At 52.8% G+C, this 57671-nt stretch carries 37 protein-coding genes (2 of these 37 running past the window's edge); 33 read left to right on the forward strand and 4 right to left on the reverse strand.

Annotated features, from left to right (window positions below; genetic code table 11):
* The 4 genes from FHS18_RS25425 to FHS18_RS25440 all read left to right on the forward strand — a co-directional run.
* Nucleotides 1–717, forward strand: the 3' portion of a protein-coding gene (locus FHS18_RS25425; RefSeq protein WP_183603198.1) for an isocitrate lyase/PEP mutase family protein. 54 nt of this gene lie to the left of the window's left edge; 717 of the gene's 771 nt are visible here — the last part of the coding sequence; the start codon falls outside the window, past its left edge; its stop codon occupies nt 715–717.
* A gap of 90 nt (nt 718–807) precedes the next feature.
* Nucleotides 808–1152, forward strand: coding sequence for a hypothetical protein (locus FHS18_RS25430; protein ID WP_246427905.1), 345 nt, complete (start codon nt 808–810; stop codon nt 1150–1152).
* A gap of 46 nt (nt 1153–1198) precedes the next feature.
* On the forward strand, nt 1199–1438 hold the full coding sequence (locus FHS18_RS25435; protein ID WP_183603199.1) for a hypothetical protein: 240 nt from the start codon (nt 1199–1201) through the stop codon (nt 1436–1438).
* A gap of 97 nt (nt 1439–1535) precedes the next feature.
* The gene (locus FHS18_RS25440) at nt 1536–2237 is read left to right on the forward strand and encodes a hypothetical protein (protein ID WP_183603200.1); all 702 of its coding nucleotides are present in this window, start codon (nt 1536–1538) and stop codon (nt 2235–2237) included.
* A gap of 78 nt (nt 2238–2315) precedes the next feature.
* Here FHS18_RS25440 and FHS18_RS25445 read toward each other — a convergent pair whose 3' ends face one another.
* On the reverse strand, nt 2316–3167 hold the full coding sequence (locus FHS18_RS25445; protein ID WP_183603201.1) for an aldo/keto reductase: 852 nt from the start codon (nt 3165–3167) through the stop codon (nt 2316–2318).
* 213 nt (nt 3168–3380) lie between these two features.
* On the opposite strand from FHS18_RS25445, the gene FHS18_RS25450 reads away from it, so the two are divergent.
* Nucleotides 3381–4274: an AraC family transcriptional regulator gene (locus FHS18_RS25450; RefSeq protein ID WP_183603202.1), complete on the forward strand. Its 894-nt coding sequence runs from the start codon at nt 3381–3383 to the stop codon at nt 4272–4274.
* Nucleotides 4275–4376: 102 nt separating this feature from the next.
* Here FHS18_RS25450 and FHS18_RS25455 read toward each other — a convergent pair whose 3' ends face one another.
* Nucleotides 4377–4610, reverse strand: a complete 234-nt coding sequence (locus FHS18_RS25455; protein WP_183603203.1) for a DUF3951 domain-containing protein — start codon at nt 4608–4610, stop codon at nt 4377–4379.
* A 227-nt stretch (nt 4611–4837) separates the two neighbouring features.
* Here FHS18_RS25455 and FHS18_RS25460 point away from each other — a divergent pair, with 227 nt between their 5' ends.
* The 4 genes from FHS18_RS25460 (at nt 4838) to FHS18_RS25475 (ending at nt 10525) form a co-directional block, all read left to right on the forward strand.
* Nucleotides 4838–4981, forward strand: coding sequence for a hypothetical protein (locus FHS18_RS25460; RefSeq protein ID WP_183603204.1), 144 nt, complete (start codon nt 4838–4840; stop codon nt 4979–4981).
* Nucleotides 4982–5048: 67 nt separating this feature from the next.
* Nucleotides 5049–8384: a putative Ig domain-containing protein gene (locus tag FHS18_RS25465; protein WP_183603205.1), complete on the forward strand. Its 3336-nt coding sequence runs from the start codon at nt 5049–5051 to the stop codon at nt 8382–8384.
* A 1-nt stretch (nt 8385) separates the two neighbouring features.
* Entirely contained in the window at nt 8386–9168 is a 783-nt protein-coding gene (locus tag FHS18_RS25470) for an OmpL47-type beta-barrel domain-containing protein (RefSeq protein ID WP_183603206.1), read from the forward strand.
* 205 nt (nt 9169–9373) lie between these two features.
* Nucleotides 9374–10525 carry a glycoside hydrolase family 88 protein gene (locus FHS18_RS25475; protein WP_183603207.1) on the forward strand — a complete coding sequence of 384 codons (1152 nt, stop codon included), beginning with the start codon at nt 9374–9376 and terminating at the stop codon, nt 10523–10525.
* Between the two features lie 85 nt (nt 10526–10610).
* Here the strand turns inward: FHS18_RS25475 and FHS18_RS25480 are convergent, their stop codons facing one another.
* A complete protein-coding gene (locus FHS18_RS25480) occupies nt 10611–11483 on the reverse strand; it encodes an AraC family transcriptional regulator (protein ID WP_183603208.1) in 873 nt (290 codons plus the stop codon).
* Between the two features lie 194 nt (nt 11484–11677).
* Here FHS18_RS25480 and FHS18_RS25485 point away from each other — a divergent pair, with 194 nt between their 5' ends.
* The 10 genes from FHS18_RS25485 to FHS18_RS25530 all read left to right on the forward strand — a co-directional run bounded on the left by FHS18_RS25485 (nt 11678) and on the right by FHS18_RS25530 (nt 30620).
* Nucleotides 11678–13402: a type 2 periplasmic-binding domain-containing protein gene (locus FHS18_RS25485; protein WP_183603209.1), complete on the forward strand. Its 1725-nt coding sequence runs from the start codon at nt 11678–11680 to the stop codon at nt 13400–13402.
* Nucleotides 13403–13477: 75 nt separating this feature from the next.
* A complete protein-coding gene (locus FHS18_RS25490) occupies nt 13478–14425 on the forward strand; it encodes an ABC transporter permease (protein WP_183603210.1) in 948 nt (315 codons plus the stop codon).
* Nucleotides 14426–14725: 300 nt separating this feature from the next.
* Nucleotides 14726–15649 carry a carbohydrate ABC transporter permease gene (locus FHS18_RS25495; protein ID WP_183603211.1) on the forward strand — a complete coding sequence of 308 codons (924 nt, stop codon included), beginning with the start codon at nt 14726–14728 and terminating at the stop codon, nt 15647–15649.
* A gap of 154 nt (nt 15650–15803) precedes the next feature.
* Nucleotides 15804–17549 carry a cache domain-containing sensor histidine kinase gene (locus tag FHS18_RS25500; protein WP_183603212.1) on the forward strand — a complete coding sequence of 582 codons (1746 nt, stop codon included), beginning with the start codon at nt 15804–15806 and terminating at the stop codon, nt 17547–17549.
* 4 nt (nt 17550–17553) lie between these two features.
* Nucleotides 17554–19008: a response regulator gene (locus FHS18_RS25505; RefSeq protein ID WP_183603213.1), complete on the forward strand. Its 1455-nt coding sequence runs from the start codon at nt 17554–17556 to the stop codon at nt 19006–19008.
* 50 nt (nt 19009–19058) lie between these two features.
* Nucleotides 19059–20018, forward strand: coding sequence for a glycoside hydrolase family 43 protein (locus tag FHS18_RS25510; RefSeq protein ID WP_183603214.1), 960 nt, complete (start codon nt 19059–19061; stop codon nt 20016–20018).
* Nucleotides 20019–20021: 3 nt separating this feature from the next.
* Nucleotides 20022–22052, forward strand: a complete 2031-nt coding sequence (locus FHS18_RS25515; RefSeq protein ID WP_183603215.1) for a family 43 glycosylhydrolase — start codon at nt 20022–20024, stop codon at nt 22050–22052.
* A gap of 290 nt (nt 22053–22342) precedes the next feature.
* Nucleotides 22343–26449, forward strand: coding sequence for an S-layer homology domain-containing protein (locus FHS18_RS25520; RefSeq protein WP_183603216.1), 4107 nt, complete (start codon nt 22343–22345; stop codon nt 26447–26449).
* Between the two features lie 371 nt (nt 26450–26820).
* The gene (locus FHS18_RS25525) at nt 26821–29130 is read left to right on the forward strand and encodes an AraC family transcriptional regulator (protein WP_183603217.1); all 2310 of its coding nucleotides are present in this window, start codon (nt 26821–26823) and stop codon (nt 29128–29130) included.
* On the forward strand, nt 29127–30620 hold the full coding sequence (locus tag FHS18_RS25530; RefSeq protein ID WP_183603218.1) for an extracellular solute-binding protein: 1494 nt from the start codon (nt 29127–29129) through the stop codon (nt 30618–30620). Before FHS18_RS25525 ends, FHS18_RS25530 begins: the two co-directional genes overlap by 4 nt.
* Before the next feature lie 753 nt (nt 30621–31373).
* On the opposite strand, the gene FHS18_RS25540 is transcribed toward FHS18_RS25530, so the two are convergent.
* A complete protein-coding gene (locus FHS18_RS25540; RefSeq protein WP_183603220.1) occupies nt 31374–32354 on the reverse strand; it encodes an MCP four helix bundle domain-containing protein in 981 nt (326 codons plus the stop codon).
* Between the two features lie 239 nt (nt 32355–32593).
* Between FHS18_RS25540 and FHS18_RS25545 the strand changes: the two genes are divergently transcribed.
* The 14 genes from FHS18_RS25545 to FHS18_RS25610 all read left to right on the forward strand — a co-directional run.
* Nucleotides 32594–33910 (forward strand): YheC/YheD family endospore coat-associated protein, encoded by a 1317-nt coding sequence (locus tag FHS18_RS25545; RefSeq protein WP_183603221.1) that lies wholly within the window; start codon nt 32594–32596, stop codon nt 33908–33910.
* Between the two features lie 219 nt (nt 33911–34129).
* Nucleotides 34130–35095 (forward strand): ABC transporter permease, encoded by a 966-nt coding sequence (locus FHS18_RS25550; RefSeq protein ID WP_221401458.1) that lies wholly within the window; start codon nt 34130–34132, stop codon nt 35093–35095.
* Nucleotides 35096–35129: 34 nt separating this feature from the next.
* Nucleotides 35130–36002: a carbohydrate ABC transporter permease gene (locus FHS18_RS25555; protein WP_183603247.1), complete on the forward strand. Its 873-nt coding sequence runs from the start codon at nt 35130–35132 to the stop codon at nt 36000–36002.
* Between the two features lie 90 nt (nt 36003–36092).
* A complete protein-coding gene (locus FHS18_RS25560) occupies nt 36093–37631 on the forward strand; it encodes an extracellular solute-binding protein (protein WP_183603222.1) in 1539 nt (512 codons plus the stop codon).
* Between the two features lie 217 nt (nt 37632–37848).
* The gene (locus FHS18_RS25565) at nt 37849–43779 is read left to right on the forward strand and encodes a pectinesterase family protein (RefSeq protein ID WP_183603223.1); all 5931 of its coding nucleotides are present in this window, start codon (nt 37849–37851) and stop codon (nt 43777–43779) included.
* A 252-nt stretch (nt 43780–44031) separates the two neighbouring features.
* The gene (locus tag FHS18_RS25570) at nt 44032–45720 is read left to right on the forward strand and encodes a CehA/McbA family metallohydrolase (protein WP_183603224.1); all 1689 of its coding nucleotides are present in this window, start codon (nt 44032–44034) and stop codon (nt 45718–45720) included.
* Between the two features lie 117 nt (nt 45721–45837).
* Nucleotides 45838–47448, forward strand: coding sequence for a response regulator transcription factor (locus FHS18_RS25575; RefSeq protein ID WP_183603225.1), 1611 nt, complete (start codon nt 45838–45840; stop codon nt 47446–47448).
* Nucleotides 47449–47479: 31 nt separating this feature from the next.
* Nucleotides 47480–49231 (forward strand): sensor histidine kinase, encoded by a 1752-nt coding sequence (locus FHS18_RS25580; RefSeq protein ID WP_183603226.1) that lies wholly within the window; start codon nt 47480–47482, stop codon nt 49229–49231.
* A 458-nt stretch (nt 49232–49689) separates the two neighbouring features.
* A complete protein-coding gene (locus FHS18_RS25585; protein ID WP_183603227.1) occupies nt 49690–50529 on the forward strand; it encodes an ABC transporter permease in 840 nt (279 codons plus the stop codon).
* A 40-nt stretch (nt 50530–50569) separates the two neighbouring features.
* The gene (locus tag FHS18_RS25590; RefSeq protein ID WP_183603228.1) at nt 50570–51457 is read left to right on the forward strand and encodes a carbohydrate ABC transporter permease; all 888 of its coding nucleotides are present in this window, start codon (nt 50570–50572) and stop codon (nt 51455–51457) included.
* A 27-nt stretch (nt 51458–51484) separates the two neighbouring features.
* Nucleotides 51485–53161 (forward strand): extracellular solute-binding protein, encoded by a 1677-nt coding sequence (locus FHS18_RS25595; RefSeq protein WP_183603229.1) that lies wholly within the window; start codon nt 51485–51487, stop codon nt 53159–53161.
* A 113-nt stretch (nt 53162–53274) separates the two neighbouring features.
* Nucleotides 53275–53934 (forward strand): histidine phosphatase family protein, encoded by a 660-nt coding sequence (locus tag FHS18_RS25600; protein ID WP_183603230.1) that lies wholly within the window; start codon nt 53275–53277, stop codon nt 53932–53934.
* A gap of 51 nt (nt 53935–53985) precedes the next feature.
* Nucleotides 53986–55230, forward strand: a complete 1245-nt coding sequence (locus tag FHS18_RS25605; protein WP_183603231.1) for an amylo-alpha-1,6-glucosidase — start codon at nt 53986–53988, stop codon at nt 55228–55230.
* A gap of 27 nt (nt 55231–55257) precedes the next feature.
* On the forward strand, nt 55258–57671 hold the 5' portion of the coding sequence (locus FHS18_RS25610; RefSeq protein ID WP_183603232.1) for an alpha-L-rhamnosidase. 211 nt of this gene lie beyond the right edge of the window; only the first 2414 of its 2625 coding nucleotides appear in the window; it begins with the start codon at nt 55258–55260; its stop codon lies off the right edge, out of view.

A 57671-nucleotide genomic window follows, 5' to 3' on the forward strand; every position in this document is an offset into this window, starting at 1 on the left:
CTTGGGAACGCATGGGATTTAACATCAGCACTCGTTCTCGAAAAGGCGGGTTTCAAAGCGATTGGGACAACGAGTTGGGGGATAGCCTCTAGCTTAGGGTATTCGGACGGGGAAGCGATTGACTTCGAATTGCAGCTTGCCGTGATTCAACGAATTGTTAATCATGTCCAAGTCCCCGTCTCAGCTGATATTGAGTCCGGCTATGGACCTAATGATGAGGCAATTGTCAGCAACGTTTTGAAGGTGGCGAATCTCGGAGGAGTGGGAATTAATATCGAGGACTCGTTGAAAGCTTCTACGGGGCTGAAACCACTGTCGGAACAATGCGCTCTTCTTGCCAAAATAAGAAGCGCCCTAGATAACAGCGGTTTCGGAGACTTTTTTATTAACGCAAGGACCGATCCCTATCTTCTCCATCATCCAGATCCGCTTAACGAGACACTGACCCGATCTAAACAATATGTAGAGAGTGGTGCGTCCGGAATCTTCGTCCCCGGACTAAAGAATAAGGAAGAAATTGGAGTGATTGCCTCCTCCACGTCTGTACCGCTTAATGTCATGGCGCTTCCTGAACTTACGGATTGCGACAACTTAAAGGAACTGGGAGTTCGACGGTTAAGCTTAGGTGGATCGTTGTATCGTAAAATGACTACGTTACTTGAGCGATGTGCTGTAGAAATGCTTGATTCTCATGATGCCGCAACCTTATTTAAATAAACAAACACTGTGATTTTAGGACGGCAAGGGAGATTAACGCAACATAACAATTATTGGAAACGTCTAAGGAAAAGAGTTCGGAGGCGTAAGATGATATTTTTGTCTGTCTGCATCATATTTGTTGCTATCTCGATCGTTGCTCTAAGAAAAGCTGGTGTCTTATACTCTTTCTCAAAGGGGGTCGCATTGGCTGCTGGTATATCGCTGTTAGCTCTTGTTTGTCTTGCCCAAAACTACACTCAGAGTTTAATTCCCGAGGCTAACGATGGGATCTCTGTATCTAACCAGATCGCTTATTGGATAATAGGTGAAGATGGTTGGTCTCATGAATTGTTTTTGGAAAAATTTAAGCAATCGATTTATTTAACTGGAATCTTAATCATTCTATATCCAGTGATTCTTGTAGCGGAGTCGAAATTTTCTTCAAAGAATTGATATTATCGATGAGTTACTAAAGAGTGACGAGGAGTTGACAAGAACGGTGATCAAAGAAAGCAAGCAATTGGCTTACCCGAAAATGAAATCACTATTTGATGTATTCGTATTAGTAGGCGTCGTGTTATTAATGATCAAACTCGTTATCCTCGTTCTTAACAAGGTAACCCCGCTGGAGCTTACTTTGTACGGCGGGGCGTTCTTGTGGAACTTCGGTTCTTTGATACTGATGGTTGTCGGTGGAATCGGCTCCAGTATGCTGAAAGCAAGATATAAACAAGACTGATCAAAAAACAAGGGTTCGCGTAAGGGCAGTATAACCAAATGAACCAATAGATGAAGCTATCGGCATTTCGTACAATAATCACGAGAGGGGGATTTAATTGACTGACGTAGATTATGCGGTATTAAATAATATTATATGGTGCGGGATTGTTTGTGAGACACACGGATTAACTCCAATTTCAAGTGAACGTATTTGGGGACTGCTTTCTAAAGCCCCCGAACTATACCCTGATATCATTACTTCAAGTAGGCAGGTCACAAGTGATGAAGTTAATAACTTTATCGGTAATAGAGAAGTAATCAGTATTAAAGATAGTTTTGCTAATCTTAATATGGTGCCATACGGTTTTGAAGTATTATTTGATGCAGAATGGATTTGTCATGACCCGGTTGCCGGCGGTGATCCTGTTCACACGGAATGGGCCGTGGTATCAACCGAAGAAGATTTTGCAAAGTGGACTTACGCAAGCGGATTGCAAGAAGTATTAAAACCAACGCTATTAGAGCGAAAAGATGTGAAGATCTTTTTACACGAGTACAATGGTGAACGATCAGGATTCATTGCTAACTTGAGTGCCAATGCAATAGGGATATCGAATGTTTTTTCAAACAGCAATATAAAGATTTGGTCGGATATTGCCCCAATGATTTCAAGGTATTTCCCTGGGATAAAAATGGTTGGATATGAAAGCGGTGATGGTCTTACGGCAGCTCTCAGTTCTGGATGGACAACAATAGGTCCACTTCGTGTTTGGATCAGGTCAAAAGATTCATTCCGATTGAGTTCATACAAGGGATGAATCAGTATGGCTTTACAGAGCTAAGAATGCAAAAAGGCTGCAACTAGTTAGTAGCTGCAGCCCTATGCTTGCTATCGATTAAAGATCAAGTTTACGTTCACCAATCCATTTCACCATTGCAGGATCACGATGGGAGAAGAACAGGCTCTCTTTCGTATCCAACGCAGCAATCGACTCCATATCCTGCTGGCTTAATTCAAAGTCAAAGATGTTGAAGTTTTCAACAATTCTTTCTTTACGAACAGACTTTGGAATTACAACAACGTCTCTTTGTGTCAGCCAACGTAAAACCACTTGAGCGACAGATTTATTATACCTTTGAGCTATGGATACCAATACCTCATTTTGGAACAAGTCGTTTTTTCCTTCCGCAAAAGGGGCCCATGACTCGATCTGAACATTGTTTGCTTTTATGAATGTTGCATTTTCGATTTGCTGGTTGAAAGGATGCGTTTCTACCTGATTAACGGCAGGAACAATTTCATTATGAATAATCAAATCGATTAGGCGGTCTTCGTGGAAATTACTAACCCCGATTGCACGCACCTTTCCTTCCCGATACAACTCCTCCATAGCGCGCCAAGAACCGTGGACATCGCCATACGGCTGATGAATCAAATACAAATCCAAGTAATCTAACTGCAATTTTTGAAGTGATTTGTCAAATGCCTCTTTGGTGCGCTCATATCCCGCATCCTGCACCCAAAGCTTTGTCGTGATGAATAAGTCCTCTCTTGCTACACCGCTTCGTTTGACTGCTTTGCCTACGGCTTCTTCATTCATATAAGAGGCAGCCGTATCAATAAGACGATAGCCTGCAACAATAGCGTCATAAACGCTTTGTTCGCATTCATTTGGATCCGCAATCTGAAAGACACCGAAACCGAGTATAGGCATCTCAACGCCATTGTTCAAAACTACTTTTTGCATAAAAATCCTCCATTGCTTTAAGTTATTATGTGTATATGAACTCGATGTAACTGCGTGGCAGAAAGCTTTTTACAGTTTTATTATGCACCTAATGAAAAAGGGGCCGTTATCACGATCTTGTCAAATGTTTGCCTAATCCTCTCACAACTGCTTATGTGCCCAAAAAAATGGACTATAATTGAACTATAATTATGACGGAACGAGGAAGATTAAATGTCTGAAAAAATCACTATGCAGCAAAATGAACTTGCCAAAATTATCAATCGCCACGCAAAAAACGAGGGTGTTCACACGACTCCTATTCCATCATTAGTTTTCGTACGCGATTCTAATGGTTCTGTACCACGACATGGAGTCTACAAACCTTCCTTTTGCATTGTAGTTCAAGGCGCAAAAGAGGTCTGGTTGGGGGAAGATTGCTTCAAGTACAATCCTGCGGATTACCTTATTTCATCCGTTCACTTGCCTGTTATTGCTCAAGTCACCGAAGCGTCTCCCGATATTCCATATTTGGGTTTCATACTTGAATTTACGGCGAATCAAATTTTAGAGATTTTACGTGATTCTGAAATCCAGGGCGGATCGAAAGAACATGCAAAGCGAGGTATGTTTGTTAGTCAAATGGAGCCGTCTCTATTGGATGCTGTCATCAGGTTGGCGCAGTTGCTGGATAATCCAAAGGACATACCCATACTTGCGCCGTTATTTATCAAGGAGATCCTGTACAGGGTTTTGCAAGGTCAGCATGGAGTTAGGCTCGAACAACTTGCAATAGAGGGTAGTTCTGCCCATCAAATAAATGAGGTTATCGAACATATCACGAATAACTTTGATAAATCTTTTCGAATTGAAGAGCTAGCGGAAAAAGCGAGTATGAGTGTCTCGTCGCTTCACAGGCACTTCAAAGAGATAACAGCCATGAGTCCTGTTCAGTTTCAAAAACAACTGAGGCTCCAGGAAGCTCGTCGCCTGTTATTAACCGAATCAGCAGATGCCGGTGATGTCGCATTTCGAGTTGGTTATGAAAGTCCATCGCAATTCAGTCGGGAATATTCCCGTATGTTTGGTTTTCCCCCTAGACAAGACATACAGCGTTTAAAAGCATAAAACGAAGGTTGGAACACCTTCAGTTAATGAATTGTAGCCAGGGAGCCGGCCAGAAAGTCGGCTCCCTTTCTTTGCTCTAACGGGAATTATGTATTCAATGAGTTACTTTAAGCGGAATGAATTTTTGTTTGTATCGTCACCTTTGTCATCATCATCATTTTTTTCTTCTTTTTCATCATGAAATTCGACGTTTGATTGGGCCGTTATATAGTCAAATGGGGTGTAATTATTACTAGGCAGCCACTTTTTATTGACAATCATTTTTAGCAATACGGCTAGCGTTAAGATGGTAATGCATCCTGTGGCTCCGATAATGATATAGAAGTCAAAACCCATTGGACCCCTCCATTTCTAAATGTAACGTATAGATGTCTACGTATTTACAATGGGAAAGTTCCTCACCAGACAGGAACCCTTTCCTTAAAAAACCGCACAAGAAACATGAAAAACAGCATCCAAGTAAAACAACGGTTTTGCTATAGTCTTGGTTGTAAACGCTTACTAGTTTAAGGAAGGAGGCTATTAGGGTTTAGTACAAAGGAATCTAGAATTTTATCGTAAGCGTGAATACGGTTACGAACAACGGTGGATACGGGATCTCCATAAGCAGCAATTCGTCTAACGGTACCTTGAGCGGGAATGTGAACGGCGGAGGCAACGACAGCGGTTATCTGTACAACGGCAGCTCGAGCGTCACGGTAAATTAGGCGCTTACTGAAGCATCCATGGTCGATATCGTATCCTTATCGCATCCACCGAAATTGAAGGAGGACAATGATGAATCGTCACACTCATGCTTGGCACAATTTGAGGCGGCTGCTGTCTATGGTCGTCGTTATGAATATGTTGGCGGCGTTGTTGCCGATCGGCTTCGTCTCGGCTGCGGAGGAAGGCACAGCCGCAATGACGGGCGGCCAGGTCGTAATCTATGAGACCGTCACGAATGGTTTTACCCATCCGGGCATTGGTCTGACGAAGGAAATCCTGGAGAACATGAGAACGCAGGTGCTCGCGCAGAAGGAGCCATGGTTCTCCTACTACAAAGCCATGACGCAATCGGCGGCGGCCGCGAAGACCGTAACATCCAGCAACGAGAGTGCAGCCGATCCAACGAAGCCTGCCGTCGACACGTTCAACAGTACGAGCGTCCAATCGAGATTCATCGCCGATGGATTGAAGGCGTATACGCAAGCCTTGATGTATGTCATCACCGCCGACGAGATCTACCGGGCGAATGCGATGCATATCATTCGGATCTGGTCCCAGATGGATCCGGCCAAATACGCGTACTACACCGATGCGCATATTCATGCCGGCTTCCCGCTTAACCGGATGGCGACGGCAGCCGAGATCTTGCGCTACACCAGTTACCAGACCCCGGCATTGGCATGGACGGAGGCAGATACGGCCAATTTCATGAATCATCTCATCAATCCGGTCATTCAGACCTTCCAATCCGATAATAACTGGTTTATGAACCAGAACAACTATGCGCTCTTAGGGGCAATGGCCGGCTATATCTTTACCGATAACCAGGAAGGCTACGACCAGCGCGTCGAGTGGTTTACCGTGAATAAGAGCGCACAGGATCAAGGGTTCAATGGGTCCATCAAGCAATTGTTCCGGCTTATTGATACCAACGCGGCGACCGGGGAGAAATTAGGCGCGCCCGTCGTGCAGCATGTCGAGATGGGCAGAGACCAGGCGCACGGGGCAGGCGATCTCGTGAACGCGGCCGTGATCTCGCGGATGATGCTTGCCCAGGGCACCAAGGTCGACCCGGCAGCGGGAACCGTGTCCACGAATGAAAATGCGGTTGGCCCGTACGAGTTCCTCGATGACCGGATCCTGAAGGCAGCCGATTATTTTTGGCAGTATATGCTTGGCTATGATACGCCTTGGGTGCCGGTACCTTATGCGATTTCCCCGGACGGAACGGTAAGGGGCATCTATCACCGGCTGTCGGATCTGTATCGAGGCCGCACGACGACGGCGCTTTTCTGGGATCTGTATTATTACTACGCCTATGAGAGAGGCGTGAACGTCGCGGAGCAAGCGCCCTACTTCTATGAGGCGTTCGAGAAGCGAACCCCTTCGAATTACTATTATAAAGGCGCGCTCGCGCAAGCTTGGGAAAGCGTCGATGGCGGCGGGGACTTCTGGCTCTATATTCCGCAAGAGGCGGAGTCCGAAGGCGCCCAATATGTTCCGAAGGAACAGACGGATGCGGCGCTCGTCCAGATTGAGGAGCGGTATACGGCATTGGATGGGAACAGCTCCTTGCGCCGGGAGGGTGATACCGACTATGTCGAGTTTCAACCAAACGGGGATGGCAGCCGAATCGCAGTGCAGAATCTGTCTTTTGCCGATCGGTCGAACGCTCGCGTCATCGGCCTCAGATTCCGTACGAACGGCGCCGCTGTACTGACGCTGAGCAAGGAGGCCGAATCCGCGCCTTACCATTCGCTGTCACTGCCGGATACGAAAGGTCAGTGGCAGTATATAACGTTCGACATGGGCATTAATCACGTCAGTTATGGGCAACTGGATAACGATTATAGCCTTGTCTACATGAAGGTCCAAGGGGAGAGCGGGACCGTCGTCGATGTCGATCACTTCCACGTTCAAGCGGGTACGCAGCTGACGCCTCCCGTGTTCACGGGCGGGAATGCGGATCTGACGGTTCCTGCTTACATTGGTGCGCCCGTCACCCTCGACTTCTCCGCAACGGATGCCAACGCATCGGAAGTGCTGAAGTACCGGATAACCAACCAGCCGGACGGTGCGCAGTTAGACGAGAACAGCGGTGTATTCTATTGGCAGCCGGCGCAGGCAGGCACGTATTCCTTTATCGCAGAAGCTAATGACGGGACGACGTCAGTGACGAAGAAGGTCGACATGATCGTAACCGAAGACCGTACCGCCGCAATAACGGCTGCGATGGCCAACTACGACCCGGATGCCGACTACGTTTCCGCTTCGCTGGACACTTTCACGGCTGCTCATGAAGCAACGCTGAGTCAGGTGCAGTTTGCGTCCGATGCCGCGTTCTATGAACAATTGCTCATGCTTAAGCGTGAAGCGGATCAGCTTCAATTGTTGACTCCGCTATTGTCCGATGACGGCAGCATCGATTATTCGAGCCTGGTTGATGCCTCGACCTTAGGTACGTCGATCTCGCATTTGGTCGATGGGAACTCGAACTCCTATGCCGTCTATTCGCTAGCACCATATCCGAACTTGTATCACACTGTTGATTTTGGTCCGAATTTCAAAGTATCGGCCGATGCCTTCGCCATGCAGGGCAGGATGAATTTCACGGACCGGATGGCCGGTTCGGCGGTATTCGGCTCCAATGACGGCATCCACTGGACGCGTCTGACCCCGGAGGAGTCTGCCTTCAGCGATGATCTCGTCACGCTTGCGGTGGATGAGGCGCATCGGGATGAACGATACCGGCTCTTCAAAGTCGAGATGATCCACCCGCAGCCGGATGTGCTCCATAATAAGATTCAGAATTTGCTGGAGTTATCCGAATTCAGGATCTATGGCGAGCGTTACGAGGTGGGCAATAAGCTCGAATCGGTGTCGATTCGCTCGGACCAAAGCGTGAACGGCCGCATCGTGCTCGGCGACACGGTCCGATTAACCGTGAAGGCGAAGGAAGCGATTCAAGACGTGGCGGTGACGATTCAAGGTCACCCGGCAGCCGTCAGTACGCAGGATCAGCTGAACTGGATCGCGACGGTGACTCTGAATCCAGGCACGGCAACGGGAGCGATTACGTTCTCCGTCGATTACAAGACGAGAGACGGGCATAGCGGCGATACAGCTTATTTTACGACCGATCGTTCCAAGCTCTTCTTATCGAATGAATCCGATCTGATCGACAATGTGACCGGTCTAGCCAACCTGATCGATTCCACGGCAGGCAGAACCCCAGCCCAAACCTTGCAGCAGGTCAATTACTTGTTCGACGGCAATGCAAGCACGGCTTCGGACTTCCGGTTAAACGGATCGGGTGCGGGGAGCTATATTACGTTCGATTTCAAGGAGGGCAAACCAGCTGGCGCTTACAGGCGTAGAATTGCTGGCCAGACAAGACAATAACTTGTCCAGCCGTATGAAAGGGGCGGTTGTTCAAGGTTCCAACGATAATGCGACATGGACCACGCTAACCCCGGCAGCGGTATCATCGCCGGATTGGCAATGGCTCAAGGCTAACGGTGCGGGAGCTTACCGTTATATACGGATTTTCAATTCAAGTTCCTGGTTCGGCAATATGGCGGAGGTGAGGCTGCATGGCGCCGTGAAGGCGCAGGACGTGACGCCTCCGGTTACGACGGACGATGCGCCTCAAGGATGGGTCAATTCGGACGCGACGGTTCGCCTCGCAGTTGCGGATTCGGAATCCGGGGCAGCGGCCACGTACTACACCATCAACGGCGGGGCGCCTCAGACGGGGAATATCGTCACGTTGACCGACGATGGCATGCATACGTTGACGTACTGGAGCGAAGACAGAGCAGGTAATCAAGAACAGCCGCATACCGTGAGCCTCAAGATCGACAAGACGGCGCCTTTGCTTTCCTTTACGCTAGATCCCTCTTCAATCTGGCCGGCGAATCACGATATGGTGACGGTCCAGGCTTCGATAGAGGCAACCGATGCGGGTTCCGGCCTTGCATCCGTCGTGCTGACTTCGATTACGTACAACCAACCAGACAGCGGTATGGGAGATATTATCGCAGACTTCGGTACGGAAGCGGCCTCGTTCCAGTTGCGTGCCGAGAAATCAAGGGTCTATACGGTCACTTATACCGCCACTGACCAAGCAGGCAATCAAACGACGGCTACGGCCGAAGTGACGGTGCCTCACGATCAGCGACCATAACGCATAGGAGGTTCATGAACCTGCTCCCTCAATAGGAGCGGGTTCTTCTATTGTCAAAGGCCCATTCCGTTCGTTCACAGCGCAAGAAAGGAACATTTCTGGTCTGTTTACGGCAACTTTCGTTCCTCGTGCAGGGCTATAATCGAATCATTGGAAGTGCAATTAGAACGCTTAAATCGACGATACGAAGGGTTGGAATTTGACTATGCTGCAAACGAAAGATCAACAATGGCTGCACGACGTCATCGGCAGACTGACGGCGAAGATGGAATGGGTCAGCGAGAAATCCCGGCACAAAATCCCGTATACTACGGTTGACGGCACGCACGATGACCGCGCTGCCCACAATCCGTCGGGGGATTTGGCGGACGGCATCAACTGGTGGACCAACGGTTTCTGGGGCGGCATGATGTGGCTGATGCATCACGAGACCGGCCGAGAGGCATACAAGACGATCGCCGCGATCTCGGAGGAGATGCTGGATCGCTGTTTCGAGGAATTCTATGGGCTGCATCATGATGTCGGGTTCATGTGGCTGCCGACTAGCGTCGCGAACTACAGAGTGACGAAGAATCCGGTATCGCGCAGGCGGTCCCTGCATGCCGCGAACTTGTTGGCTGGGCGGTTCAACATGGCCGGCGGGTTCATCCGGGCATGGAACGATCTGGAGGAAGGCGACACGAGGGGCTGGGCGATTATCGATTGCATGCTGAATATTCCGCTTCTCTATTGGGCCTCGGAAGAAACGGGGGATCCCCGATTCAAGCAGATCGCGATGAAGCATGCCGATACGGCGATGGACGCCTTCGTCCGGCCGGATGGATCGGTCAATCATATCGTGGAATTCGATCCTGAGCATGGCGGCGTCGTTCGTACGTATGGCGGTCAAGGGTATGAGGAAGGATCCTCGTGGACGAGAGGCCAGGCTTGGGGATTGTACGGCTATATGATGAGTTACACGCATACGCGGAAGGACGAATATCTGCAGACGGCCAAACGCATTGCGCATTATTTTATCGCGAATATGCCGGAAGACGGCGTCATACCGGTCGATTTCCGACAGCCGGCGGAGCCGAAGCTAGAAGACGATACGGCGGCCGTGGTCGCGGCATGCGGGTTAATCGAGATCGCGAAGGTCGTCGGCGCATACGAGCAGCGGCTCTATCTGGACGCGGCGGTCAAATTGCTCCGTGTCGTCGATGAACGCTGCGACTGGACGCAAGCGTCGGACGCGATCGTTCAGCGCGGTTCCGCTTCGTATCATAATAAAGTCCACCATCAGCCGATCATCTATGGCGATTATTATTTTATGGAAGCGATCTTCAAGCTGAAAGGCAACGACCTGTATCTGTGGTAGAAGCCATATTTCTGCGCGATGAACGAACAAGAGGAGTCTAGCTGACCCGGGATGGGATGTCCCGGAATAGGCAAGGCTCCTCTTGTTATTCCAGCTGCCTGGCTGCGGTCCGGTATTTGAGCGGCGTGATGCCGATTACCTTTTTGAACAACCGGATGAAATACGAGACGTTCGGATACCCGACCTCTTCCGCGATCCGTTCGACGGAATGATCGGAGTTCTGCAGCAGCCGGCACGCTTGCTTGATGCGCCTTGCCGTAATATATTCGGATAGGCTGCCGCCGGTCTCCTGCTGGAACAGCCGGGAGATATAAAATTTGGAGAGGTGCAGCTGGTCGGCGATATCCTCCAGATGAATTTCTTCGGCGTAATGATCTTCAATCCAGCCCATGATTCGCTCGACATACGAGAAGGGACGAACCTCGACCGCAGCGCCTTTCTGCCTCCCGCCATCAGCTATTGCGGCCTCCATCATATGGAGCAGCAGCATCGTCATGTCGTCCTCGTCGCTGATGCCTCGGCTTGCTTGGGATATGTCATTGTACATGGCAAACACCTGCTCCAGATAGCCGATTCGCGGCTCCAGATCGAGCGGCTCGGCTTGCGCGCTTTTCCACAGGCGTTCGAATAGGGCATGACGGGCACGAAACGGAAGCAACGCCCGATGAAAGTAATGTGGATCGAAGAACATCATCGTCCGGACGTAAGGCATGTCCTCGCTTACGCTGGCGTAGACCTTATGCAGCTGGAAGGGCTGGAAGAAGAACAGCCTCCCCGGCTTCATCTCGTAAGTCTTCTGATTGACGATAACGAATCCGTTGCCTTCATGTATGTAGAGCATCTCGCAGCATTGATGCCAATGATAGAACCCTGGGTAGGATGCCGTCGAACGGGTGGTTGGACCATACAGTAACGGTCGGTTGCCTAACGGAACAGGCTCGAACAAGTAGTTCATCATGTCCTCCGCATGGATCGGTTTCTAGTCCTTATCAGTATAGCAATCCCGTGCGGACAATTGAAGCGGGGGAGACTTACGAGAGGCAGCCGTGGCGAGCAAATATAACACCAAAAATAAAAAAATAGTCCATATGATGTTTGCCCGCCGCCTTATATACTGAAGGTGCTTGAACGAAATAAAAGGGAGGTCGTCATGTGACAAGGTTCAAAAGCATGAAAAGCTTAGCGGTATTGTCTCTGACATGCATGTTTGCATTAGCCGGCTGTTCGGGGAACAACTCCAACTCGCAGGGAAATGTAAGCGCAAACAAGGGGACCAACGCTTCCGCTTCTCAAAATACCGGTGATTCCGGCGACACGCAGTCTACGGATAAAGCCGTATGGTTCTCCTCCGTTAGCTTCTGGACGCCGCCGATGACGTGGAGCACCGATCCGAATACGGTCCAGGGGGCTATCACCGAGAAAACTGGCCTCGCGTTCGACTTTAATATTCCGGCTCAAGATGCGGATACCAAGCTTAGCTTGATGCTGGTCTCCTCCGCGGCATTGCCGGACGTGATGACGATTACGAACGACGTGCTCGCGAAGAAGCTGATTCAGGCAGGAAAGGTGTGGGATCTGCAGGAGTTCCTTACGAAGTATGATCCGCAGTCGCATCTGCTGACCGACTTCCCGGCCGATATCAAGCAGGTCATTACGGAGCGTGACGGCGGCTGGTACGCTTATCCGAGTCATATGGGTTCCGAAGATGCACGTAAGCAGTACCCGCCTTCGGATCCATATTATGAGGACGGCGTCAACTATCGCTCGAACGGCGCCATTATGGTGAACGAGAAACTGCTGAACGAAGCCGGGCTCAAGCTAGAGGATATTCAAACCGAAGAAGGCCTGCTCGCAGCCTACAAGAAGATCAAGGAGATGGATCTGAAGGTAGACGGAGCTCCGGTGATTCCGCTTCAGGTAGACGGGAAGGGATATCAAGATACGACTTTGGCCGATCTCCAGAATATGTTCGGCGTCATGCCGGTGGACAAAGATGGCGTATACCGCGACCGTCTGCTCGCGCCCGAGACGAAGCATGCGCTGAGCTTCTTGAATCAAGCGATGAATGCCGGCTATATCGAATCCGGCCAGCTGACGATGGACACGACCGCGGTGAAGTCAGCCGTTATGTCCGGGCGGGTATTCAGCTTCATCGGCAACACGGCCAATACAGGCTTCAGCGACCAGGATTTCTGGGTATCTCCAGGCCCGATTCTATCGAGCGAGGGCACGAAACCCGTCATGGGCAAAAGCCTGAAAGCCGGCGGCGGCTGGATGCAGACGTATATCGCCAAGTCGACCAAATATCCGGAGAAAATCGCGCGTTGGCTTAGCTTCATGAGCAGCGACGAAGGCTTGCGCCTGCATTATTACGGTTTCGAGGGCAGTGACTACACGCTGAACGAGAAGGGGCTGGTCGTACAGACGGACGCCGGCCGACAGGCAAGCGCCGATTTCGCGAAGACAGGCGTATTCGCCTTCTGGCCGTTCCACCATATTGCCTGGCATGACTCCAAGACGCAGGCGCCGACCGAAAAAACGGGCGCGGATGGGCTCACGGCGATGCAAGTTCAGACGGCATTCGGCAAATCGCCGGAAACCGTGCTCTACGATAATTCCCCGCTTAGCCTGCCGGCGGACTTCATTGCGTCGGGCAGCAAATTGTTCAACGACCAAGAGCAAATCAAAGTATACAGGGAAGCACAAATTTCCAAAATCGTCATGGCGAAAGATCAGAATGCTTTCAATGCGCTCTATGAGGAGCTGATTAGCAAGATCAAGCAACTCGGCATGGAAGCCATCGACGCCAAAATAAACGAGCAGGTGCAAAAGCAAGCCAAAGATCTCGGCGTTACGCTTACGGGCGTTAATTCCTAACGGACCGCCAATTCGTACGCAGTGCCAAGGTGCCGTACGCGCTTTGGCACTGCCGCTTGTTATCGGAGGGATACGATGCAGAACAAGAAAAAGAAGAGCCGAGCCTTCAAGATTGGCCATGACTTCCGGACGCAGCTCGAACTGAAAGTCATGCTGCTGCCAGCGATCGCACTGATCCTCCTATTCGATATTACGCCGCTATTCGGGCTGCTTATGGCGTTCAAATCGTTCGATCCCATTATGGGAATCAAGGGCATCTTCACCAGCGAATGGAACAACTTTCAGAACTTCATGATGATATTCGAGAGCTTCCAGTTTTGGCCGATGGTCCAAAATACGCTCGGCATTAACTTACTCGGGCAGTTGATCGGTATTCCGGTTACGCTATTGTTCGCGCTCTTGCTCAATGAAATCCAGCATCCCAAGTTCAAATCCTTCATCCAAACCGTGACATATCTGCCTCACTTCTTGTCGTGGGTCATCTTCGGAGGCTTATTCATAACCTTGCTGAATCCGGAATCCGGCGTCGTTAACTTCCTGTTGCTTCAGCTTGGATTGATCGATAAACCGATTCCGTTCCTCGCGGAACCGGGTTACTTCTGGGGAATCGCGATCGTCACCGCCCTGCTGAAAGATATCGGCTGGGGAGCCATTCTCTATTTGGCCGCCATGGCCGGGATCGACCAGTCGCTGCACGAGGCTGCCGCCATAGACGGCGCGGGGCGGTTCAAACGGATGCTGCACATTACGATACCCGGCATTGTGCCGACCTTGATGATTCTGATCATTTTTGCGGTCAGCGGCATGCTGAACAACAACTTTACGCAAATCTTCGTCCTGCAGAATACGCTCAATCTGCCGGCCAGCGAAGTCATCGATACTTACGTGTACCGGACGGGACTGTTGAACTTCCAATTCGCGCAGGCAACGGCGATTGGCTTGATGAAATCCGTATTCGCGCTCGCGCTGCTGCTAGGCGCCAATACGTTGTCGAAGAAGCTCACGCGTTCCGGGCTTTTCTAGCAAACTTGGCACATGCTTTCGAAGCGAGTTTTTGCTCGACCTGTTTCTTTGCGAAACAGGGCTGCTCCCAAAACCTTAGCACATGCTTTCGAAGCGAGTTTTTGCTCGCTCTGTTTCTTTGCGAAACAGGGCTACTCCCAAAACCTAGCGCATGCTTTCGAAGCGAGTTTTTGCTCGACCTGTTTCTTTGCGAAACAGGGCTGCTCCCAAAACCTAGCACATGCTTTCGAAGCGAGTTTTTGCTCGCTCTGTTTCTTTGCGAAACAGGGCTACTCACAAAAACATTCAGAGGTGAAGAAAATGGTAGGAGGCAAAAGCGTCGGCGACCGCGTCTTTACGCTCACGAATGTCGTTATTATGGTCATCATTATGCTGCTGACGCTGTATCCCTTCTGGTTCTCCGTCATCAGCTCCTTGAACGACGGGGCGGACTTGCAGCGGGGGCCGATCTTCGCGTGGCCGCGCGAATTCACGTGGGCAAGCTGGCAGACGGTGCTGGCGGACCCCGGGATTATGAAGGCCGCTTGGATTACGGCGTCGCGGACGGTGATCGTCACGGTCGTATCCGTGTTCTATACGGCGATGTTCGCTTATGCATTCTCGCGTCCTTATCTCAAAGGACGAATGTGGTATATGGTGATCGGATTTACGAGCATGTATTTCAGCGGAGGTCTAATCCCGTCTTTCATGCTAATGAATTGGCTCGGCCTGTATGATACGTACTGGGTCTATATTCTTCCAGCCCTCTTCGGCGGGTTCTGGAATGTCATTATATTCAATGCGAATTTCAAGGCAATACCGGAGTCGCTCTTCGAATCGGCGAAAATGGACGGCGCCAGCGAATTTACGATCTTCCTCCGCATCGTCATGCCGCTGTCCAAGCCGGTGCTCGCTGCCTTGTCCGTCTTTACGGCGGTCGGGGTATGGAACGATTACGGGGCGACCTTGTATTTTACGCAGTCGACCGATCTGCAGACGCTGCAATACTTGATCTTGAAGCTCATTCAATCCAATGCGGCCGTCGAGCAGCTGGCTGCCACGGCGGCAGGTTCGTCCCCGGAAGTGGCCGAATTGTTCGCCAAGGCGAATGGCGGGGGAAAGGTAACCGCCCGGACGCTGGAGCTGGCCGCCATGGTCATCGCCTCCCTCCCGATGATTGCGATGTATCCGTTCGCGCAGCGCTTCTTCGTGAAAGGCGTGCTGCTCGGCTCCGTGAAGGGTTAATCCGTACGCGCGTTTGAAGCTGCCGCATCGTCACGGCAGCTTTTGACGTTGCGCTTAAGGCGAGGCATGCGTAAGGATATGGGATGAAAGCATTTCCAAGATGAGGGGCTTCTGGTATAACGGAAGAAGACGATCACGAAAGGTAGGATGCACGTTGCTCAATCGGTTCCGGAAGCGCAGCTTGACCAGACAGATTCTGTACCTCATCTTGATCATGCTCATGATCTTGCTCATTGCCTTCACCATCCAGGACCGGATTGCGAAACAAATTATCGAACGGAAGGTCACGGAATCGGTGGAGACGATCTCGCAGCAAGTCATAGAGAAAATGAACAGCTTCGATGCGGATATCAAGGGGATCTCCACCTTCTTATTCTATAGTCCGACCGTACAGTCGTACTTGAATACGGAGGATGAAATGACGCGAATATTGGACCACCGGGAGGTTCTGTCCATGTTCGACAACACCAATTCGATGAAGACGAACATTCGAGGGATCCAATTGTACGACACGGCAGGCAAGCAGCTTGCCCGGTTCGGCGAAGGCGATAACTTGGCAGACATTACGCTTGTCAAGGAATTAACATATTCGGGGCTATTGGAGCTGGACACCCGGCCAACCGAACACTTCTATGCGATTACGACGCCTGTCTACGGCATCGATAGTAACGGGATCGTTACGGAGCTCAAAGGGATCGGCCGCTTCTACATGGACGTCACCAATCTCTCGCCGATTCTAGCAAGCGCTGCCATTACGCCGAACGCGCAGGTTCGGCTGCTGGATGCGGAGAACCGAACGATTGCGGGCGCGGGCAGCGTGGAAGGCGGGGAGTCCTTTCAGGTGGACGATTGGAGTCGAGATTCCGACTATATCGTGCAGACGTTTACGCTGCCCCGCTCCAACTGGAAGCTGGTCAGCGTAATTCCCAAGGACGAACTGCTGGCGGATTTGGATACGATCAAGCGATTTAATATCACGACCTATCTCGTCATGTTCGTCCTGTTCCAACTGTTCCTGGTCCTGTTCTCGAACCGGATTCTGAAGCCGATCCGAGCTTTGCTGGATTTCGTCAAAACCTATCCCAAGCAAGGGGGAAGCAGCCGGTTCCAGGTGGCGCTGGATAATGAAGTCGGCGTGCTCGGGACGAATCTGAACAAAATGCTGGATGAAATCAGCGTGCTCAGCGATGAAGTTCAAGCCGCACAAAAGCGAATGTACGAAGTCGAGCTGACCAAGAAACAGATGGAAGTATCGGCGTTTCGCAATCAGATTAATCCCCATTTCTTATACAATACATTGGAAAGCATCCGCGCCGTTGCCTTCTATCATGGCGTGCAGGACATTGCCGACATCTCCGAGTCGCTCTCCAAGATGTTCCGGTATGCGGTGAAGGCCGGCAACGTCGTAACGCTGCAGGATGAGATCGCCCATGTGCAAGAATACGCCCGCATTACCGATTTCCGGTTTCGGGGCAGATTTAGATTCCAGTTTGACGTGGAGGAACAGCTGCTGAACGTCAGTGCGCTCAAGATGCTTCTCCAGCCGCTCGTAGAGAATGCCGTATTCCATGGCTTGGAGCGTAAAGTCGGTCCCGGTATGGTGTGGATCGACGTGTATCGGATGGCGGATCAGCGGATCCAAGTGTCGATCCGGGATAACGGGATCGGCATGGACGGCGTCAGGCTGCAGGAGCTTACAGGTCAGCTTGTCCGTTATGACGAGCGTGATGGTATGCACGAAGAATCCGGTCAAGGAATCGGCATGCTCAATATTTATCGGCGGATTAAACTTTTCTATGGGGACGCGGCGGATATGACGTTAACCAGCCGGCTGAATGAGGGAACGACGGTCACGGTGACATTCCCGGATCAAATGAATGAATCGTTCGGAGGGGGATGAGGTCATGTATCGGGTGCTTATCGTCGATGACGAACCTTGGGTAGCTTATGGCCTATCGAAGCTCATTAACTGGGAAGAACTGGGCTTTACGGTAGTCGGGGAGGCGCATGACGGCTTGACGGCGATTGCGCTGATCGAACAGAATGCCCCCGATGTCGTCGTATCGGATATTCGCATGCCGGGTCTGGACGGAATCGAGCTGCTCGAAGAAATCCGCAAACGCGGTCTGGATACGTCCGTAATCTTCGTCAGCGGCTATTCCGAGTTTCAATATGCCCAGCAAGCGCTGAAGTTGGGCGCATTCGATTATCTATTGAAGCAAGTCGAACGAGGCGCGCTGCAAGACACGATGTCGCGGCTGAAAGAGATGCTGGATGACAAGCGGAGGCTGCGCGCAGAGCCCGATTCGTTCCTGAACGACCTGTTCGACCTGCTCGATCCGGACAGCAAAATGACGATCGGGGCTTTCTTGGCGGGTAAAGGCTATCGCTTCGAGCATCCCCATTACCGATTCATCAGCTGCCAATTCCCCTATGCCACCGTTACGAATATCGATCAACTATCCGTGACGGTCGAGGGGATCGAATATTTGTCCTTCCGAACCGGCCCGAACCAAACGACGCTGCTCGTCAATTACGACGAATCGGGCGCGCCGATTACGATTTTGGATTTTATTACGCTTCACTTATCGGATGCGCTCCATATCGGGATCAGCTCCAGGTTTTGCTCCTCGGATTCTTTGTCGAAGAGCTATCAGGAAGCGGATATCGCGTTATTCAGTTCCCTATGCAGTCCGGATTCGAGAGCCGTAAGCTATAAGGACCGCACGCCCGCGCCAGAGCTGACAGGGGATATTCTTCAGTTGGAGCTCGCCGTCAAAGAGCAGCGGGCGACGCGCGCCAAAGACCTCCTGGAAGCCATCGGTCATAGCTGCTGCCGCCAAGATCTGCTCATTGACCAAGTGACCGGCATCTACAATCAGCTGGTCTCCCTAATTCACAAATATTACGGTTCTGGGAACGTGACGCAGAACATCGAATATCTGACCTATGATCACGTGGCCCGTCACTATGGTTCCTACCCGAAGCTGTTCCGTTCGCTCGAGGAGGTGTTCGAATCGCAAGCCGATATGGAGATCGTGCTGTCGAACGACCAGGTGAAGGAGATCATGGCTTATATCGATAGCCGGTATTCGGAAGACCTTATTCTGGGGGACGTGGCGAAGCATTTTTCCATGAGTGTCGGATACTTAAGTTCGCTGATCAAGAAAAAGACGGGGACCGGCTACTCCGAGTATATTACCGGCAAACGGCTTCAACGCGCCAAAGAGCTGCTGGCCGAACCGAGGCTATCTGTGCAAGAGATCGTGCAGCAGGTGGGGTACAAGGACTATTTTTACTTCAACAAACTGTTCAAGAAACACGTCGGTGTGACGCCGAGCAAGTTCCGGAAGATTTAGACCGGCCGGGTCGTAGCTAAGGCGAACTTTGAAAGGGGTATGGCGAGGATATGACGGAGCAACGGGCAAGCGAGAACGATACCTTATTCGGCTATTTGTTCATCCACTTCATCGGCGAACAGGAGGATGGCGAGCAAATCTATTTTGCGCTGAGCCAGGACGGGCTGCACTGGCACGATTTGAATAACCAGCAACCGGTATTGCGTTCCAACGTCGGGGAGCGGGGAGTTCGGGATCCTTATCTGCTCAGAAGCGCGGATGGCAGCCGGTTCTATCTGCTCGCGACCGACCTTAGCATCTATCACCGCGGCGGCGACTGGAGCCAGACGACGATTACGGGAAGCCGTTCGCTCGTCATCTGGGAATCGTCCGATCTGGTGAACTGGTCCGAGCCTCGCACGGTTGAGGTTGCTCCGATAGAGACCGGCTGTGCCTGGGCGCCGGAGGCAATCTATGACGAGGCGGAAGAGGATTATCTGGTATTCTGGGCCTCCGGGAGAGAGGCTGCCGAAGGGGAAGGCCGGGGAATGCACATCTACTGCAGCAAGACGCGGGACTTCCGTACGTTCACGCCTGCCGTGCAGTATATTACGCGAGGGGAGCAGCGCACGATTATCGATACGACCATCATGAAGGCGGGCGGCAAGTATTATCGGGCCTCCGGCGACGGTCAGATTACGATTGAGGCGAGCGACCGCTTAATGGGCGATTGGGAAGTGATCTCAACGCTGGAATCAATCGGGCTCAAGCTGACGGGGAGAGATGTCGAGGGGCCGGAATTTTTCAAATTCAACGGCGAAGACCAATGGGGGCTGCTGGTCGATCAGTACGCCACGAAGGACGGCTATCTGCCGATCGTGACAACCGATATCGGGGATACGACGGGCTCCAGTTGGAAGAAACTCGCACCGGATACGTATTCGTTCGGCAGTTTGAAGAAACGTCATGGTTCGATCTTGCCGATCACCAAGCAAGAATACGTAGCGATCCTGGACCAATGGGGGAAATGAGCCATGCTGCTGCCTTATTATCTCATACCCGGTACCGTTTTGCCGACGGACATAGAAGGAGAACCCGCGGTCTGGCAGTCGTCCTTGCCCGGCGCAGTGGATCCTCAAGGGAATCTAGTGGCGCCGTGGGAAGGGATGAGCGCTGAATTTCAATTGACTGCAACGGCATCCAGCCGGACCTATTCGTTCAGTGTCCGCATGATGGGCTCGAATTGCTATTGGCTGGCCGGGTATACGCGCAAGCCTGATGCCGACCCCAATGTACGCAGTCTTTTTGTCGCCAAGAGTCTCCATCTGGCCTTGAGTAAGAATGGCAACGACTATGAGGCACTGAACAGCAACTATGGCGTTCTCTTCGCCGCAGCCGATTACAGCCGATCGGTTGCCGGTGAAACGCAATTGCTCGAGCAGCCCCGGATGTTCCGATTGGCCGATCATGGCTTCGGGATCTTGGCTATCCCTCTGAATCATCAGGGACAGGAGAATCGTCCAGGCGAACTGCTTTATTTCGAGACGCAAGACTTGGTCCGATATGAAGAAAAAGGAAGACTGAGACTAACCGAATCGGCGATCATGGATTTCTCTTGCCAGCTTGATGCGGAAACGCTGCGTTATCGGATCAGTTGGATCGAGGAGAGCGGTGAATCCAGCTATACGACCACGCAAAATTTCATCCATCTGGATCCGCCGCGGTCGGGTGAGATGAATCCCGTGATGCTTTGCCAAGTGCCACTTGGTGACGACGTTGAAGCAGCGCAATGCATGGCTCTAACTTCTTCGGAAGCCGCCTATCTTCGCAATAAGCTTGGGCGTGTCCGCAATATTGCCATCGATGTCCCTACGATTCGGCTGTGTGCCGGTGATTCTACTCTGAATCTCGATACCGTTCGGGTAACGGCGAGATATTCGGACGGGAGCAGCGCGCTTAAGAGACTTACCCTGGACGAGGCTGAGACGGCCGAGCTGGATTTGTCGAAGCCAGGCGAATACACGCTCCGAGCGAGAGTTGTCCGGAAAAGGTTTCCTTATCCGATGATGCGCACCAGGCCGGATCCGTATGTGCTTCATTGGAAGGGACGCTATTATTTTATCGCCACGGATGACGATGGTCAGCGGAAAATCCATATCCGCTCGGCAGATACGCTGGAAGGTCTGGAAGACGGACGGTCAGAAGAGGTGCTCTTGTGGGACGGTAACGTCCCTGACGGCGAGCGTCATGGACAGCATTGGGCACCGGAGCTTCACGTCATCGGCGGTAAGCTGTACAGTTTGCTGGCCATCAGCGTCAATAATGAATGGCATGGCGTTCAAGCCCATATGGCCCTGCTTAAGGGTGAAGATCCCATGATCCCGGAACATTGGGATACGCCAAGACGAGTTCTTGACCGACACGGGAAGGCTTTAACGGATCTGGCCAAGCGGGAGCACAGTATCTCGCTCGATATGACCTATTTTGAGCATAACGGTAAGTCCTATGTCTGCTGGTCGGAGCCCAAATGGTTCGGGGAGCAGCAGGAAAGGGCGTCGCTTTATCTTGCTGCCGTAGACCCCGCAAAGCCATGGCAGCTTACTAGCGAGCCGGTGCAAATAGCCCGGAATGAGTACGGATGGGATCGGAATGGCGGCATAGCTTCCGGTGTTGCGGAGGGGCCGTTCGTGCTTAAGCGAGGCGACACGCTGTATATGGCGTATTCCGGTTCGAACGTCAGTCCGAATTATACCGTCGGTCTGCTCGCGATGTCCGCTGAAGCGGATCCGATGAATCCGGCATCCTGGACGAAATCTAATTACCCCGTCATGCATTCGAATAGTCTGCCGGATCAATACGGACCTGGCCATAACATGTTCGTCCAAGACCGATACGGCGATTGGTACAATGTCTATCATGCTTGCGGCGTGACCGGCGGATTCCGCCATGCCAGCATCAGTCCGCTCCATTTTCGTGTCGACGGTACTCCTGTTCTCGATATGCGGGAGGACGAAGAACTGCTGCCGGAATTGGAGCGGGTTACGCTAACCGTATTGGTCGAATAAAGGTAGTGTTGTGAGAACGACCGCTCTCTGTCTGGGACAGAGAGTGGTTTTTTGTATGAACGCGAACAAACATCTTAAATACCTGCACAGGAAGCTTAAAAAACTTCATTCCGAACGAGAGAACGAGTTGTTAATCTTAAGGCAAGGGAAACATCTTCCTTACACTCGCCGGGCATAAAGGGGGACGTCCAGTTATGGTAACGGTTACATTTCGTGAGTAGGCGGAGAGAGCTTGCCGTTTATCGCAGCATGCAGCTATTGGTTAGGCCATGCCAGAGAGGAGAGCATTCATGTCAAAGCAATTGAAACAGGTCTTATCGCTATTGCTATGCGTATCGCTCGTATGTACGCCGTTGGTTACCTTTTTCCTAGGGGCGCATGTTGCGGCTGCGGCTGAGACAAGTTCCTACCCGGCGGTACAGGATGCGTTCGTATCCAACTTCAACGCGCAAGGAGACAGTGTGGGGATCGCCCTGAACGCGAATAAATTGATATACGGCAAATTCCGGCATGTCTATCTCAAGTTCGATCTAGGCGCTATCGATACGGAACGTTATCCGATTGACGGGATGAAGGTGATGTTGAACTTCCGCAAAACGCATGCGCCCAATGAGCTCGTATTCACGGAAAGCGAATCGGCCTTGCGAGACTCCGGCGAGGATTGGACGGTCAACAATCTGACCTATAATAACCGTCCCCAAGATATCGCGGAATCGCCGGTCGTTACGCAAAACGTGACGTCAACCGGGGAGGAGAATCTGTCCGTCGACCTGTCCGCGATCTTCCGCAGCGCGCTCAGTAACGGAAGAACCACGGTCACTGTCCATCTAACGACAACCCGCGTGGACGATAGCGCGGTGTCCGCCAGCGAGATGTATGCTTCGCGGAATACATTGGGCTATCCCGGTCCAGCCTTATCCGTGACGTTGGGTCAACCGTTCGAGGAGGCGGAGCTGCCTGTCCAGATTTCGGCCCCCGACATGGGGAATTATTATGATAACGGCAAGACCGCGGCCATGATATTCAAGATGAGGAACGAAGCCGGCAAGTATGTGAAAGTTGACCCCGTCTCGGAAAAGCTGTCGCTTGCGGCCGATGACGCGGAAGCTTCCACGTTCGCGCTGTATGTCCAAGACTACTTCGCCACCGTGGATCATGAGGAGCCGGAGGTCGGAGCTACCAAGACGGCGTATGCCATCAAGGCTTTGGATACCGGCAAATATCTGACGATCCAGAATTATTATACGGCGGAAGAATTCCTTAGCAATACGCATCGTTACTTCAATATTCTGAGCGGCGATACTAGCGGCACCAGCACAGACAGGACGTTCGAGGTCAAGGCGTCGGCCGATATCCCGAACTGGAACGAACGATTCTATGTCGACCACTATGCGAAGGCGGGTTATTACCGGATCTGGTCGCATCTATCCACCATGAGAGACGACGCGGGCTTCAACCGGTTCTACGTGACCATGCAAGACGACGCCATGCAGAGCAGTGGAACGGCGGCTCTTGATCAGGAATACCGGTTTTATTTCGAAGAGGTACCGGGCAAGGATCTGCTGGAGGTGAGCCAGGAGGTATCGGGATCAGACGCCGAATTGTTCTGGCTTCCCGTGAACGGCGATACGAACCCTGCCCATTACAGCGTCGACGGCAGCGATGCGGGGATCGGTTTTGTCGATGGCTTCATGCGCGCGACGATGACGGACTTGGGCGCCGGCAGTCACAACTATATCGTTGCTTATGACGGAAGCGGGTATGAAGCGAAGACGGACGTGAAGGTCCTTATTTTCAGCCACCCGGGCATCTTGTTGTCCGAAGACGATTTGGCTAGCATGAAACGCCATGTTGAGGCGAAGGAAGAGCCGTGGTACTCCGATTACCAGCGGCTGCTCAATAGCGTTTCCTATGGCGTCGCCAGTCCCGATTTCGTGACGACCGTCTTCTCGAACGTCGGACGCGGCGGCGCTCCGTCGGATTCGGCGAACATCGGATATTTCGAGAAGGGCGGCAATGCGGCGTACTTCAATGCCTTGCAGTGGGTCATTACGGGCGAGGAGCAATACGCGGCGAAAGCGGCCGATATTCTCACCCAATGGGCGCAAGCGTTGAAGGTAATCGATGGCAGGGACCGCATATTGGGCGCCGGCATCAATGCTTACAAGTATGCCAGCGCGGCGGAGATCATCCGCTATTACGACGGCGGCTACAGCGGATACAGCGATGACGACTTCAAGGCACTGCAGGACATGATGATCAACGTGGTCTATCCCGTAATTCAGGACGCGGCCGCTCCTATGCTCGCCAACGGCAACTGGGACGCGGCGGCACTCGTCAGCATGATGGCGATCGGCGTGTTATGCGACAAGACGGAAATCTTCGATCGCGCGATGGCCCTCTACCAGGACATTCACGTGAACGGATCGATCTTCGCCTATGTGAATGATTCGGGCCAGACGATGGAGACCGGCCGCGATCAGGCCCACGCGATGCTCGCCTTGGGGTACATGGCTGAGATCTGCCTGATCGCCTACAATCAGGACGAGGATTTGTATGCCTTGTACGATAACCGGCTAGCGAAGGCTTTCGAATATACGGCGAAATATAATCTGTTCTCGAAGGAGCTGTACGGCGAGGATGTACCTTTTGACTCGATGCCGAACGTGTTCGGCGATACGAGCAGGGGTTATTACGGAGCCGGGTTCGACAGAGAGAACAACGGGCTGAACCGAGGAGAGCTTCGTCCTGTGTTCGAGCAGGCGCTGGCGCTGTTCAACAAGGCAGGCGGCGCCGATCTGACCTGGACCGCGAAGGCTGCGGCAGCGATGCGCCCGCAGGGCATGGTCCATTTCGATAACTTGAACTTCGGTACGCTGACGCATTATAACGGGGAACCTGCGAACGCAAGCGGAACGTATTTTCAGATGCGTACGAGATGGGAGCCTCTATACCAACGGAATTGGAGCATGGTGGACGGTCAACGCGTCGCCGAGACGCTGAACTCTTATTATGACGTGAACGAGAACGGCGAGCTGGTTACGAGCGTGATGAAGGAGAAGGCGCCTTTCTACCAATTAATCGCCAACAATGACGGTACGTACTCGGTTCGTCTGGTCAAGTCCGGCGCCTATCTGTCGGTCAAGGAGGAGTTGGTCGAGAGCTACAACGTGATTCGAGCCGATGCGACGACGATCGGCGAGAGCGAAAAGTTTCTGCTGCGTTCCACCGGAGTCGGTCCATTCTTCCTCGTCTCGCCCAAGTATGAGAACCGGATTGTGTATCAACATGCGGCCGGAACAGGGAGCGATGCGGTGCTGACCCTGCGTCTTGGGACGAAGACGCTGTCGCAGATCGCCGATATTCCGAATGTCTCGACGAATGAGAGATTCATCTTCATGTACAACGCGGAGGAGATCGCGCGGAAAGACTCGCCGGAGCCGCCAATCGGCGCCATGCCGAACATTACGACGACTGCCTTGACCGGCGGCAAAGTGGGCCGATCCTATAGTCAAACCCTTGCGGCGACCGGTAACGGAACTATCTCATGGTCGGTTATAGACGGCGCGCTGCCTAACGGATTGAGCCTGACGGAAGAAGGCTTAATCAGCGGCAAGCCGACCAAGAAAGGCACATTCGGGTTCACGGTCCAAGCGAGCAATGTCGCCGGCAGCGATACGCAAGCGCTCAGCTTAGTCATCTCTGCTGGGGCATCGCCTTCGTCTCCTGTTGCGGATCCGGTCATTACCGTACCTGAGGATGACAAGGACGACCAGACGGACGTTTCCCATGAAGACGCTGACGGTACCAATGCAGAGACCCCTAACGGCAAGGCCTTCGATGATGTCTCCGAGGCTCATTGGGCAGCAGGCGACATTACCTTCGTAACGGCACGCGGGCTGTTCGAAGGGACCGGCATGAATCTATTCCATCCTGAGGCGACCATGACGCGGGCGATGTTCGCGCGGGTATTGGCTAATCTGGAGGGGATCGAGGATAGCGAGTATGCAGCGCCTGTGTTTACCGATGTGCCGGAGGGACGCTGGTATACGGCAGCGGTGAATTGGGCGGCGGGAAGCGGCATTATTAGCGGAATGGGGCAAGGCCGATTCGGCCCGAACGACAACCTCACGCGCGAGCAGTTAGCGGCTATGGTGTACAATTACGCGACATCCAGCGGATACGAACTGATTGATGTAGCAAAGGTTACCTTCGCCGATGGTGACAGCGTCGCCACATGGGCAAGAGAAGCTGCGAATGCCTTGGCAGCAGCAGGCCTCCTGACCGGCAAGCCGGACGGGCGTTTCGATCCGAAGGGCAACGTTACCCGCGCCGAGGCGGCAGCCGTAATCTCCAGACTGATTCGTGCGCATAGCGCTGCTCAAGTCCATATATGATCGGATCTCATTAGAGGACTTTAAGCAACTCTGCAATTAGCTGGCGGTTCTTGCAGGTACAATAACTTGAGGAAGCTGAACGGGGCGTTCGGCTTCCTTTTGCGTTTGTCCCAAAATAAGCGGATATAACTATTGACGGTCCGTATGCGGAGGGATACCTTTAAGAGGGACATTCCCCCTTTACTGGAAATTAGCGTTATTCGCGTTGTGTCCCGATAATCGGAACAATCCGATCCTCAGATATACGGCGGACAACCAAGAAGTTTCATCAGGTATATTGCTTGTAATCCCTCGTACGGAGAAGATGGGGGAAGGTTATCTGAAGCGTATTCGGCCTCCGCTCCAAGGAAGGCATCCGGGAGGAATCCGGCTTGAGGAAATATATGCTGCGTTTATTGTCATACAGCTTATTGTTAGGTATACTTCCTTCGATTTTGATCGGGATCCTGTCTTACTCCATCGCTTCCGGGGACATCGAGAGCAAAGTAAAGGATGCCAATATGCAGTGGCTGGCGCAGACGCAGATGCGCGTGGAGCAGATGCTGAAGTCGATCGAGAAGTCGGCGACCCAGCTGGCGAACTCGTCGCTGGTGCAAGCATCCATGAATGTCTCGTATACCTCTTCCGACTTTGAGTCCGTCCGGGAGCTTACCAAGGAACTATATAATTTGCAGTCGAGCGATGTGGTTATCACGCAAGCCTATCTGGTGAACTTGAATCGGAATTGGGTACTTAATTTGAATGCATTAAAGCCGCTGCAGCAATTCGAAGGTCACGACGAATTCCTTGGTTATGCCAGTGAACCTCGGAGTATCTTCTGGCAAGCCGGATTGGCGTCCTCGAACGGCGATTTCGCGGAACCCGTGCAGTCCGTTACGTTGGTGCATAAGATCCCGATCCTTCCGCAGACGAACCGGCCGCAAGGTTTGCTCGTTCTTCGCGTTGTTTCGTCCGAAATTCAGAATGCGCTTACATTTCCGGATACGAAATACCGAAGCTATGTCCTGGACCAGTCCGGCACGGATATTCTTGGTCTTCAAGCGAACGATGAACCGGACGAAACCATTCATCGCGCGGTTAGCGAGCGGCTTACCTCGAATCCGGAGCAACGTTCCGGGCTATTCAATATGAAGCGAGGCGGCGAAGAGGTAGCCGTCCTGTACCGGGCTTCCGATTTCAATAGTTGGACGTATGTATCCGTCGTATCGATCGGGGAGCTTAAGAAGGAAACGCAGAAAATCGCCGATTTGACGATATTGGTCTGCGCACTCATCGTGTTCATCGTATTGGCAGCCGCCTTGTACGGCAGCCGCAGAATGTATCGCCCTATCGGCCGTTTATTCGAGGTTGCGAGAGGGCTTGACGTCAGCGACAAAGATCCGTCCGTCCCGGCCAAGCGCGATGAACTGGCGTTCATTCAGCATAGCATGCAGTCTTTGGCCGTCTCGAGAGAACGTATCGAGCAACAGCTGCTCGGACAGACCAGTCACTTGAAGGATTTCTTCGTGCTCAAGCTGTTCACGGGCCAGATCACGGAGAACGATTATTTGTTCCGATCGGCAATAGGAGTATTTCCCGGGGAATGGAAACGGCTCGGCGTCCTTGCGCTGCAAATCGATAATCTGCAGGAAACCAGGTATAGCGAAGAAGACCGCGAGCTGCTCCTGTATGCCGTCAGCAATATCGTCCAAGAAGTGGTCCCGGCTGCGAATCGCTTCACGCCGATTACGATTAATCAGTCCCAAGTGACGTTGATCGGAGCCGACCTGGAAGAGACGGACGAAGTTAGACAACGTTTCTATGCGTGGGCAGAGTGCATCAAGCGGAACGTGGAGGACGTGCTCCAACTAAATGTAAGCGTTGGCATTAGCAATCCGTTCACTCGCCTTACGGACACGGTCCAAGCTTACGGAGAGAGTCTTACGGCGCTGCAAGCGCGAATTAACCTTGGGCCGGAGATCATCGTTCATTATGGCGATATCGAGAATAGCCGAGGGACGGAACATTACGAATTCTCCCATCTGAAGGTGCTGGAGGAGCGATTGGCGTATGCGATCAGGGAACTGCAGCCGAATCAGGCTTCCGACGTCTTCCAGCAATACCTGAATGCCTTGTTGCACAAGAACGGCAGCTTATATGAGCATCAGATGCTGCTCCTTCAGTTGGTATCGAGACTGCTGCAGATCGTCCAGGAACAGGGAATTACGCTGAAAAAGGTGTTGGAAGAGAAAGGCGCGGTCAAGCGGCTGCTGCATCTGCAGACCCGCGAGGAGATCATTCATTGGTTCGAGTCCCAATTGTTCCAGCCAATGATCCGGGTGCTATCGGAGAAGTCCGATTCCCAATACATGAAGATCGCGGACAGACTGTTGAAGTTGATACAGGAGCAATACGACCAGGATATTACCTTGGAAGCATGCTCCCAAATCCTGAATTACCATCCGGTCTACCTGAGCCGCATCTTCAAGCGGGAGATCGGCATTCCGTTCAGCGAATACTTGATGGACTACCGGATGAAGATGGCCAAGGTCATGTTGGAGACAACCGAACTCAAAGTATCGGAGATCAGCGAGAAGCTTCACTACAACAATGTCAGCTCTTTTATTCGCGGCTATAAGAAGATGTACAGCATAACTCCGGGACAATACCGAGACCAGATTACGAAGGAGAGCACGGTATGATGAAAGGGTCGCCCGTCCTGCTCACGCTCCTGCTAGTTTCCATGCTCATGACTTCCTGCATGTCCAAGAGCAGCGCCGATGAAGCGCCTCGCGCCGAGCGATTCTATGTTTCTATAGGCGCGGGCTTGGTGGGAGAGCTCCCTCCGAACAATAATGCGGTTGAGCAAGCCATTGAAGCGTATACCGGGACCGATCTGCAGATTCAGTGGATTCCTTTGTCCGCCTACGATGACAAGGTCCGGTTGATGATCGCTTCCGGGGAGCTGCCGAAGCTGATCAAGCTGAGCAACTCCCCGACGTATCTGTCTTCCTTGAAGGCCGGCCAATTCTGGGAGCTCGGCCCGCTCCTGCAGGACTACCCGAATTTGTCCGCGCCAGATCGGCGTTACTATGACTACATCGCCGTCAGCGGCAAAATCTATGGCATCCCGTTGTTCCGCGATCTCGGACGCGCCGTCATTCAGTACCGGAAGGACTGGTTCGACCGGCTGGGCTTAGAAGTTCCGGTGACGCTCGAGGACTGGTATCAAGTCGTCCGGGCGCTTACCTTGGATGACCCGGATCGGAACGGGAAGAACGATACGTACGGCATGGTGCTCGAGAAACGATACAACCAGGACGCCAGCTCCCTGTTGACGCGGATCTCGGTCTCCCAAGGCGGGCCCAACAAGTGGATGGTGGAGAACGGTCGCTTCACGCCGGAATTCATGACGGAGCCTTTCTTGAACACGATGAAGCTGTTCCGGCGTTTGTACGAGGAGAAGCTCATCAATCTCGACTTCACGCTAGTGGATACGATCGAGACGGCGAAGATCTATGACTCCGGGCGCGCCGGCATCATCGTAAGCGGCGGGAATGCCCAGACCTGGCAGGATAAGCTGACGAAGTCGATTCCCGGAGGCATCGTGGATGCCGCTCCTCTTGCCGGTCCAGGTGGCGTGCGGCTGCCGGGAGAGCCCGGGAATGCGGGTTTTCTGGCTATCCCGAAGGACGCGGTGAAGTCGGAGAGCGAGGTTAGGCGAATCCTGAAGTTCCTCGACATGCTGCTCGAACCGCAGATGCAGACCGTCATCGCGCAAGGCGTGGAGAACCGCCATTGGTCGGCGAAGGATGGCTACACCGAAGTGTTGGACCGTACCTTGAGTCTCAAGGAGGTCAAACCTTACCGGGACGCGCTGCTCTACCTGGACGAAGACCATATGTCCATCGAGCCTGTCCGCCAGCCTGAGTTATACGTCAAGAACCAGCTTATCGGAGCGACGTATAACAACTATATCGTGCCGAACCCGGCCTTAACGCTCGAATCGGCGACGAATGAAGAGCGGGGCAAGGAATTGGAGATCCTCATCAGCGACGCCGTGACCCGATTCATCATGGGCCACCTGGACGAAGCGGGCTGGCAGGCGGAGCTAGCGAAGTGGCGGCAAGCCGGCGGCGACCGGATGACCCGGGAGTATGAAGAGGCTTATGGGAAGGTAAATCAGACTTAGACGAAGCTGTCTCCAAGGAGTTATACATATTTTCACATGAGAATAGCCCACATCTGTGATAGATGTGGGCTATTCTCATTTAACGCAACAACCAAGTATCCGTCGAACACTAGGAGAAAGGCACTCTGAATCCTTCAAATCGTGTTCCATTACCTAAGAATAGTTGGCCATTCGCATTCGATACCGCAGTAACCTGAACCACGTCTCCTGTAATCAACTGGGCAAGCGTATTGACCTCCCCGATAACAGCTCCTCCTCCAGGTGAGAACACGGCGGTTCCTGTAGCGATTGCAACGTTATTTACGAAAATGGTTAGTAATACGGAACTTACGGCATTTGCGTTAGCCGGAGAATAATGAGCGCTTGCGGTAATGGAATATAGGCCGCTTTGCTTCGGAACAAATCTCGTGTTATTGACAAATTCCAGCTCGGTGTTAATATCGAAAGCTTCCGTGGTGTAGGAGACGACGATTGTAGTGAATGCCGTTAATGGTTGATTGAAAGCAGCGCGTGCTTTGAATGCCGATAGCGGACCCTCTAACCCCAGAGGTGCCGGCGGTCCCGGTAATCCCGCTGGCCCCGGCGGCCCTTGCAATCCTTGAGGTCCTGCAGGTCCTGGCGGTCCTTGCAATCCTGCAGGCCCTGGCGGTCCTTGTATTCCCGGAGGTCCAGACGGTCCTGCGGGTCCTTGAGAAAAGTTAGCTCCCATTACTTACACCCCTCTGTATAAATTTTTATCTATCGCAATCCGCTTTATCTGCCATACAGAAAAAACGGCTTAAATTCTCCAATGCTTTCCGTCGTAAATCCAGGTCCTGCTATATCAACGTTTAAATCGCCAAGTCTCCTTTTTATGCTCGCCGTGAATGTGTTCTGGAATGTCGTGAAGGCGACCTGAATGCCAGCTGCAAGCGATGCACCTCCACTAGAAGCCGCGAAGGCCACAAAGAACAATAATTGCTGAATCGCCGCATCTTTAGCTTCGTTGAACGATTCGGTTATCAGTTGTTTGACATTCCGAACCCCGCCGAATATCGAGGGATAAGAGACATCCACGTAAAAAATTTGGGTGGAATCAGCGATCTCAATGTTAGGGAATGAGGTAGAGACTTGTTGATTAATAGGTCCTAGTTGAATCTGTTTTCGATAGGGACCGATGGAAAAGGTTTTTGAAATACTGGGAATGGATAAACAAAGCTGCCCTAGTCCGCGTCTGCCGACACATCTACTGACACCGGGAAGGGTAAGCGATTTACGGAATGGGCCGATCTGTACGGTTTTCCTTTTTGCTGGAATTCGAATGGTTTTGCTGATTCTCATTAGGCCCAATCTAAATTGCGGAATTTGGAAACGGGCGATGATTAGACGTTCCGTTATTCTCTGAGCCACGACTTCGTCATCATCGTCCTCAACTTCTTGGCCCAAAAAATTGAACTGTTGAGCGGGCTGAGCTGGAGTTTGCGTTTGAGGAAAGGGGCCCGTCGGAAGAGGCGGCGGGGTGATTTCCAGTAACAACGGAGGCTGCTGTGCGAACATCTGCTGTTCTTCCGGGCTGGATACCGTTACATCCAGTTCTCCAAGCAGGTCATTGACAGATTCAACGCCTTCCTCAACTTGCTGAGCGTTTTGAGCATCTTCTTGCGTTAATTGCGCGATAGCGGTATCCAACGCTTGATTTAACCCTGCCGTAATTTCATTTGCCAGGGCTTCTTCCCGCGAAAACCTAACGCCCATGTTTCCCCATCCCTTCTTTATATCTGACTCATAAGCAAACCTCAGACATGACCGTGGCTGTCGTATGATCATTTCTGCCGTCCTGAGGTCTAGACATAACTTATTGAGCTAGACGAATGTTGGATTGGGTTTCAATGGAAATTAGGCATTAGGAGCTGCTGTAGGTGAACATCCATACCTATACCGGGAAGAGACATATATTGGTCAGTATCTTTGACAAAGAAGGTGGGTGAATCGGGTTGTTTATTAAACGGATTCCCGAGCTGAAGCCGAATCAAATCATGCTTCCTCCTGGGTACGTCACCTTTCCTTCTTCGTTCGTCCTTCACGTTGGATCGTGGACGAAAGAGGTTAATGTGATTATTGACGACGGACTGCCGCAGAATAGCATCGGACTGCCAGTCCAAATGAATAATGATTTTACGATTCCTGATACCGTTCCCTACGAAATGGTTATTGATGGGACAAATTTGCATCTTGGACCCGTAATCGCACTCTTGATAGCCAAGAGAGGACTTACTCCGCGGCTGATGGAAAGATATCGGGGATACTTAGCAAACTATCAGGAGATTAAGGGGCTGATCTATTTATGCTCCTTGGATGGCATAAACCCTCGGAACAAGACCATAAGTGGCGTTTATTTTAATCCCAATGCGGATTGGGATGCATCTCCATGGGTACAAGGCATATTTCCCTACCCTCATGTGACGTGGCGAAGAATAGGGGTTAGCAAGAACAGGCTTTATGACGATTTAATCATTCATACGAATCGAAGGATCTTTAACCCTTACTTCTTGAATAAGTGGGAGTTCTGGGAGTCATTACGCGCTAATCCTCTTATATCGAACCATCTCCCGCATACCAAACTATTAGACCGTCCCCAAACACTGCACCAAATGGTGGCTTTGTACGGTTCGGTCTATCTAAAGCCGACGAAAGGCGCAAAGGCGCAGGGCATCGCCAAACTAGCGAAGACTTCGAATGGATGGCTTTATATGAATAAAAACAAGAGGAAGACTTCGATCAGCAGCTTAAATAAGGCGTGGCTGTTTCTGCGGAATTTGCACAAAGGGAAAAGGTATTTAATTCAACAGTCCGTAGCCATGACGTATCAGAATAAAAATATCGATTTCAGGGTGGTCATGCAAAAAAACGGCAATCAAGAATGGGCCTGTTCAGGTATCATTGCACGTTACGGAAAAGAAGGCAGGTTCTATACGAATGATGTGAGCTCGATCGGGTTAGGCAGAGATGCGCTGCGAACGGTTTATGGCCTTAACGAGGAAGAGGCGGCTCGAAAAGAAGAGGATATGATACAGATCTGCACCTTAACTTGTCAAATCCTTGATAGCATGTTTGGATCTTTTGGCGATGTTGGAATTGATGCTACGGTAGACCCTAATCTTAAAGTATGGCTGTTAGAAATCAATAGCCTTCATCAACATAGCCTCGCTTCTTACCTGCAGGATGATCGTCAAATGTATGGCAAAGTGCTTACCCAGCCATTAGCGTATGCCAAAGCATGGAGCGGCTTCTCACGATACAATCAGAGCTAAAGAACACATAAGGCGGTACTGGGAGTAATCCCGGTGGCGCTTTTTTACTTCAACAGGGATTATCACAAGCAATAGTTTCACGAGGTACATCGCAAGGTTGCCTCACGACTACTTCGGCGGGAACAGGCAGCTCAAGGGCAGTTGGTTGCCGCAGGACTATAGGCGGTCATGCTGCCAGGACCTAATAATGGGGACAGAACGAAATAGGAGGTTGCGTAGATGAAGCAAGATATGGTTGCTTCGGCAGGCCCGTCCTCAGTCAATGCCCCCAAGGGCAAGCCGGGCTACCTGCTGAAGGATCTCATCCGGGATAAGTGGCTGTACCTCATGCTCCTTCCCGGCGTGCTGTATTTCCTTATTTTCAAGTATGTGCCGATGTACGGGCTGCTGATGGCGTTCCAAGACTATAAGCCTTATACCGGTTTTCTCGGCAGTCCATGGGTGGGCTTCAAGCATTTCGAGCGCTTCTTCTCGGAGCCGCAGTTCGGCATGCTGTTCAAGAACACCGTCATCTTGGCCATCTATAACCTGGCATTCTTCTTCCCGCTGCCGATCATTCTGGCGCTCATGATGAATGAAGTCCGGCATGCGAGATTCAAGAACTTCGTCCAGACGCTAGTCTATATCCCTCACTTCGTCTCGTGGGTCGTCGTCGTCGGTATCTTCTATATGCTCTTCACGACCGAGAACGGGATTATCAATGAGCTTCTGTATCGCTTGATTGGTGAGAAAATTGCTTTCCTCCTAGAACCGGAGTGGTTCCGGACAATGATCATCTCCCAGTCGATCTGGAAAGAAGTCGGGTGGGGAACGGTCATCTTCCTTGCCGCGCTGGCTGGCGTGGACTTGCAGCAATATGAAGCGGCGAGGATCGACGGGGCAGGACGTTGGCGCCAACTATGGCATATTACGCTTCCGGCGATTCGCAGCACGATTATCATCTTGTTCATTCTTCGATTAGGTAATTTCCTGGACTCCGGGTTCGAACAGATTTTCCTCATGCTGACCCCGACCAACCGCGAGGTGGGCGAGGTATTCGATACTTATGTGTACACCAAAGGGATGACGCAGGCGCAATACAGTTACAGTGCGGCGGTTGGGTTATTCAAATCGATCGTCGGTCTCGTCCTTGTCTTGGGCTCGAACTGGCTGGCGAAGCGATTCGGGGAAGAAGGTATCTATTGATGCAGTCAGCGCTTAAAGAAAGGAGAATCTCATGATGACGCAAGATAAAACGATAGGCAACCGGATATTCGATCTGTTGAACGGCTTCTTGCTGCTCATAATCGCGCTCTTGTGCGTCCTGCCGTTCGTCTACGTAACGGCCATCTCGTTCACGAGTCCGGCAGAGGTGGCCAAGGGCGGATTAATCCTCTGGCCCAAAGAGTGGTCGCTCGCGGCCTACCGGTACATTTTCTCCACCGACACGCTCTTCCGCAGCATGTTGGTATCCATCTATATCACGGTCGTGGGAACGCTGATCAACTTGCTGTTCACCTCGCTGATGGCGTATCCGCTCGCGAAAACCCACCTGCGCGGCAGACAGACGATCCTGCTCGGCGTGCTCATCACGATGCTGTTCAGTGGGGGAATGATCCCGACGTATTTCGTCGTCAAGGAACTTCACCTGACCAACACGTTGTGGTCCTTGATGCTCCCCGGGGCGATCAGCGCCTTCAATCTGATCGTGCTCAAAAATTTCTTCCAGCAGATTCCCGACGGCCTGGAAGATTCGGCCCGGATCGACGGCTGCAACGACGTGGGGGTGCTGTTCCGGATCGTGCTTCCGCTCTCGCTGCCGGCGATGGCTACCTTCGGCCTGTTCTATGCCGTCGGCCACTGGAATCAATTCTTCAATGCCATTCTCTACATTAACGACAACAAGCTGTATCCGATCCAAGTGCTGCTCAGACAGATCGTCATTCTGTCCCAGAGCAGCATCGGCGACACTTCGATCGAGCAGACGGAGATTCAGCCGCTGACGATCCGCATGGCCGTTATCGTGTTCGCGACCGTGCCGATCTTGCTGGTGTACCCGTTTCTCCAGAAGCATTTTGCCAAAGGGGTCATGCTAGGATCGGTCAAGGGTTAGAGTTGCAGCGCGGCTACGCTATGAATTCCATCCCCCATAGAATCGGGTGCATGGATTTTCCATAGATCATTCAAACTTGGAGGGGTATATATGACAAAAAAATGGGCGCTCTTGATGGGAAGCGCGATGCTCGTCACCACCGTATTGTCCGCATGCAGTTCCAATAATAACGGCCAGCAAGAAGCGAACGCGAATCAACCGGTTGCTGACAATCCGGCGCCTGCCGAACAGGCCGAGCCGCTTGAACTCACGATTGCCGCACACCTCCCCGGCGAGGCGCCGGCGGAAGACAATCCGTTCGAGCTGGCGCTCGAGAAGTACACCAATTCGAAATTGCGGTTTCAATGGATTCCGACTTCGGGCTACGACGACAAGATCAACGTGATGATCGCTTCGGACGAATTGCCCGAGATCGTAAAGGTTAGCTACGTGCCGAATATTATCAGCTCGATGCAGAACGACGTGTTCTGGGAGATCGGCCCCTATCTGAAGGATTACACGAATTTGTCCGCGCAGCCGGAGACGTATTACAACAATATCAAGGTGGACGGTAAGCTGTACGGTCTTCCGGTCTTCCGCCCGGTCGGCCGTGCGGTTCTCCAGTACCGCAAGGACTGGTTCGACGCGAAGAGCCTGACGGTTCCGAAGACGCTCGACGAGTGGTACAACGTCATGAAGGCGGTGGCGGAAGGCGATCCGGATCAGAACGGGAAGAAGGACACGTACGGCATGATGCTCGACAAGAACTACAATCAAGGCGTTGCTTCGACCTTAACCCGGCTTAGCGTTTCGCAAGGCGGGCCGAACAAATGGAAGGTCGATGATCAGGGCAACTTCACCCCTGAGTTCATGACGGACGAATTCTTGGCAACGATGAAGCTGTTCAACCGGCTCTACGAGGAACAGCTGATCAATCAGGATTTTGCGGTGAGTGATGTGTCCGTTATCGATAAGGCCTACGAATCCGGCCGCGTAGCGATCCGTATCTCCGGCGGCAATGCGCAGTCGATGCAGACGAATCTCGAGAAGGTCGTGCCGACAGCGGTGATGGATGCCGTTGGCTTGGAAGGCCCTGAGGGGGTACGGGTTCCTGGGGAGAACGGCAATGCGGGCATATTGGCAATCCCGAAATCTTCCGTTAAGTCCGAGGAAGAATTGAAACGGGTGCTGACCTTCCTCGACCAGCTGCTCGATAAGGAAATGGTCTATCTCATCAACAAAGGGATCGAAGGCACGCATTACAAGGTGGAAGGCGACTTCACGATTCCGCTGGACAAAGAAGCGGATGCCAAGGAAGTCAAACCATACCGGGACGTGCTGCTCCAGCGTGGCGAATCCTACAACATGGACAAACCGATGCAGCAGACGCCGCTCTTCAAGAAGAACAATGACGTCGTCATCGAGAACGAGAAGCATGTGGTCGCGAACCCGGCCCTTACGCTGCTGTCGGCCACGTACACCGATCGCGGCGCCGATCTGGAGCAGATGATAACTGACGCCCAGACGAAATTTATCATGGGCGAGATCGACGAAGCCGGTTGGCAAGCGGCAATCGAGCAATGGAAAGACGCCGGCGGCGCGAAGATGATCGAAGAATACAAGGAAGCGTATCTGAAGGTCCAGCAATAAGCGCCTTCTAGACCTGGCACAGGCCGTCTTATCGATCCGGATAAGGCGGTTTGTTCGGGCGAGCGTTGAAGCGGGGTCACGATTGAAGAAAATGGTGACGCTTACATGACAGACTGTCCGCGAAGCTGATTGAAAGGGGTGATGCACGTACGCCTCAATGGATTTACGGCTTATGGAACGGTAGAACACCATTCGAACTTAAGGAGGACTGAAGCTGTTGAGAAAGATCTTACCTGTGGCTTTGGCAGTATCCATGGTCTCCACGATGTTTGCCGGCATAACTTCAGCTGATACGACGCAGTCTGCGGCGACGCTCGCATTGCCTGCATTCCCAGGCGCCGAAGGAGGAGGCATGTACACGACCGGCGGCCGGGGCGGAGAGGTATACGAAGTGACGACATTGGCCGATTCCGGACCGGGCTCGCTGCGGGAAGCGGTCAGCAGGAGCAATACGACCGTCGTCTTCCGGGTAGGAGGCACCATTCATCTGCAGTCGCCGCTCAAAATAACGGGCTCCAACCTGACGATCGCCGGACAGACGGCGCCTGGAGATGGCGTAACGGTCTCGGACTACGCGACCTACTTCGAAGCGGATAACATCATCGTCCGGTATATGCGTTTCCGGTTGGGGGATCGGTATCCGAGCGAAGACGATGCCTTCGGCGGCCGCTACCATAAAGATATTATCATCGACCATAGCTCGTTCAGCTGGTCGGTCGACGAAGTACTCAGCATGTACGTCAACGAAAACACGACGGTCCAATACTCCATTATCTCCGAGAGCATGCTGATGACCTCCCATCAGAAGGGCAGGCACGGGTATGCCGGTATTTGGGGCGGCAATAACGCCTCGTTCCATCATAATCTGATCGCCCATAATGTCAGCCGCAATCCGCGGTTCGCCGGTTCGCCCGATTTTCCGACGGACATGTACAACAATACCATCTATGACTGGGGTTTCTTCTCGTCCTATGGCGGCGAACAAGGCAACTACAACCTGCGCAACAACTATTACAAATATGGCCCGAGTACGTATCGTTCCGTACGCGACCAAGTCTTCGTGGGCGTAAGCGCGGATACGCGAATCTTCATTGACGGCAACGTAATGGATGGCTCTCCGGAAGTTACGGCGGACAATTGGAAAGGCGTCGGCGATGTCGCCAATCCCGAATCGGTGCTGACCGAGCCTGTTCAGATGCCGAATCCGCCCGTTCCGGACAGCGCGGAAGCGGCTTACGAGAAGGTGCTCGCATCAGCGGGTGCGATCTTGCCGAAGCGGGATGCGATCGACGCGAGGGTCGTGCAAGAAGTGAAGGACCGCGGAGGCCGGCATATCAATTCGCAGAAAGAAGTCGGCGGCTATCTCGAATTCCCGGAGAACGTGTCGACGCTCGCGGACGACGACCATGACGGCATGCCGAATGATTGGGAAACAGCCAATGGCTTGAACCCGATCGATGCTGCCGACCGCAATGGCATCCATGCATCCGGTTATACGAATCTCGAGCACTATTTGAACGGAATCGTAGGCAATGGTTCGCTCAACCCTGAGGCGGCCATCGTATCTCCGGCTGACCATACCACGGTGACGGAGGGCTCGACCGTTAACATCGAAGCCACGGCCGCTGATCCTGACGGATCCGTAGCGAAGGTGGAGTTCTTCTTGAACGATCTTAAGCTCGGCGAAGACGCCACAGCTCCCTATTCGTACGAATGGAAGAATGTGCAGGACGGAAGCTATTACTTAACCGTACGGGCAATCGATGATACGGGCACCTCTACGCAATCGAGCAACGTGGGCATTCATGTGAACAAGAAAGGCAGCACGGAGCCTTGGAAGTCTGCTGATATCGGTTCGCCTGGCATCAAAGGCCATACGCAACTCGGCGAGACGGCCTCTGACGTAACGGTGAAGTCCGCGGGAGATATCGACGGCACCGTAGACCGGTTCCATTATGCGTATCAAAAGCTGACCGGCAACGGCGAAGTCGTCGCACGCGTCGAGCGCATTACGGGGACGGACGACGAGGCGGAAGCCGGCGTCATGATCCGGGACAGCCTCGCGCCATCCGCCAAATTCGCGTCGCTCATGATGTCTTTCGTCAAATACGGCAAGAAAAGCATCGCGCTGCAGCGGTTGAACGACGGCGATAAGGTGACGCGGGTGGAACCGGAAGCTTTTCTGAACACCCCTTACTGGGTGAAGCTGGTCCGGTTAGGCAATCAGTTCACGTCTCTCGTGTCCGAGAATGGCGCCGATTGGTCCGTCGTCGATGCGACCGAGATTCCGATGGGGGAGACGGTCTACTTCGGATTGGCGGCGGATGCCTCCAAAGCGGATGACGACGTGGATAAATACAATACGTCGGTCTTCTCGCAAGCCGCGGTTCATGCCTTGGACGCGGACTTCCCGCTGGCGCCGACCGAAGTGAAAGCTGAAGCGGCCGACAAGGCCGTTAACCTGTCCTGGCACCAAGTTGCCCCGGCGGAAGGCTACAATGTGCACCGCAGCGAGATTCCGAGCGGACCTTTCGCGCAGATCGCGGCAGGGGTAACCGCAACCGCCTACGCGGACAACAACCTCATCCCGGGCAAAGCCTATTACTATTACGTGACGGCTCAGAATTCGAAAGGCACGAGCTTTAACTCGGCCATCGTCGAAGCGACGCCAACTGGCACGCCGGAGACGGTCTACTATATTGATGAGGATTTCGAAGATACGGAGCTGGGCACTACGCCGACCGGGTTTACGTTCCTGCCGAATCCGCAAGATGCCGACCACAAAGTGGCGGCAGCCGAAGTTCCTACAGGTACGACCGGCAACTCGTCCGACCAAGCTTTAATTCTCTATGACAATGGCGTCGGCAGCTCGGAGCTCTTCCGGAAGTTCGCGCCGCAGACCGGTAAGTTTGTACTGGAAGTCGACATAACCTCGCCGGGCTGGCCGGGAACGTCTACGGTCCTGAACCTGCAGGACGAGAACGGCACCAAGACGGCGCTGTCGCTCCAGCTCCGCAAGCCGACCGCGCCTGCCGCGGAATCGAATTATACGCTGATCTATAAGAAGAACGGCGCGGACTACAAGCTCATCGATCCGCCCGCGAATAACCAGTGGTATGCCTTGAAAGTGGTCGCGAATGTCGCCGCCCAAACGGCCGACATCTATATCGACAACAAACTGGTGGAAGACAATGCGCCGCTCGAGTCCGACCTTCGGACAACAGGGATCGGCCGGATCTCGGCCAAGACGCCTGGCACGGGCAAAGGCACGATCTATTACGATAACCTCAAAGTTTATGTCGAGCCGGTAGAAAGTCCGAACGGTCTGTCCGCCGTACCCGGCAACGGCAAAGTGCAGCTGGGCTGGACGGCTGCCGAAGGCGCCTCTACGTATACGATCAAGAGAGGGACGACGGACGGCGGACCTTACGAGACGGTCGCTTCCGGCGTAACCGACGTGACGTATATCGATGAGACGGTAGAGAACGACGTCACCTACTACTACGTGGTAACGGCCGTTGGCGCTACGGGCGAGAGCCCTGCGTCCAATCAAGCCGTCGTGACGCCGTCGACTGCGGCCGTGAAGCCCGAAGCGCCAGTTGGCCTTGCGGCCTCACCCCGCAGCGCGCAGGCTGACTTGGCCTGGCAGAGCGTCGACAATGCGATTCACTATTCCGTCAAGCGAAGCGCGAATCCGGAAGGCCCCTTCGAGACGGTAGCTTCGGAAGTCACGGCGACCACATTCCGAGCTGGCGGATTGGACAATGGAACGACCTATTACTATGCGGTATCCGCATCCAGCATCGGCGGGGAGGGCGACAATTCCGCTTCGGTTGCGGTCACGCCGGCAGCGAATCTGAACACGCCGGTCGTCACGGTTAGTCCGGCAACGCACACCGTCGACTTGCAATGGGAGAACGTAACCGGTGCTTCCTTCTATCAGGTGCAACGTGCCGATTCGGTCGCAGGCCCTTACACGCTAATTGCGGACAACGTTACGGGTACAACGTATACGGATACGGGGTTAGCCCCTGGATCGGCGCACTATTACAAGGTAACCGCGGCGAATGAAGCGACGCGCAGCCTGGATTCGCGGGCAGCCGGCGTTCGACTGGCCGCTAACGACGGCACGCCAGCTGCGCCGGTTGGTCTGAGCGCCGTTCCTGACGACGGGAAAATCACGCTGAGCTGGAATCCGGTTGCCGGGGCAACATCTTATACGGTCAAACGCGGCGAAACCCCTGCAGGACCCTTCACGGCGGTTGCTCAGGATCTGACGGACAGCAACTTTACCGATACGGGATTAACGAATGGCCAGACCTATTATTACGTGGTCGCGGCGGCGAACGAAGCAGGAGAGGGTGTTTCTTCGGCGATTGTCGGCGAAGTTCCTGCGACTGTCCTGACCGTTGCAGCGGATGGCACCGGCCAATATACGAAAGTGCAGGATGCGATCAACGCCGTGCCGAATAACAGCTCCGCACCGACGATCATCAAGATCAAGAACGGCACGTATCGCGAGAAATTGGATCTCTCTTCGTCGAAGACGAACGTCCGCATGATCGGCGAAAGCAGGGAAGGGACGGTGCTCGTCTACGGCGACGCCGCCAGCACCTTGGACGCGAACGGCAATCCGCTCGGCACGTCGAACAGCTACAGCTTCCGCGTGCAGGGCAGCGGATTCACGGGCGAGCATCTGACGATTCAGAACGACGCGGGCATCAGCGCAGGCCAAGCGGTTGCGCTGTATGCGAATGCGGACCGGCTGACGTTCCGCGATGTCAGCCTGCGGGGCCATCAAGATACGCTGTATGCGAACAATGGACGTCACTATTATATGGATAGCTACATCGAGGGAACGGTCGATTTTATCTTCGGCAACGCGACCGCCTTATTCGATAACAGCATTATCCACAGTGTCGGCGGCGGTTACGTGACTGCGGCTTCCACCGGGGCGGGCAAGACCGGCTACGTGTTCTTGAACAGCAGGATTACGGCGGAGGAAGGCGTAACCGGCGTCGCGCTTGGCCGCCCATGGCGCGGAGACGCCAACGTCATCTATATCAACAGCTACCTGGGCGGGCATATCGCGCCAACGGGTTGGAATAACTGGGGCAACGTGAATAACGAACGCACGGCGCGTTACGGGGAATATGCCAGCTACGGCCCGGGCGCCGATCCGAAGAGCAGATACACGTGGGCGAGACAGCTGACAACCGAGGAGGCCGCTGTTTATACGGTCGGCAACATTTTCTCGGGTAGCGACCAATGGCAGCCGCAGCAGGAATATGGCTACGCAATGGAGGAAGTATCGAGCGTTCCATCCGCTCAGCTTAGCGGACCGGCGAAGGTGACGGCTGGCGGCCATGCGTTCGATATCGAATACGGATTGGCTGCTGTTGATGAAGACGTATATGCCCAAGATATTAGGGTCAGCTTCAATGCCGATCAGCTCGAATTCGTCGGCGTAAACTCGGCCGACGAGTCGAAGTTTCTCGTCGTGGAGCATGCGGTAACGCAGCCGGGTCAGCTTCGCATCCTTGGCGTGCATGTCGGCGAAGGGCAGACGGACCCGAACGGCAAGCTGATTAAGCTGACGTTCAAAGCACGGGCAAGCGCGGAAGGCAGCGCGGCGATTACGGTGGCCGTAACGAAGGCGAATGGCGAAGGTACGGAATCGAGTCTTCCTGAGCGGTCCCTGTCGGTTGCGATCGCTGCCGTGGTCGACAAGGCGGCGCTGGAAGCGTTGATTGCCAACGCGCAACAGATTCATGACGCTGCCGTAGAAGGCAGCAAGATCGGTAATTATCCTGTCGGTTCGAAGGCGCTGCTCCAAGCGGCTATCGACCAAGCGAAGACCGTATTCGCGGATCATGCGGCAACCGGCGAACAGGTAGCGCAGGCGATCTCGGCGCTGGATCAGGCATTGAAGTCTTTCCAAGCTTCGGTCGTCGTAAACGTCCCGGGCGACAACAATAACGACGGCAGCTTAAGCGTCGGCGACTTGGCCATGATGGCCCGAGCTTACGGCAAGACGAATGCGGATCCGGACTGGGAGTCCGTGAAGGCATCCGATCTTAACCAAGACGGCAAGATCGACATCGTCGACCTGACGATCATGGCAAGGCAAATTATGAATTGGCAGTAATCGCATAACAAGCAGCAAAGGTGAGGGCCGCTCCGGGTGGGAGCGGTCTTTTTGCTGTTGGTTATTCCATTGTACTGACGGAGACCCCTTATCTACTCCATGTTCAGATCTATCGAAAATGTTGAGATGAATCGCAAATCCGGAGCAGAAGTGTGAATGATAGATGGATGTTTCGATCGATTTTTGAATGGAAGGCCTAAGTTTCGCGGTTTTATAATGAATGAATAGATCATAGCGCGAAGGAGAAATACGATGAAATTATACGTGTATGCGTACAACGATAATCAAGATTCGGTCTCTTGCAAAATGAAAGTCATTGCTCTTAAGCAAACCGCTACTGCGCTTGCAGATGGCGATACAATTGCTACCGTATATGGCAACGGACAATTCGAATTGGAACTTGCGCCCGGCCGATATCGGATCGAAGTCTATAAGGGAAAGCTGTATTGGCCGGCGAAGGAAGAGCTCACCGTTGATGAGGAGGATGTCGTGCTGAACGTCACATTAAAGCCGATTATTGACACGCGAAGCCTCGGTCTCTATTCCTTCGATGCTCATTCCCACGTTTCTCGCAATGTAAGGTCGGCTGACGGGAATCTTGAACAAGCCTCGACCATCATGAAGGGCGAAGATTTCAACATCTTTTTTGCAGGATCGCCCTATGATCTGGAGACTCATCTTCAAGATCGGGATGGGCATATCCCCGCTGATCAGGTTCCCTACAGGGAGAAGTACGCCTCGATTATTGCCGAAGCCGGTAATGACCATTTCATCCTGGATATTGGCAACGAAATCGTCAAATGCCGATACGGGCATATGTTTCTCTTGAACTATGATCAGAGGCCTCCCTACAGCAAGCATTACGACCGGGCATGGGACCCCTGGCTGTTCACCAAGATAGGCGACGAGCCGAAGTACGACATCCTCTATCCCTATGAGGCGCTTCAACAAGAGCGGGGCGCGAACTCCGTTGCGGTCGCGGCTCACTCGACGAGCTGGTGGTACCAGGGAGAGGAATTCATCTCCAATATCGCGGCAACGCTAGGTTTCGAGATATTGGCGGGATCGATCGACGCAATGGTGATCATGGGCTACGACAGCGACCATGTGCATTACCAGAACCTATGGTATGAGGTGTTGAACAACGGATATTACATGCCTGGGGTGGCCGAAACGGATCATACCTTCGACTCGAATCAGTCGAAGCATCTGGCGTTCAAAACGTATACCTATCTGGAGGCGTTCAATCTGGATGCCTTATGTACATCGATAAAAGCAGGACGGAACATCGTCTCCACAGGTCCCATCGTCCTTCTGGACGTGAATGGTCATCTCCCGGGCGCGGTCCTGAATTACGAAGCGGATGAGGCCTTTATCGTCCAGGTCGAAGCCTACCGCTGTTACGAGGCGCCATTGCGTAAAATGGAGCTCATCCTAGGTGGCAAGGTGTGGAAGGAATATGACATCGTCCAGGACGTGTTTGACCAGAAGGAGAGGCTGACCGTCCGTGAAGACAGCTATCTGGTTGCCAAATGTTATGATGCAGCCGGCAATGTGGCGATTACGAATCCGGTCTATATTCGCAACGCTCCCTTTCGTAATCGAGCGTTCACATCAGCGCTGACTGTGCAGGTGACGAAGGGTGGCAACCCGGCAGAGGGACAGTATTGGATCGGCGCTAGCCTGCTGAAGACGTCGTTTTCCGGGGTCATTCATTGTTCGTTAAGCGTGGATGCCGAACTGAGTATCGAAGTAGGGGGAACGGTCCAGCAAGTGAAGCTGTTCGAGCTTGATGAATTGCAAGCCATCTTCAGAAAGCTGTACTTCGGTTATTTCAATAAGCACCGACGGTATGCCGCAGGCGAAGTGCCAGTCGAATATTTTGAGCTGTCGCGGATCAGGGAGCTGCTTACGCGGGTCGATCTTCATATTCGCTTCTAGAACGCATATCAGTGCCAGAGGCCTATTTACCTGCCATCCACAATGACCAAATATAAAGTTAACAGAACTGCGTTACGATGAAGGAATGACACTTCCTAAGAAAAGGTATGCTGCCCAATGGTCAAACTGTTGATTGTGGAAGATAACGATTTCGAACGACATGCCTTGCAGAATTATATCGACTGGGACGTGCTTGGGATCCGGCAGGTGGAAACGGCGTACAACGGCTTGGATGGATTGGAAAAAGCGAAAGCGATCGTACCTGATATCATCATCAGCGACGTGATGATGCCGGGCATGAGCGGTATTGAGATGGCGCAATATATTATGAAATTTTTCCCGCAGACCAAATTCATCTTCTCCAGCGGACACGAAGACGTCCGCCTTCTTCAGGAGGCGATGGAAGTGCGAGCGTGCAGTTATCTGATCAAGCCGCTCAAGCAGGAGGAGTTAATCAGCGTCATTAAGAAAGCGACATCGATGTTGGTCGACGAGAAGCTCACGAGTATCGCGCATAACAAGATGGTCGAGCAGTTTAACGATAACCTCCGTTATTTGCAAACCAAGTTCCTGGAGGAATTAATCGTAACGGGCAAGAACGCCCGCGATATGAAATCATTGTCCATGCATGCGAACGATCTGAAGCTGAGCATGATCGGCATGTATAAGTTAGCCGTGGTCGAACTTGATTTCGGTGTGGAGTCGGATCTGTTCCAGAACACGAATTTGCTCCATGTGGTCATGCACCAATTGGAAAGAATCAGCAGCTCGAAGCATGCGCTAGTTATGAAAATATCGGGGAACAGGATCATAGTTCTGCTACATACCCTCGTGCCGGTAGGAGAGGAAGGAACGAAGATTATCGCCGATATCGCAGAAGGAATGCGGCTCGTGTCTGAAGAAATCAACTGTAAGTATATGATTGGCGTGAGCGATCTCTTCGCCAATCTGGATGATTTACACCAAGCGTTCAAGCAATCGAGCTTCGCCGCTAGCCGCAAGGTAAAGCTGGGATATGGTCATCTCGTTCATTATTCTGGCTGTCACGATTCGGAAGCCATCTCGTTGCAAGCGGGGCCTTACGACCTTCAAGCGGCCATCGCGCAGCTGATTGACCTTGTAATGAAGGGTGAGAACGTCGAGGACGAGCTTCGTAAGCTGGTACATGAACTGCAGGTTATTTCCGATCACCCCCTCGTCCGCGTTCAAAGCCTCATTATTTTGCTATTCTCCAACCTCTCCAAGCAATTGGCAGACGTGGGAGAGAATCTCGACAGAATGGCGGGAGAAGAAAGGGAGCTGTACGAGCAGATCATCAGCGCTAAGACGATCCCGGACATCCTTCAATTAGCCAGTAAGACGCTGACGTCCGTTGCTTCCTATATGTGCAGAAAAAAGCAAAATAAAGACGACTACATCATCAACGAAATCTTGACGATTCTAAATCAGGAGTACCGGCATCCGATCACGCTCAGCTCCTTATCGGAAAGGGTCTATTTGAGTCCCAACTACCTAAGAATCATATTCAAGAATAAGATGCGAATCAGCATCCAGGAATACTTGACGAACCTTCGTCTGTCCAAGGCCAAAGAGTTGCTGAAGGAGACTCGTTATAAAGTCCACGAGGTCGGCGAGATGGTGGGGTACGAGAACAGCACCTACTTTAGCATCGTGTTCAAAAACTACATGAAAATGACACCGGGGGAATATCGGAACAAATTCAAGTAAACCTGCAAACGTTAATGGAGCGTACCGGACCATGGATAGACTACGATTCCGCATAAAGAACGACGGCTTCAAATTCTTTCACCTTATACTCGCCTTCAATATCCTCACCGTCCTCATCTGTTCCGCGACCATCAGTTCCATCTTATACGGCCGCCTTAACCAGACCGTTAATAAACAAAACGAAGAGTTTATGCATTATGCCACGTCCCAGGCGCTCAATGGCCTTGCGAACATTATGGAAAGCTGCGAATTGATTGCCAGCGACATCTATTCCGACTCTACGGTCGCGAACCTCTTCCTGTCTGCCTATGGCGGGAATGTCGATTACACGCTATTCCACCAGTTTATCGGCATAAACAACCGATTCGAAAACTATGTCGCGACGAATATCGACATACGAAGCATTACCATCTACAAAATGGATCCTGAACTTATTACGGATGGCAAAAATATTAGAAGCATCGAAAGCTTTAGCCGGCAGGATCTGATGAAAAAGGCGATCGACGCTCGCGGGAAAAACGTTTGGGTTACGTATGAGAAGGAGGGCGGAGGTACGAGCATTCTCTTGCTGAAGTACATCAATATCAATCTGCCCGGCGGAATTCTGGCCATCGAGATGAATTTGGAGCGATTGAGCAACTTGTACAAAGGGGATCCGAATGCCAAATACTTGATGTACCTGCTGAGTGAAGGGAGAACCGTATTCAGCTCCAACCCGGATATTCAGCTTAGCCCGGAAACGCTGGCCGGCGTGAACAAGCATATGCAGAGCGACCAAGTCTATTCCACGTTGAAGCAGGGGCAAGACGATTATTATTCCTATTACGGTAAAGTCAATGGGGCTTTGACGGCAGTTATCCTTTACGATGCCTATGAACTAGGCAAAGAGAAGCGATCGATTGCCAAGTACGTTTTGATATGCACCCTATTTTTCATCCTATTCGGCGTGGCGTTGGCGATCGTGTTCTCCACCCGATTCGCATCGGCCATCGAGAAGCTTGCCGGCAAAATGAAAGCCATCGAGAAGGGGCGTCTGCGCCTCTCGCCGGATCGTACCTACATTCGCGAAATCGCCGCCCTCGATCATACCTTATGCCATATGGCGCAGACGATCGATGGACTTACGGCCGATGTCGCGAAGACGGAACGGCAGAAGGTCGAAAGCGAAATCAAATACTTGCAGATGCAGATGAACCCGCATTTCCTGTATAACCTGCTATCGGCCGTAAGATGGATGGCTTTCCGAAAAAGCGAACATAAAATCGTTCAAATCATCGATCTGCTGAGCGACTTCTACAAAATCGCGCTCAGCCAAGGTAAAGATCTTATCGCGATGAAATCCGAGATTCAGCTGATCGAGCATTACGTCGCGCTGCAGAATTGCTGTCTGAGCGATCAGATCATGCTGGCGGTTCATGTCGATCCGGGGCTGGAGGACCTGGCGATCTGTAAAATGACGCTTCAGCCGTTCGTGGAGAACAGCATCATTCACGGCAGGATCCATGGACAAGCCCTCCATATCATGGTGGATATTCGCCAACAGGAAGATCGTATTGCGATCATGATTCAAGATGACGGGATGGGCGCCAAGGAAAGCTTTGGCTCCTACATGGAAAGCTTGAACAATGGTGAGACTTCAGCCATCAAGGTGGGGTACGGCGTCACGAACACGTTCATGCGCCTTAAGCTTTACTACCGCAATGCCCGCATCCATGTTCGCCAGGGACATCCGGGGACTATCGTAGAGCTGTCGTTCTCCGTCGGTGACCATCGGGTGCGGTAATAGAGGCCGCCTTACGATAATTTCATATCGCGCTACTCAGCAAGCGCGCTGACTGCCATAAGCAGGGTTTCTTTCTCGGGATAATTGCACTAGCTCGTGAATGCCCTGCTTTTTTGTTGCCGATATACGGCCAATGTTTTGTAATCTATCGAAAAGTTTGGTATGTATGGTTCTTTACAGCCTCAAAGTATACGGATCTATCAATCAATCGATGAATCCTTAAATTGAAGAGAGCGCGCTCGCCCACCATAATTGAAGTATGAACGACGTCGGACATACCGGATTACAAGTCACCTGCAGGAGGATAACCATGAGCTAGGGAGAGGATTCGCCTGAGAGAATCAAAAGTGTTCCGTTGGAAACCGGACGAGGGAGCAGGTAGCTACAATCACCGTTTACGCACAAAATTAAAGAGGCAAAAGGTATATCTCCTGCTTCTTATTCCGTTTGTTGCTTACATGCTGATCTTTAAGTATGTGCCTATGTACGGCGCCCTGCTTGCCTTCCGGGAATTCTCGTATCGTACGCCCTTTGGCGGAGATTGGGTCGGTTTCACTTACTTTAACGCTTTTTTCAATAGCCCCGATTTCGCGGTCGTGATGCGCAACACCCTCGTCATCAGTACCTTGAATCTTATTTTTTCCACGGTAGCGGCCATAGTGTTTGCCATTCTGATCTGCGAGCTTCGGAACGCGCTGTTCAAGAAGTTCATTCAGACCGTTTCCTATTTGCCCCACTTTATCTCTTGGGTGGTGGTAGCGGGGATGGCGATGACGATTTTCTCCATCGATGAGCAGGCGCCGGTCAATTCTTTTTTGCTGAATCTGAAGCTGATCGACGATCCGATCAATTTTCTTGGGGAGGTGGATCATTTCTGGCCGCTCGTAACCGGACTCAATGTGTGGAAGAACGTAGGGTGGAATTCGATCATCTATATCGCCGCGATTACATCGATCGATAAACAGATGTATGAGTCGGCCATGATCGACGGGGCTGGCAAGCTAAAGCAAATCACCCATATTACGCTGCCTACAATCCTGCCTACCATTATCCTGCTTTTCACCTTCGGTGTAGGCTACATCTTGAATGCCGGGCTAGACCAGCAGCTGTTTCTTCAAAACCCGATGAATATGCCGCATTCCGAGGTGCTGGACACGTATGTGCTGAAATACGGCTTGCAGCAAGCCGCTTACTCCTACGGAGCGGCCGTCGGATTATTCAAAAGCGCAGTTGGACTTGGTCTGCTGCTGCTATGCAATTATGCATGCAGGAAATTCCTGAGAATGGGAATCTTCTAGGCAGAATGGGCCAGAGACGAGGAGTCATGGAGGGCTCGACATGAAACAAACCTTGGGAGAACGGGCATTTCATCTGTTCAATTATCTATTCCTGTTGTTCGTTGGATTCGTAACCGCATTTCCTTTCTGGAACATCTTCGTGGTGTCCTTCAACGAGGCAAGGGATGCGATGAGAGGAAGCATCTATTTTTGGCCGCGCAAATTTTCGGTTGAAGCGTACGTGGCCATTTTCAATGAAAGCAGCCTAGTGCATGCAACGTATATCAGCATCGCCAGAACGGTACTGGGTACGCTTCTTGGGTTGCTGTGCACGGCGATTCTGGCTTACTTGTTAGCTAACCGCGAACTGCTCCTGCGCAGAAGCATGTTGTTCTTCTTCATCTTCACGATGTATTTCTCTGGGGGCTTGATCCCGGAGTTTATGCTCTTCAAAAGCCTGCACCTGTACAATCGTTTTCTCGTGTACATCATCCCGACGGCGATCAATGTATGGAACGTGATGGTAATGAGGCAGTTCTTCGAGGACCTGCCTGCTTCCTTAGCCGAATCGGCCAGGATCGACGGTGCATCCGAATTGCGAACCTTGTGGAGCATCATTCTTCCCATGTCAACGCCCGTCCTGGCAACGATCGCCTTAATGATCGGCGTCCAGCAGTGGACCGCTTGGTTCGACACGTACATGTTCACTTCGGGCTCGAGTGATCTGGCCACGCTCCAAGGGGTGCTTGTCAAAATCCTCATGGAGACCCAAATTCAATCCACGGACCCTGCGCAAGCGGCTAGGCTGGAGCAAGCCGGATCGATCTTGACGCCGGAGGTCATTAAGATGGCGACAATCACCATCACGACGGTGCCTATTATGTTGATCTATCCGTTTTTGCAGCGTTACTTTGTCGGCGGACTTACGATTGGTGCCGTCAAAGGATAAAAAAAGTCGAAGGTAGGGATGAACGGAATGAAACGCCAATCCAAAATCATCAGCACGCTCGCCGCGGCCATGGTCTGTTTTACGGTGCTTGGCGCATGCAGCAACAACAACAACTCGGCCAATGAACCTGTTGTCTCATCGAATGATGGGGGGCAGACGCAAACGAAGGAGGAACCCATCGTATTGTCGATTGTGAACTCCGCCGGAGGCACGCCGAATTTCCCTACGGGTGACCCGTTCTGGGAGGAGAATCCGGTAGCGAAGGCATTGGAAGAGAAGCTGAACATCAAGCTGAAGTGGGACGTCTACTCCGGAGTCGGCAAAGATAAATTGAATGTGACGCTAGCCAGCGGCGATTATCCGGATATCATTATGCTCTCCGATCCCGCCCGCGTTATCGCCGACAAAATCGCCATCCCGCTCAACGATTTGATCGAGACGTACGGCGGGGATCTGAAGAAGAAGTACGGTTCCGCGCTTAATTTGCTCAAGCAGAGCGACGGCAATATTTATCACTTGACGAACTCTTACCTGCCGGAAGGCGCAACGCCGCCAGGATTCGGGTACAGCCTGCAGGTGAGGACGGACATTTATGAGGCGCTCGGTTCCCCGAAGATGGAGACGGCCGACGACGTGTACAACTATTTGAAAGCCGTGAAAGAAAAGTACCCGAAGACGCCTGACGGACAAACGATGTATCCGCTCAGCGGGTACAACCGCAACTGGGGCTCCCCTTACTTCGGCATGATTGCCATGGCGGGCTCGCCGGCCGATTCCAAACTGTACATCGCACCGGACGATTCCATCACATACTGGGCCAAGGCACCATGGGCGCAAGAGGTGCTTCAGTTCTACAATAAGCTGTATCGCGAAGGGTTAATCGATCCCGAAGCTTTCACGCAAGACTATGCTACCTGGCAGAAGTCCAAACTGTATCCCGCTCGTGTCGCCGCTCACATTGGCGGCTGGAACCAGACCTACGACGTGCTGAAGACTTATACCGACGCTAAGCTGCCTAACGCCGAGAAGATGTATTTCCAGAACGTCGTCTTCAAGTTCCCGTCCGGCGACAAACCGGCCGTATTCTCCGTCAGCAAGAAAGGCAACGGAGCGATTATCATTACCGATAAATGCAAAGATCCGGAAGCGGCGATGAAGCTGCTCAATTACTTGACGACGGAGGAGGGCAATTTCCTCGCGATGAACGGACCGGAAGGGATTCAGTGGGAGATGGTCGATGGCAAGCCGACGCTGAAGCAGTCTTACCTTGACCGCTGGCTGGCCGGCGAGAAGCAGGTGAACATCGAGCAAGAAACCGGGATGGCCCATTACGCCAGGCTTGTAGGATCCGATCTCGGCAGAACCAGCTGGGGAACTTACTGGATTTTGAAGGACGATCCGATCGCGACAAACGATACGAGAGCGCAGCAAAGGGACACGGCGCTTAGTCCTTATTGGTACGACGCCACGACGATCGGAGATCTCATGGCCGACGCGGATATGGATACCTTGAACAAACAGCAGGCTGTTGACAAGCGTCTGTACGAGAACGCATTCTCCGTGATTCTGGCCAAATCCGAGGCGGAGTTCGAGGCAGAGTTCGCCAAGTTCGTGAGAGATCTTGACGCAGCCGGTGCCGAGCAGGTAGAGGCATACATGACGAAGATGCATAAGCAATACGAGAGCCAGTTATCGGGCACGTAGCGAGGCGATCGGGAGACGTTGACAACCGGCAATGGGTGGAGGGCTGAAACTTCATTCATTGCCTTTCTTGCGGCTAGACATCAGTATTCCTATCGAAAAGGAGAGTATGTGCTATGAAACTTACCTTCATCCGTCATGGACATATGGCAGGAGATCCTTTCGTATGCCCTGAACAGCCCGTAGAAGGGTGTCTATCGGAGGCATTCGGTATTCCGCAAGCCGAAGCTACCGGGGAGGCGCTCAAGCACGAATCCTATGACTATGCGTTCTCCTCCCCCTATGGACGGGCGCTGCAAACGGCCGAAATCGTCCTGGCCGGGCGTAAGACGGATATCCGTATACTGCCCTATCTCTACGAGTGGATGCCCAATCGCGAGTTGGAGCAGCTGCCCAGCACGGTCTTCGAGCAGATGCAGCGGCAGACCGGAGGCGCATACGCCGAGGAGACGTGGAAAACCGATATGGGGGAAGGGTACTACGACATGTGCGCCAGAATCATTCCCCCTTTTCTAAAGGAACTGAGCGGGATCGGCATTCACAGCCGGATGGGCGGTTTCGTTCCGGAAGAGAACGCCAAAGGGCTGTCCGTTGCCGTCTTCGGCCATGGCGGTTCGCTGGGCATCCTGCTGAACTTCTTGCTCGGCGTCCGGCCTTTCCCGGTAGGCAGTTTCTCGTTCGAGCATACGGGCGTAGCCGCCATCCAATTCACGGAACGCAGAGGCGTCTATTATCCGCAGTTGGTCATTCGCGCGCTTCATGAGAACGCCCATTAAACCGGCCGGAAGAAGTCCGGTTATCTTGGCCATACGAAGGAGTCGAGCTGTATGAGCATAATTGAAGAAGCCTATCGGCAATCCATCCAAGTCGTCGAGCGGTGCATGCATGCGATCGGCGTTAAGGCCTCGGCGCAAGCCGTGGGGTACAATCAGGTATTTGCCAGAGACAGCATGATCACGTTCCTGGGTGCATCACTTGTCGATAACCCGGACTTTCAACAATCGTTCCGGGTTACGCTCGACACGCTTGCCGATTATCAGTCCAGGCTTGGCATGATTCCGTTATCCGTCGATGTCGACAAGCCCGGCATCGAAGCCAACCAGGGCGCCGTAGACAGCAATCCCTGGTATGTCATCGGCCATGGCGTTTATTACATGCGCTATAAGGATGCGGATTTTCTGCGAAAGCATCTGGATTCCATTCGCCAAGCGATGCTCTGGCTGGACTACCAGGACAGCAACAATTGCGGTTTGCTGGAAATTCAGGAGGCCGCGGATTGGGGGGACTTGTATGCCAACCGCGGAAACGTGCTGTACGACAATGTCCTGTATTACAAGGCGCTCCTCGAATTCGCCGGCATTCAACGACTGTGCGGAGAAGACGACGGGGAAAGCCTGCGGAAGGCGGATGACGTGAAGCGCAAGCTGAATGTACTGCTCTGGCCGGGCGATGCGGAAGAGAGGTCCCGAATCGTCCGGGAGAACGGCTATTGTCAGGAATGGCTGCGGGTCATCCGAATGAGCAGCGAAACGTATTGGTTCGGCAAGTTCTATTTGCCGTACGTCTCGTTCCGGGATTTCGGCTACCACTGCGATGCGCTCGGCAACAGCTTAGCCATCCTATTCGGGATCGCGGACGAGGCGCGAATGGCTTCCATTATCGACCACTTCATCGAAACGGGGATGAACCGGCCCTATCCGATCATGGCCAACTACCCGCCGACCATGCCCGGGGACAAAGATTGGCGAGAGTACTACCGGAATGCGCATCTTAACCTTCCCTACCAATACCATAACGGGGGCGTGTGGCCGTTCATCGGCGGGTTTTATGTCGCGGCGCTGATGAAAGCCGGCAAGAAGGCTTTTGCTCTGGAGGAATTGGAAAACCTCGCGAAGGCCAATCAGATCGGGAAGCGGCAGGAGTGGGAATTTAACGAATGGCTGAACGGCCGCAGCGGCATGCCTTCTGGCATGGCGAATCAGGCCTGGTCGGCAGGCATGTATATCTTCGCTTATCATTGCGTGATGAATGACGCGTTATCGGCCGATGCAATCGGTATCGTTCAAGGTTGAAAACGGATAGAAACGGGGGATCGTGCAATGATTCATGCGACTACGGACGTCTCGGCAGGAAGGCTTGCCAATCTGCGATGCGAGTATATGACGAGGCCCTTGGGAGTCGACAAACCGCAGCCGAAACTAAGCTGGGAGCTGGAGAGCGACAAACCGAACGCGATGCAAAGCGCCTACCGGATCCTTGTCGCTTCGGACCGCTCGATGCTCGACCGGCATATTGGCGACAGGTGGGACAGCGGAACGATTGAATCCGATGCACAATATGCCGTGAGCTACGGCGGTTCCGCGCTGGGCTCCAAAACCCGCTACTGGTGGAAGGTGAAAATATGGGACCGGGATGGCGAGGAATCGCCGTGGAGCGAGGCGACTTACTTCGAGACCGGGATGTTCCGTGCCGAAGACTGGCAGTGCGGATGGTTGAACTGCGAATACCCGAACGGCCCAACGGCCATCTACTATGAGCGCAAAGCCTTTACGACCAAGAGCTTGGCTCCCCTTGTATCGGCAAGGGTATATGTCGGCGCCACCGGCAGCAAAGCGAATGCTTACGAGCTGCGAATCAATGGCGTGAAAGTGGGCGAGGATCTGATCAGTCCGGGTCAGACCCACTTCAAACGGGGCTTGTACCGTACGTTCGACGTGACGGAGCTTATCCGCCCTGGGGAGAATGCCATCGGATTGATGCATGCGCGCAAGGTCATCTTCCATCTCGACCTGCGGTATGCCGACGGCATCTCGGAAGTGATCGTCAGCGACCAATCGTGGAAAAGGCTCAAGAAAGGCCCATACGTCGCCTTGCGCTATGCAGGTGGCAGCATAACCGAGGGCAAGGGGGAAACCTATGACGCCAGGCTCGCCCCGGCAGGGTGGGATATGCCCGGCTACGACGATTCCTTATGGGGCAGGCCGATTCCCGACACCGGTCCCCTGCTGCTAACCGCGCAGCTGCAGCCCATACGAGCTATTCAAGCCATCGAGCCCGTTTCCGTGACCCGGCTTGCAGAACGCACGTACGTCGTCGATTTCGGCCAAAATTTGTTCGGGACGATCAGCCTGACGGTGAACGGCGAAGCGGGCACGCAAGTGACCGTTCGTTACGCGGAAGGGCTGAACCCCGATGGTACGATTAATTCCGGCAGCATAGAGGCCGGCTGGCTGGCTGACCCGCAGTCACAGTATGACGAATATAGGTTAAGCGGCGATGGGGAAGAGAGCTATCAGCCGGCGTTCTCCTGCCATGGCTTCAGATACGTCGAGGTTTCCGGCTATCCGGGAAATCTGACGGAAGATCGGATTACGGCCAAGGTGATTCATAGCGATATTCTGAACGGCTCCGAATTCACTTGCGCAAACGAGCTGCTGAGCAGGCTGCAGCATGGCGCGGTATGGTCATTCCGCTCCAACCTCGTGTCCGTTCCCTACGACTGCCCAACCCGAGAGAGGCAGGGCTGGCTAGGTGATGCCCACTGCCATTCCGAGGCGGATTGCTACAATTTCGACATGGCGGCCTTCTATGACAAATGGTTCGACGATATCGCCGACAGCCAATTGGAGAACGGCATCGTGCCCCTCATTTGTCCGAGCGAAGGCCATGAGTACGCGCTTGATATGCCATGGGCGGCCGCGGTCATTTTCATCCCGTGGGACTATTACATGGCCTATGGCGATAAGGCCTTCTTATCGAAACACTACGCGATGATGCAGAACTGCCTGAATTCCTTCCGCCATCATCTGGAGAGCGGGTACCTCCTGCACAACAGCCTCCTGTTCGGCGACTGGTTCGGCAGCGCGGCCGATATCTCCAAGTCCTATCTGGCAACGGCTTACTACTACCGGTGTCTGGCATTGATGGCCCGGATCGCGGAAGAGCTAGTCCATTCCGAAGATGCCGCAGTCTACGCACGATTGGCGCTGAGCGTACGGGATGGCATCAATGCCGCATTCTTGAGGAACGGCAGCTATTATGACACGAATACCCAAACGGCTAATGCCCTTGCGCTGTACCTGGGATTCGTGCCAGACGAATGCAAGGCCGCCGTGGCCAACAGTCTCGCGGAAGATATTCAGACCCGGAAGACGATGACGGTGGGGTGCCTGGGCGCCACGGCCATTCTGGCCGCATTGGCGGAGAACGGAAGGAATGACATTGCCTACGGCCTCGTCACCAATACGAATCCAGGGTGCTGGGGCTATTGGATTAAGGAATACGATTCGACCACGGCATTCGAGAGTTTTGCCGATAACCGCTCTTCCAATAACCACGCCTTTCTGGCTGGCGGGCTGGGCACATGGTTCTATAAGTACCTCGCCGGCATTTCGCCGCTTGAGCCGGGATATAGAAGAATCAAAATCAAGCCTTACTTACCTGAAGACATGGAGCACGCAAGCGCGCAAGTCCACACGGTTCGAGGCATGGTGATATCAAGCTGGCAGGTCTC

This window comes from Paenibacillus phyllosphaerae, from assembly GCF_014192105.1.
GTDB lineage: Bacteria > Bacillota > Bacilli > Paenibacillales > Paenibacillaceae > Paenibacillus_Z > Paenibacillus_Z phyllosphaerae.

Bases quoted from the DNA above. Each gene is read 5' to 3' on its own strand.
- FHS18_RS25590 (WP_183603228.1), top strand. From the start codon at position 50,570: ATGAAACAAACCTTGGGAGAACGGGCATTTCATCTGTTCAATTATCTA.
- FHS18_RS25570 (WP_183603224.1), top strand. From the start codon at position 44,032: ATGAAATTATACGTGTATGCGTACAACGATAATCAAGATTCGGTCTCT.
- FHS18_RS25445 (WP_183603201.1), bottom strand. From the start codon at position 3,167: ATGCAAAAAGTAGTTTTGAACAATGGCGTTGAGATGCCTATACTCGGT.
- FHS18_RS25520 (WP_183603216.1), top strand. From the start codon at position 22,343: ATGTCAAAGCAATTGAAACAGGTCTTATCGCTATTGCTATGCGTATCG.
- FHS18_RS25480 (WP_183603208.1), bottom strand. From the start codon at position 11,483: ATGATGAACTACTTGTTCGAGCCTGTTCCGTTAGGCAACCGACCGTTA.
- FHS18_RS25505 (WP_183603213.1), top strand. From the start codon at position 17,554: ATGTATCGGGTGCTTATCGTCGATGACGAACCTTGGGTAGCTTATGGC.
- FHS18_RS25575 (WP_183603225.1), top strand. From the start codon at position 45,838: ATGGTCAAACTGTTGATTGTGGAAGATAACGATTTCGAACGACATGCC.
- FHS18_RS25475 (WP_183603207.1), top strand. From the start codon at position 9,374: ATGCTGCAAACGAAAGATCAACAATGGCTGCACGACGTCATCGGCAGA.
- FHS18_RS25560 (WP_183603222.1), top strand. From the start codon at position 36,093: ATGACAAAAAAATGGGCGCTCTTGATGGGAAGCGCGATGCTCGTCACC.
- FHS18_RS25495 (WP_183603211.1), top strand. From the start codon at position 14,726: ATGGTAGGAGGCAAAAGCGTCGGCGACCGCGTCTTTACGCTCACGAAT.
- FHS18_RS25550 (WP_221401458.1), top strand. From the start codon at position 34,130: ATGAAGCAAGATATGGTTGCTTCGGCAGGCCCGTCCTCAGTCAATGCC.
- FHS18_RS25555 (WP_183603247.1), top strand. From the start codon at position 35,130: ATGACGCAAGATAAAACGATAGGCAACCGGATATTCGATCTGTTGAAC.
- FHS18_RS25530 (WP_183603218.1), top strand. From the start codon at position 29,127: ATGATGAAAGGGTCGCCCGTCCTGCTCACGCTCCTGCTAGTTTCCATG.
- FHS18_RS25580 (WP_183603226.1), top strand. From the start codon at position 47,480: ATGGATAGACTACGATTCCGCATAAAGAACGACGGCTTCAAATTCTTT.
- FHS18_RS25540 (WP_183603220.1), bottom strand. From the start codon at position 32,354: ATGGGCGTTAGGTTTTCGCGGGAAGAAGCCCTGGCAAATGAAATTACG.
- FHS18_RS25515 (WP_183603215.1), top strand. From the start codon at position 20,022: ATGCTGCTGCCTTATTATCTCATACCCGGTACCGTTTTGCCGACGGAC.
- FHS18_RS25585 (WP_183603227.1), top strand. From the start codon at position 49,690: ATGCTGATCTTTAAGTATGTGCCTATGTACGGCGCCCTGCTTGCCTTC.
- FHS18_RS25600 (WP_183603230.1), top strand. From the start codon at position 53,275: ATGAAACTTACCTTCATCCGTCATGGACATATGGCAGGAGATCCTTTC.
- FHS18_RS25465 (WP_183603205.1), top strand. From the start codon at position 5,049: ATGATGAATCGTCACACTCATGCTTGGCACAATTTGAGGCGGCTGCTG.
- FHS18_RS25595 (WP_183603229.1), top strand. From the start codon at position 51,485: ATGAAACGCCAATCCAAAATCATCAGCACGCTCGCCGCGGCCATGGTC.
- FHS18_RS25430 (WP_246427905.1), top strand. From the start codon at position 808: ATGATATTTTTGTCTGTCTGCATCATATTTGTTGCTATCTCGATCGTT.
- FHS18_RS25455 (WP_183603203.1), bottom strand. From the start codon at position 4,610: ATGGGTTTTGACTTCTATATCATTATCGGAGCCACAGGATGCATTACC.
- FHS18_RS25510 (WP_183603214.1), top strand. From the start codon at position 19,059: ATGACGGAGCAACGGGCAAGCGAGAACGATACCTTATTCGGCTATTTG.
- FHS18_RS25490 (WP_183603210.1), top strand. From the start codon at position 13,478: ATGCAGAACAAGAAAAAGAAGAGCCGAGCCTTCAAGATTGGCCATGAC.
- FHS18_RS25450 (WP_183603202.1), top strand. From the start codon at position 3,381: ATGTCTGAAAAAATCACTATGCAGCAAAATGAACTTGCCAAAATTATC.
- FHS18_RS25605 (WP_183603231.1), top strand. From the start codon at position 53,986: ATGAGCATAATTGAAGAAGCCTATCGGCAATCCATCCAAGTCGTCGAG.